This is a genomic window from Streptomyces sp. NPDC029674, from assembly GCF_044903205.1.
Classification (GTDB): domain Bacteria; phylum Actinomycetota; class Actinomycetes; order Streptomycetales; family Streptomycetaceae; genus Streptomyces.
Window position 1 is genome coordinate 228,667 of sequence record NZ_JBJDPY010000008.1, and the last position, 56,739, is coordinate 285,405.

Genomic DNA, 56,739 nt, shown 5'->3' on the forward strand with positions numbered 1-56,739 from the left:
CACGGACGACGACCACCAGGGCGCGGCCCCGCGCCGGGGTCAGCACCTCGCGGTCCAAGAGGTCGGCGCCATGGGTGAGTTCGGGCTCCGTGAGGCGTACGGACGTCGTGCCGGGGCGCAGGTCGCGCAGCGGGACGGCGACGCCCCACGGGGTGACGCCGTCGACGGCGAGGTTCATCGTGGGGGACAGCTCGACGACGTGCGGTACCCCGGCGACGGGGAGCGCGGCGTTCGCCGTACCGGCGCGGTGCCGCACCCGCACCGCGCGGCGCGCCGCGACCAGGCCGATGTCGGAGGGTTCCGCGGCGCGCCCCACGGCCCGGGACCGCTCGCCGGACCAGGCGGCGAACTCCCTTACCCGCGTGCTCGCTTCGGCGAGACGGGCCTCGGGCAGCGTGCCGTCGAGCACCGCCTTCACCAGAGCCGTGGAGAGCAGGTCGAACGTGGACTCGTCGGCGCTCTCGCCGCCCACGCACACCGCGTCCACGCCGCCGGCCACCGCCTTCACGGTCGCGCCGTCGATGCCGTAGCGGTCCGTGACCGCGCCCATCTCGATGCCGTCGGTGACCACGAGACCGTCGAAGCGCAGCTCCCCGCGCAGCAGTTCCACCAGGATGCGGTGGCTGAGGGTGGCGGGCAGGTCCGGGTCGTAGGCGGGGGCGAGCAGGTGCGCGGTCATCACGGCGCGGACGCCCGCCTCCATCGCCGCGATGAACGGCGGCAGCGCGGTGAGCGCGATCTCCTCGGCGGACCCCTTCACCTGGGGCAGGCCGTAGTGCGAGTCGACGACCGTGTCGCCGTGGCCGGGGAAGTGCTTGGCGCAGGCGGCGACGCCGGCCTCCTGGAGGCCGCGGATCCAGGCGGCCGTGTGGCGGGAGACGACGTCGGTGCGGGAGCCGAAGGAGCGCACGCCGATCACCGGGTTGAGCGGGTTGGAGTTCACGTCGGCGCTGGGCGCGAAGTTGAGGGAGACGCCGGCGGCGTGCAGATCGCGGCCGATGTCATGGGCCACCCGCTCGGTCAGGTCGATGTCGTCGACGGCGCCGAGGGCCAGGTTCCCGGGCCGGGACGAGCCGGTCCACGCCTCCAGGCGCGTCACGTCGCCCGCCTCCTCGTCGATGGCGACGATCAGGTCCGGGTTCTCCGCGCGCAGTGCCGAGGTGAGCCGCGCGACCTGCTCGGGCGTCTCGATGTTCCGCGAGAACAGCACGACGGAGCCCAGGCCCTCGGAGATCCTGCGGCGCACCCAGTCGGGGGCCGTGGTGCCCTCGAAGCCGGGCTGCAGCACGGAGTGGGCGAGGTGCTCCAGAGTCGGGTCACTGCTCGATGCCATGGCGCGACCTCCGAAGTTGCGGCTGAGTACGGGAGACGTACGGTGCACGGGGTGTGCGGGGTGCACGAGGTGCATGGGGGGAGCGGGTGAGCGGCGGGGCTTCTGCTGATTGGTCCAGGCCAATCGGATAGTGGATATTGGCTCGTACCAAACAGGGCTGTCAAGGAGTCGGAACAGGTCGAGGCGGTCGAAACCGCCGTGTCGGGGCGATAGTTGGGGAATCCTTGGGACTTCCGCAGATCGCATCCGCTGAGAGGAGAGGGCCATGCGCAGGTACGAACTCGTCGGCAGGCGCGACATCAGGCTGGTCACCGATGTCGCGGTGCCGGAACCGGGACCGTCGGAGGTCGTCGTCCGCGTGCGGGCCTGCACGGTCTGCAACCGCAGCGACCTCGCCTACTTCCACTACCACGGTCTGCGCGAGCACTGCTCCCAGGGCTGTTTCGGCCACGAGATCGCCGGCGTCGTCGAGGCGACCGGCGCGGGCGTACGGCGTGTCGTACCCGGGCAGCGCGTCTTCGTGCGGACCCCGCTGACCACCGGATACGCCGACTACGCGCTGGCCCGTGAGATCTCCGTGGGGGTGCTGCCCGACGACGTCCCCTTCGAACAGGGCGCGATCCTGCAGCTCCTTCCGCTGGCCGTGCACGCCACCCGCGGCATCCGGCTCGGCGACCGCGTCACGATCGTCGGGCAGGGGCCGGTGGGGCAGATGGCGCTGCGGGCCGCGCTGGCGCGCGGCGCCGCCGAGACCGTCGCCGTCGACCTCGACGACTGGCGCCTCGAGCGCTCCTCCGCCGCGGGCGCCGACGCCGTACGCCGCGTCGACGGCAGCCCGGAACAACTCGCCTCGGTCGGCGCCGACTTCGACGTGGCCGTCGACGCCGTCGGCACCCCCACGACCCTCAACGCGTGCGTGAACCTCGTACGGCAGAACGGCCTCGTCGTCCTCCTCGGCACGCACCACGTCGACACACACGTCACCGTCGACCTCGTCACCTGGGAGCGCAAGGGGCTGCGGGTGCACAGCTCGGCGGAGCCCCTGGACACCGCGCGCGCCGACGCGCTCGCCGTCGCTGAACGCATCGCCCACCGCCGCACCGACTCCCTGCGCCTGCCCGACCTCCACACGCACACCTACCCCCTCGACGAACTCCCCAAGGCCATGGAACAGCTCTCCGCCAGCCGCTCCCTCTATCCAGACGCCGAACAGGCCCCCTACGCAGGGCCGCCGCCCGAGACCCTGAAGGTGGCGATCGTCCCCTGAACGCGCGGAGGACCGTCGGATGAGGTGGGCCATCGCCGGTTACGGCGACATCGTGACGCGCCGCGTGCTGCCCGCCCTCCACGCGCTCGGCGAGGAACCGGTGGCCCTCTGGGGCCGCGACCCGGACCGTGCCGCGCGCACCGCCGAGCGGTACGGGGTCGCGAGGTCCGGCGCCGACCCCGACGTGCTTCTGCCGGGCATCGACGCCGTGTATGTCGCCACGCCCGTCGTGCACCACGTGCCGGTCGCCCGGTTCGTGCTGGCGGCGGGGGTGCCCGTGCTGATCGAGAAGCCGCTCGCGGGCGGCCTCGGCACCGGGGGCGCGCTCGACGGGGCGGGGTGGCGCGCGGGCGTCGCCTACTACCGCAGGCTCGCGCCCGCCGTGCGACGGCTGCGCGAGGAGCTCGGCGGATGGACACCGGAGCGGGTCGAGGTGCGGTTCCGCTGCGCCTTCGAGCCGGGGCCCGCCGATCCGATGCGCTGGCGCACCGATCCCGCCGTGTCCGGCGGCGGAGTGCTCGCCGACGCCGGGAGCCACCGCATCGATCTGCTGCTCCATCTGTTCGGACGGCCGTACGCGCTGACGGCCCGGTACGGCCGGCGCTTCCCGCGCGGGGCCGAGCGACAGGCCGAACTCGTCCTGCGCTGGCGGTCCGGGCTCCGGGCGCACTGCCTCATCGAGTGGAGTGACGGGCCGCCCGTGGACCGGTTCCGGCTCACCGGCGGCGGCCGGACCGTGACGCTCGACCCGCTCGACTCGGGCCGCCTCCAAGAAACCATGGGGCCTCCTGTCCTGTTGCCTCCGGCGGCCAACCCCCACCAACCGCTGCTCGCGGACTTCGCGGCCGCCGTGGCGACCGGTACCGCCCCGGTCTGCCCGGTGTCCGAGGGCCGCCTCGTCGATGACGTGCTCGTCGCGGCGGAACGCTCCGACGCGGCGGGAGGAAGAGCCGTCAGGCTATGAAAGGGCAGGGCTCACGCCCCGTCGTCCGCCGACCAAGGGCGGAGCCAGCGAGGGTCCGGAGTGTCGGCCGAGCGTACGAAACGAATGTCGACGGAGAGCCGCATGGCGTCCGTCGTCGTGTCCAGGGACGCGTGGATGATGCGCGGCAGGTGCACCATGACGTCGCCCGCCGCGAAATCGGCGTACAGCCAGCGGCGGCCGAGCGTGCGGGCGGTCAGCTCCAGGTCGTGGCAGATCTGCCGGCGGTCGCCGGGCCGGTCGGTGATGTCGCGCAGCGGGGCGTACTCCTCCGGCGGCAGCCGGTGCGAACCCTCCAGGTAGACGAGGGCACCGGTCCGCGGCGGGCAGTCGCCGGCCGGGATCCAGAAGGTGACGACGCGCGGCGAGCCCTCGTCCATGTAGTCGAAGTCGACATGGGCGCGGGAGGCGCGCCGTGCGCCCCGGTGGAAGTGGCGCAGGATGCGGCGCGGCAGCATCCGGGCCTTCGCGCCGAGGAGTTGAGCGGCGAGGGTGGAGAGGACCGGGTCGGCGACGAAGCGGTCGAAGGCCGGCGAACGGACGAACGCGTACGCAGGGTGCCCGGCCACCCCGTACTCCGGAACGTCCTCGGGCACCCGGCCGGAGAACACGCCGTCCTCGGCGCTGCTGCCCGGCGCCAGCAGGCCCGGCGGGAAGAGCGAGAAGTACGCGCCGCGCAGCCGGAGCACCTCCGCGCGGTCGAGCAGGCCCGGCAGATACAGATAGCCGTCCGCGTGCAGCCGTTCCCGCAGCGCGCCGAAGTCCCGCGGCGCGCCGCTGTCCTGTGGTGGCCTCAGCAGGTCCGTGCTGGGCCGCAGCGGGCCGAACAGCTCCGGCGTGAAGGGTATGGGTACGCCGTTCGACGACAGGTTCACGATGCGTGTCCCTCGCTCCAGCGGTCAGTGGGCCGGCCGGCGGACCGGCCGGGGACCGGTCAGTAGACGCCTTCCACCGCCTCTTCGGCGGCGCCGGCCTCCAGGAAGGGCCGCACGGCGGCGACCCCCTCCCAGGGGAACCACGGGTGCGGGCCGGTCCTGACCGCGCTGTCCCGCTCCAGGAGGTTGGGCAGGAAGAGGTCCTCCAGAAGAGTCGTGGCACGCACGCGGCCCCGCTGCCCGACCTCGACCTCGCGCCACGGGTCGGCAGGGTCGACGACCTGCAACACGGCGAAGGGCGGCGGCAGATGGTAGGAGTGCCCGGTGCCGGCGGGCGCACCCGGCACCGGGTCGGCCTGCAGGGCGTGGCCGACCAGCGTGTTGCCGTAGGTGTCGATCCACTGCACCCCCGGCAGATGCTCCTCGCGCAGGAACTCGGCCTCGGCGGCGGTGCACGAGGTGCCCCCGGTGCATACGGCGCGCATGCCGTACGTGTGCAGGGGGCGCGGCAGCCGCATCGCGAGCTCCACGAGCAGCCGCGACGTCGTGAAGAGCAGCGAGGGGCGTTCGGCCGTGAGCAGGGTGAGGGTCTGGTCGACCAGGTGCGCGGTGTAGGCGCCGGCGTCGCCGCCCGAGCGCAGCGCGGCCTTCACCCAGCGCGGGTCGAAGTCGATGGCGTGCACGGCGCCGTGCCAGCTGTCGGCGAGGCCCTCCACGAAGTGCCCGTACGCGTGCGGCCCGCTCGGCGTCATCGCGAGCACGTCGCCGCCGGCCACACCGCGTGCCTCCAGCACCGTGCGGTAGATCTCCACGTCGTACGCGAGGCGCGTGACGTTGACGATCCGGCAGGGAGCGCCCGTGCTGCCACCGGTCTCGAAGACCCGGAAGGGGCGGTCGCGGTAGCCGCGGGGCCGCAGGTCGCGGGCGTGCGCGGCGCGCAGCTCGGCCTTGTCGAAGAGGCCGAAGCGGGTCAGGTCGGCGAAGCCGCCGATGTCCCGGACCGGATCGAAGCCGAGCTTCTCGCGCCGCGCGACCCAGAAGGGGCTGCCGGTCTCCGGGTCGAAGTGCCAGCGCATCATGCGGCGCGTCCACGTGTCGAGGTCGACACCGAGCTCCGGAACGCGCTCGCGCAGCAGGCCGGGCAGGGCGTCGAAGGCGGTGGTCATGCGGGGCCTCGCTTCGCTGGGCGGTACACGAACAGGGACGCGGCGGTGACGGCCCGCGCGGCCTCGGGTGAGGCGCTCAGGACGGCGGCCGACGGGAACGGGACCTCGTGACCGATCAGGGGGTGGGAAGGGTCGTCGCCCGTGAAGTGCCCTGCGAGCAGCGTGAGATGGGGCAGCACGTACACGTCGCCCGCCGCGCCCACCTGTATCGGTGGCCGGCGGGTCAGGACGCGGTCGTCGGGGTGGAGGCGGTCACGGATGGTGCGGGTCGCGTGGTCCGCCGCGGCCGGGTCGCGGAAGGCCGTCAATGGCCAGGGCCCGTCCGGGGGCAGCGCGTCGAGGGCGGCGGCCAGCGCGAGGGCCAGCTGCTCCGCCGCGCCCGGCTTCTCGCACACGACGGTGCGTACGTTGCTGCAGAACCGCCCCGAGTCCGCCGCCACCAGCGGCAGCAGCCACGCCACCGCCTCGTCGACCGGCATCTCCGGCGGCACGAGCGCGCAGCCCCGGCCGGGGCCGTGCAGGGTGAGTGAGGGGGCCCCGCCAGGGGTGCCGACCGTCGCGGCGAGTCCCGCGCCGCCGTAGACGACCTGTCGGTCCGTGAGCCGCAACAGGCCCGGCAGCGCGTGCTGTTCGGACGGGTACAGGCCGAGGCGGGCCGGTGGCCAGCCCGCCGCGAGCAGTGCGGCGACGAGCCGGGCCGCAGAGAGCGGTTCGCGTCGGCTGGGCCGCAGCCACACGCCCGCCGAGCGCTCGGCCTGGTCGCAGACCGACTCCAGGCAGGTGAAGGTGTTGCCCGGCAGCGCGACGAGGGCCAGCCGTCCGTCGGGCTCCGGGGCCTCGTCCTTCGTCGCGACGCGGTCACGCAGCATCGCGCACCACCGGTCGACCAGCGGGCCCGGCAGTCCCGCGCTCTCCCACAGCGCCGTGCGGAAGTCCGCGGCGCTCTGCTCGCCGATGCCGCCCACGGTGACGGTGCCGTGGGCGAACAACTCCAGTGCGGTGAGTAGGAGTTCGCGCCGTCCGGTGAGGTGGGGCAGGGAGGGCAGCGTGCTGTCCCACCACCGGCGGTCCGCGTCGGCGACGATCTCCGGTACCAGCGCGAGCTCCCTGCCCGGGGGGCCGGGCAGCGGCGCGCGGTCCAGGGACGTCCGCCACTCGCCCCGGCGGAACGCGGAGAGCACGACGGGCACGGTGGTCATGGCGGTCACGGCATTCGCGGCGGTCACGGGAGCTCGGCGCGCAGCGCGGCGACCACTCGTATCTGCTCGGCCTCCGTGAGGGACGGGTACAGCGGCAGGGCGATGTGGTGCCGCGCGAACCAGCGGGCCCGCTGGAACGGCCCCTCCGCCGCGCCCTGTTGGCGCTGCGGGGCGAAGTGGGGGTGGTCGCACAGCAGATGGTCGTAGACCTCGCCGGCCAGGGACACGCCGTGCCGTTCGCGGAGCCGCTTCTTCAGGAGCGGGCGGTCCAGCGGCCCGTCGGGGTCCAGGTAGGCGAGGTACTTGTAGTAGTTGCTGCCCACCGCCGCGGGCACGGCGTGCGGCCGGACTCCGGGCACGTCGGCGAGCAGCGCGTCGTACCGGGCGGCGAGCGCGCGGCGCGCGGCGAGGGTGTGAGGAAAGCGTTCCAGGTCGACCGTGCCGACGGCGGCGTGCAGTTCGCTCAGCCGCCAGTTGCCGCCGGGCCGGTCGTGCAGCGTGGAGCCCTGGGCGCTCTTGCCGTGGTCGCGCCAGCGCCGCACCTGCTCCAGGTCGGCCGCCGACGCGGCGGACAGCAGCCCGCCCTCACCGCTGATCGCGACCTTCGTGGGGAAGAAGGAGAAGGCGCCGAACCGGCCGAAGCTGCCGGCCGGGCGCCGGTCGAGCGTGGCCCCGAAGGCGTGCGCGGCGTCCTCCACGACGGGGATGCCGCGCTCCTCGCACTGCGCGAGGAGCGCGTCGAGCGAGGGGGCGACGATGCCGCCGATGTGCACGGGCAGGACGGCGGCGGTGTCGGGGTGCCGGTCGAGGGCGGCGCGCAGGGCGTACGGGTCCATGCCGAGGCCGTCGAGCTCGATGTCGACGAAGCGTACGGCCGCCCCGGCGCGCACGGCGGCCGCAGCCGTCGCGAAGAACGTGTTGACCGGCACGAGCACCGTGCGGCCCGCCACGCCGATGACGCGCAGCGCGATCTCCAGGGCCGCCGAGCCGGACGCGACCGCCGCGGTACCGGTGCCGGTCCAGGGGCGGGCGAGCTCCTCGAAGCGGGCCACCTGCGGGCCCTGCGTGAGGATGCCGGAGGCGAGCGCGGTGTCGACGCGGTCGAGCACGGCGCGCCGTTCGGACACCTCGAAGTGGATGCGTTGAGCCGGTACGTCGGGAACCGGGCCTCGGGGTGCCGGCCCGGCCAGCGCGCGTGTGAAGAAGTCCGTCGCGTGGCCGACGTGCGTGCCGTGTCCCATGGGGAGTGCGTGGACCTCCGCGTCGGCTCCGGCGGCCGCGTACGCCTCTTGGACCACGTCCGCCGCCGCCCGCGCGTCGGCCGGTTCCAGGTAGGAGTCGGCCGTGCCGTACTGGAGCTGGAGCGGGGCAGGAGCGAGGGCGCCGTACAGGTCGGGCAGGTCGGCGTACTCCAGGATGCCGGGGAGCACCGCCCCCTCGTGGCCGGTCAACAGCCTTTCGTACAGGGCCTGGTAGCTGCCGACGTGGCTGGCGGCGCAGAGCGGGATGCCGTCACGCCCGGTGAGCGGGCCGGCGAGCAGCGCGGTGTGCAGGGCGACCGCCGCGCCGAGGCTGTGGCCGAACAGGCCGACGCGGTCCGGGTCGACGAGCGGATGGGCGGCGAGGACGTCGAGCGCGCCCAGGGAGTCACCGGTGAGGGCGCCGAGCAGGGAGCGGCCGGTCAGCGCGAACGCGTGGGCGAGGAGCGTCCCTTCGTCCCGTCCGGCCCGGCGCTCGGCGTCCATGCCGCCGCCGATGCCGTGGTCGAAGGAGAGCGTGACGAAACCGGCGTGCGCCAGCTGCTCGGCGACGTTGCGGTCGGGGTGGTCCGGCGGCACGTCTCCGGTGAGCTGGTCCAGGCGGGCGTTCTTGCCGCCGAGGACGAGGACGCCGGGAAGGGCGGTGGCGGCCCGCGCGGTGCCGGCCGGCGCGAGGAGGGTGCCGTGGAAGGCGCCGCGTACGGGCGACTGGAGCAGGAGCCGCTCGCGGTGGAGGCCGTCGCGCACGGAGACGGTCGTTTCGGCCGTGGTGAGCGGGACGCGTTCGACGCGGGCCAGCCGTTCGACGACGGTACGCACCCGGCGGGCACGGGCCGCGTGGTCCTCGGTGCTCTTGGTGTGCCGCAGGGCGGGCTCGGCGGCGAGGAGCCCGCGCAGGTGACGTAGCTGCATGCGCGGCTCAGACGAAGTCGCCGTGCAGGGTGCTCGGCACTTCCAGCGCGTAGGCGTCCAGGGCCTCGTCGAGTTTGATCTGGCCGCGTTTGAGGAGTTCCAGGAGTTCGTTCTGCGGGCGGTAGAAGCAGGACTTGCACAGGTCGGTCCTGCGCGGGTTGGACGCCTCCCACTCGGCGCGCGGCCCGCCCTCCAGGACTTCCGCGTATCCCTGTTCGACGACATTGCCGATCAGATAGCGGCTGTTGAGATGGACCTGCGGGCACGGGTAGAGATTTCCGTCGGCGCCGACGGCCGTGACGAAACGGCTGTAGTGGCAGCGCTCGAAGTCGCCCTCGACCTCTTCCACCTGGTCCATCGGACCGCGGTCCAGTTTGGGCACCGACACCTCGAAGGCGTCCGTGGAGAGCGCGGCGGCCTGGCGGAGGGATTCGGAGATCTCCGGCATCACGGATTCGATGGTCTCGTGGCCGAGCGCGCTGTAGAACTCGGGCTCGAAACGTACGTAGTGCGCGCCGGACTCACGGGCGATACGGGCCGCCTCGATGATCTCCCGGTAGTTCTGCAGGGTGATGACGTAGTTGAAGCCGATGCGGAAGTCCGGGGCGGCGGCGTTCTCCCTGAGCCTGCCGACCGAGCCGATGAACTTCGAGAACGTCTGCTCGCGGTCCCGCGTGATGTCGTCGAAGGTGGCTTCCGTGCCGGCGTTCAGGCCGATGCGGACCCAGGTGTGGGTCTCGGCGACACAGTCGGCGACCTTCGGGCGGCCCAGGCGCGAGCCGTTGGTGATCAGCCCGATGCGCAGCCCGGCCGCGTGTCCGGCCCGGCAGATCTCCGCGTACCCGGGGTGGATGGTGCACTCGCCGCTGCCGCAGAACGTCACGGCACGGCCGTCGTTCGCGGCGAACTCGCGGAGCAGCGTGACCGCCTTGTCGGTGGCGATCGAGTCCTTGAACGAGAACAGGTCGTAGAACTGCTCTTCGTTGGGAGAGTGGAAGTTGCAGAAATTGCACCGCATATTGCAGGCGCCCATGATGCCGATCCGCATGTGGACCGGCTTGATCTCGTCGCCCGCCACGAAACGGCGCAGCAATTCACCGTGGGCCAGGACCTTCTGCGGTGAGTGCGCCTGATCGAGGCTGACGACGGGCAGGCCTTCTCTGTTCTGGGGGGCCGCCATTCCGATGTCGCCGGCACCAGCTGTGCTGTCCACGAGCCCCCCACGCATGATCGATGTGCGATGTGGTTCTTCGAGCGATGCCTGGGACATTAGGGAGCCGCGCAAAGGCTGTCAATGGGTCTAGACAACCCGGTGGTTGATGACGGAATCAAGGGCGCCGGTCTGTCGGAAGAGCCGTCCCACGTGGTAATCGAGGACGCCTCGCACCTCCGCCAGGGAGCGCCGGCCGTGCACGACGTCCATGCCGAGGCCCGTCGCGCCCGACACCAGCAGATCCGCCTCGTGGCGCGGATCGAGGCCGACGGCGGTGGTGCCCGCCGCCGCACCAGCCGCGATGAGCTCCGCGACGAGCTTCTCCAGCGGCTGCTCGTCGTGCAGGAAGACCGCCGCGAGCTCCGGGTCGGTGAGGCTGCGGGCGTAATAGGCGGCGAACACCCGCAGCGCGTCGGTCCGTTGGGCGTCAAGAGGCAGAAACTCGTCGAGTACGGCGCGCAGCAGGGCGCGGGGGTCCGAGATGCCCGCGGGGATGCGGGAGCGTGCGCCGCGCTCGTTGTCCTCGTGCAGCAGACGCAGGGCGGAGACGAGGAGCTGGTGCTTGCTGTCGAAGTGGTACTGCACGACGCGCAGCGAGACTCCCGCCTCGGCCGCGATCCCACGCATGCTCGCCGCGTCCAGGCCCCGCTCGGCGGCGATGCGCCAGACGGCCTCGGCGATCAGGCGGCGCCTGCGCGCCCGGGTGTCCGACGGCCGGGCCCGTGCCTCGGCGGGGACGGGCACGGGAGGGTTCTTGCGCCGCCGGTACGCCCGGGCCTGGCAGCTCCGCGAGCAGTAGAGGGCGGGCCGGCCGCGCCGCCCGGCGGGCAGCGCGGCGCCGCACATCCGGCACCCGGGCACACTCTTTTCGTCACGCACGCTCTCCATTCTAGAACTTGGAAAGTGTGACGTAATAGCAGGTCAGCGTGACTATCATGAGATTTCGGCGCGCCACGGCTGATACGTTCGTAACGTGAAATACGACATCCTGCAGATTCTCGGTGCCGTACTGACGGTCGTCTTCGGCCAAGGCGCGATCCGGCTCCTGATCGACCACGACCACTCCGGCCTTCTCGGGTGGCTGCCCGGCGGCTTCCCCGTGCTGATCGTCGCGTACGTCGCGCTGACCGCCGTCGGCGTCCTGCTCGCCGGCTGGTCTCACACGCGGGCGAAGGAGCTCGGCCGCCGCGGCTAGCGGGGCGCGAGCGTCTCGGTGACCGCGGTCGTCACGGCCGTCTTCTCGATGCCGAGGCCGGAGAGCGGGCCCGTGCCGTCCTCCTGCTCCAGGAGCGCCAGCAACAGGTGCTCCGTGCCGACGTGGTTGTGCCCGAGGCGCAGGGCCTCGCGGAACGTCAGCTCCAGCACCTTGCGCGATTCCGCGTCGTACGGGACGAGGGCGGGCACTTCGGCGGCCGGTGCGGGCAGCGCCTCTACGGCCGCCACGCGTACGTCGTCCAGGGAGACGCCCAGCGCCACGATCGACCGGGCGGCCACCGACTCCGGCTCGCTCAGCAGGCCCAGGAGCAGATGCTCGGTGCGGATCTCGGCGTGCCGCGCGGTCTTGGCCTCCTCGTGCGCGGCCATCAGCGTCTTCTTGGCGCGCTCGGTGAAGCGGCTGAAGCCCTGGCTGGGGTCGAGGTCCGACGGCTCGCCCGGCTTCTTGGGGACGAACCGCTTCTGTGCCGCCTGCCGGGTGACACCCATGCTGCGGCCGATGTCGGTCCACGACGCGCCCGAGCGCCGCGCCTGGTCCACGAAGTGGCCGATGAGGTGGTCGGCGATGTCGCCGAGCTGATCGGCGGCGATCACCGCGTCGGACAGCTGGTCGAGGGCGTCCGTGTGGACCTTCTTGATCGCCTCGATGAGGTCGTCGAGGCGGACCGGGGGAGGGGGTGTGGTGCCGTCAGATCGCGTCATGTGACAACCGTAGGTTGACAGTTGGGAGGGTGTCAACCCTCGGTTGACGGGCGCGCGGCTCCGGTCGCCGCGTCCGGCCGGGCACGGCGCCCGCCCACACCGCGACCGCTCCCACTGTGGTGTCCGCGACCATGGGAGAGGCCGCCCCCGGCTCTCTAGCGTGCCGGGCATGACGAGCGAACACTTCACCGGGCGTACCGCCCTCGTGACCGGTGGCGGGAGCGGTATCGGGCGGGCCTGCGCCGAGGCGTTCGCCGCCGCCGGCGCCGTGGTCCACGTCGTCGACGTCGACGCGGAGTCGGCCAAGGCGGTGGCCGACTCCGTCGGCGGCGTACCGCACGCCGTGGACCTCACCGACGCGGACGCGGTCCCCGGGCTGCCCGCCGCCGTCGACATCCTGGTCAACAGCGCGGGAACCCAGCACGTAGCCCCCATCGAGGAGTTCGACCCCGCCCGTTTCGCGCTGATCCAGCGCCTGATGGTCACCGCGCCCTTCCTGCTCCTGAGGCACTGCCTGCCGCACATGTACCGGCGGCGCTGGGGCCGGGTGGTGAACATCTCCAGCGTGCACGGGCTGCGGGCCAGCCCCTTCAAGTCCGCGTACGTCGCCGCGAAGCACGGCCTGGAGGGGCTCAGCAAGGTCGCCGCCCTCGAAGGCGCCCCGCACGGGGTCACCAGCAACTGCGTCAACCCCGGCTACGTCCGGACGCCGCTGGTCGAGGGGCAGATCGCCGACCAGGCCGCCGTGCACGGCATCGCTCCGAAGGACGTCGTCACGGACGTCCTGCTCGGCCGTTCCGCGATCAAGCGGCTGATAGAACCGTCGGAGGTCGCCGCCGTCGCGCTCTGGCTCTGCGGCCCGCACACGGGTTACGTCACCGGTGCCTCGCTCCCCGTGGACGGCGGCTGGGGGGCGAGTTGAGTACCCCGAACTGCCCGTGGAAAACCCTGGGTTCGCCCGCCGGCCGAAGTGGTTGAACCGCGGAACCACCGATTCACGTGGCCCGCGTCCGAGGTCGTACGTCCCACCCGCCCCGCCCGGCACGCGGAGCCCGGCCGCCCACCCCGGCCCCCGGCCCCGGACTCCAGGGTTTTCACGGTCGCCCCCACCCCTGCGGGGGTCCAAGGTATAGCCACGGTCGCGGAGCCGCGGCGGACCTGAAAACACCGACAACGGGGGGAAGAGACCGGTGACCGGACGTACTACGGGGGTGTACGCACGGGTGGTCCGCTCAGGAACGGGGGAGCGACCGTCGCGAGGGCGGGGGACGGGGGTGCCCGACGGCACCCCCGCTCGGGTGCGGGACCTCTTCAAGGTCGGGCACATCCGACTGCTGCCGGTGCGGCTGTGGGTCGCCGGCCGGCGGCGTGCGGTTGTCCCGGGACTCGTACTGTTCAGCCCCGACGGCTCGGTCGAGGACCGGACCGCCTTCGCCCTTGTCGGGGGCTCGGAGGCGGGCACCGGGCGTACCGGGTGCCCGGCGGAGGAGGGGCGGTGAAGCGGGGTGACGGGGGTGCGGGGGCGCCCGACGCGATGGGTGCGGTCGAAGCGGCCGGAGCGGCCGCAGCGGCCGGACCGGTCGAAGCCGCCGGAGCCGTCGGAGCGACCGGGGCGGCCGGAGTCGCCAAAGCCGCCGGAGCGGCTGGAGCCGCTGAAGTGACCGGAGCCATCGGAGCGGCCGAAGCCGCTGAAGCCGTCGAGGCCGCTGAAGTGGCCGGAGCCGCCGAAGCCGCCGAAGTGGCCGGAGCCATCGAAGCTGTCGGTGCGACCGGTGCGACCGGTGCCGCCGGAGCCGCCGGGGCAACCGAAGCGGCCCGAGCGGCCAAGGCGGCCGAAGCCGCCGAAGCCGCAAAGGCGGCCCGCATCCCGACGGCTCAAGCCGCCGAGGCCGTCGAAGCCGCCGAAGTGGCCGGAGCCATCGAAGCTGTCGGTGCGACCGGTGCGACCGGTGCGACCGGTGCGGTCGAAGCCGCCGGAGCCGCCGGAGCCGCCGGAGCGGCCGGGGTAGCCGGAGCGGCCGGGGTAGCCGGAGCGGCCGGGGTAGCCGGAGCGGCCGGGGCAGCCGAGGCGGCCGGTCCGGCCGAAGCCGCCGGAGCCGTCAAGGCGGGCCGCCTCCCGAAGGCGGCCGGCGTCGTCCTCGTGGTCGGCAGTGGCGGCCAGGAGTACCGCGAGTACCTGCTGAGGTCGGCCGCGCTCCGGGTCGACCTCTGGCTGCTCGACGCGGTGGCTCCCAGCTGGCAGACCCCGCACCTCACCGGCTTCACCGAGGTCGACCCCGGTGACGTCAGCTCCCTGATCCGGGCGGCCCGCGCGGTCGCCGAGGTCAGGAAGGTGCGCGGTGTCCTCTGTCACGAGGAGGCGCTGATCCTGCCCGCGGCCCGGCTCGCCGAGGCCCTCGACGTGCCGGGGCCGTCCCTGACCGCCGTGCGCAACTGCCGCGACAAGCACCGCACCCGCGCCCTGCTGCGCGACGCCGCGCTCCCGCAGCCCCGGCACGCCCTGGTCGCCGACCTCGGGGAGGCGGCCGCCGCGGCCGAGTGGATCGGCTATCCCGTGGTGGTCAAGCCGCGCGGTCTCGGCGCCGGCAGGGGCGTCGCGCTGGTCCGGTCGGCGGACGACCTCCGGGACCTGTTCGCCGAGGCGCGGGCGGCGCACTGGCCGGGAGTCCCGACGTACCGCGTGGGGATCCTCGTCGAGGAGTACCTGGACGGGCCCGAGATCAGCGTCGACGGCGTGGTCCACCGGGGCCACTACACGCCCCTCTTCGTCGCCCGCAAGCTCACCCGCAAGGAGAGCGGCCTCTCGCCGTACTTCGAGGAGACCGGTCACCTGGTGAGCGCGGACGACCCGCTCCTGCACGACCCGGCGCTGCGCTGGGTGCTCGCCAAGACGCACCGGGTGCTCGGCATCAGCGACACCATGACGCACACCCAACTCCGCCTGACGGCGCGGGGGTTCGTGGTCGTGGAGGTGAACGGACGGCTCGGCGGCGACCTCATCCCCCGCCTCGGCGCGCTGGCGACCGGCATCGACCCGGGCCTGGTGGCCGTCGACGCCGCCCTGTGCGCCCCGCCCCGCCTCACGCCCGACCGGACCCGCACCGCCGGCATCCGGTTCCTCCACCCGCAGGAGCACTGCCGGGTGGACCACGTGACCGTACCCGAGGCCGACGCGGCGAAGGGGCTGCTGCGGTCCGTGGCCCTCGCCGCGCCCGGGGACGAGCGCGGCCTGCCGCCGCTCGACCATCTCCAGCGGTACGCGTACGTCCTGTGCGAGGCTGGCACGCCCGCCGAATGCGCCGCGCGCCTGGACGCGGCGGCGGACCAAGTACGCCTCGTGGCGCGGCCGTTGACCGTGCCGCCCGACGAACGAGCCGCTTCGTGAGAGAAGGGTCGGGATCAGAGAAGAGATGACGAGCAGCGAGCCCGACCCAGCCCCCGACCCAGCCCCCGACCCAGCCCCAGCCCCAGACCCGGCCCCAGACCCGGCCTCAGACCCGGCCTCAGACCCGGCCTCAGACCCAGCCGCCGCCACCGACGCCGACTGGTACGAGAGGTCCGGTGTACGCAGCGGCCCCCACCGCACCGTGACCGGCCCCCTCGACCCGGCGACCCGCTTCTTCCCGCCCCACCTGGTGCCGTACTGGAGCCACCCGCTGGTCCGCGAACTCCCCGACCGGCGCCGCCACGAGCTGCTGGCCCGGCACCTCTACCACTACCTGACCTTCACCGCCCACTTCGAGACCCGTGTGGTCAACCGGGCCACCGAGCGCATCGCCGACGGCCGCACCGGGCTCGCGCTGCCCGCCGCGGTGCGCCTGGACGCGTACCGCATCTACTGCGACGAGGGCTACCACGCCCTCTTCAGCCTCGACCTCGTCGAGCAGATCGCCGCGGCGACCGGCATCCCGCCGCTGCCGTACGCCTTCGACCCGTTCCTGCGCCAGCTCGACGGCATCGGATCCGAACTCCTGCCGGGCGAGCCGCTCTTGGCGCAGTTGTTGCAGGTCGTCGTCGTCGAGACCCTCGTCGCGCCGGTCCTGGCCGAAGTGCCCGCGGACCCTGCCGTGCTGCCCGTGGTGCGTGACGTCGTCCGTGACCACGCACGGGACGAGGGCCACCACCACGTCTACTTCTCCCGCTTCTTCGAGCGGCTGTGGAGTGACTTGCCGACGCCGCTCAAGCGGCGCGCAGCCCGGTCGCTGCCCGAGCTGATCGTCGCCGGTCTCGCGCCCGACCTGCGCCCGGTGGGCGCCGCGCTGACCGTGGCGGGGTTAGGCGCCGACGCCGTGCGGCAGGTCATCGCGGACAGCTACCGCACCCGGAGGAGCGCGGCCGCGAGCCGGTCCACGGCGACCCACACGGTCCGGCTCTTCCAGGACGCCGGGGTCCTCGAACTGCCGGGCGCCACCGAGGCGTTCGCCGAGGCGGGCCTCCTCCCCGGCACACCGGACCGCCCGGCGCCACCCTCGGAGCCGTGATCACCGGCACGCTTCGGGCGCTCAGACCTGCGAGACCTCCGAGGCCCGGGCGAGCAGCCGGACCAGTTGCGCCCTGCGGTGCACCCCGTCGAGCTTGCGGTAGATGTTGCTCAGGTGGAACTCGACGGTCTTGACGCTCAGGAAGAGCCGCTCCGCGACCTCGTGGTTGGTCAGGCCCCGGCCGACCACCAGCGCGACCTGCAACTCCTGCGGTGTCAGCCGCTCCAACGGTGCCCGCTCCGGGCGCACTTCGGTGCCGCCCGCGGCGTGCAGCTCGGCCGCGACCCGCGCCGCCCAGCCCGCCGCGCCGAGCCGCTCGAACGTGGCGAGCGCCCGCTCCAGGAGCCGCCGCGCCTCACTGCGCCTGCCCTGCCTGCGCAGCTGCTCGCCCCACGCGAACTCGGTCCGCCCCCGCTCGAAGGGCACCGGACGCTCGGACAGCAGCGCGAGGGAGCGCCTCATGTGCCGGGACGCCGCCTCCGGGTCGCCGGGTTCGAGCAGTCCGCGGCAGCGGGCCGCCGCCCCCGCGGTGACGGGCCGGTGGCCGCGCCCCGCCTCGTACTCCAGGACGTCGAGGACCTCGCGCGCCTCGTCGGTCCTGTGCAGGTGGACGTACGCGTCCGCGAGGTCGGCCGCCCACGTCAGATACAGGCCGTCGCCGCGCCCGTGCCGCTGCGAGAAGGCCCGCACCTCCTCCAGGTGGTGCACCGCCTCCTCGAAACGGCCGAGGCCCAGCTCCAGGAGGCCGAGCCCGCCGAGCGCCCGCGCCGCGTCCATCTGCAGCTCGGTGGAGGCGGCCCACTCCATGGCCTGCGCCGCGTGCCGTCGGCAGTCCTCCTCGCGGTTCAGCACGGCCTCGGTCTTGACCAGGGCGGGGAGCCCGCGCGACACCTCGATCAGCTGGCCGCTGGCCTCGGCGAGCCGCACCGCCTCGTCGGCGTGGGCGAGCGACGTCGTCCAGCGGCCCCGCCAGAACTCGACGACGGACAGCGTGCACAGCAGGTGTGAGAGCAGTCCCACCGCGCTGGAGGCGCGCGCCGTGTACGCGGCCCGGTCCAGCATGCTGTGCGCCTCGTCGAGCTCCTCGGCGGCGAGGTGGCAGAGGCCGCCCACGCCGGCGAGCGGGTAGGGGAAGGCGGGGTCGGGCGAGGCGAGGGGCTCCGCCAGCTCGCGCAGGAGCGCGCGGCCCGCCTGCGCGTCGCCGCCGAGCAGCAGGACCAGGGTGCGCAGGAGACGTACGGGCAGCAGCGTCTCGTGTGCGGAGTCGGCGAGGTCCATCGCCGCGGCCGAGGTGCCGCGGGCCGCGGTGAGGTCGCCGACCGCCAGCTCGGTGAGCGCGATGCCGCCGAGCATGATCGCGGCGAGCGCCGGGTCGACCTTCTCCGCCTCGTCGACGGCCGACCTGAGCAGCTCGCGGGAGCGGGTGGGGCGGCCGCGCTGCACGTCGAGGTAGCAGCGGAGCTGGCGGATGTCGAGCTGCGTGCCGAGCTGTTCGGCGTGCTCCAGGGCGCGGTCCAGGATGGCGGCCGCCTCGTTCAGCGAACCCGCCGCCTGGGAGGCGCGGGCCGCGCACAGCAGCCGCTCCGCCTTGTGCTGCCCCGCGGGGGTGAAGCGCGCGGCCCGTTCGTACAGCCGGGAGGCCAGCGGGTAGGCGAGGGTCTCGGGCGCTCCGGAGGCGGCGTTCTCCAGGAGGGACGCCACGTGTTCGTCCGGCTCGGCGCCCGAGGCGGCCAGGTGCCAGGCGTACTGCTCCAGGGCGGGGGCGGTCGCCCCTTGCAGGGAGCGGGCGATGGCGTGGTGGGCGCGGCGCCTGCGCACGGGTGTCGCGCCGTGGTAGACCGCCGAGCGCACCAGTGGGTGCCGGAAGGCGTAGCCGTCGCGTTCCTCGACGACCAGACCGGCCTCCTCGGCGGCCTCCAGGGACTCGTAACTGAGCCCGTGCGCCCGCAGCGCCGCCTCGGTGCCCGCGAGCGGCCGGGTGCCGAGGACGGCGAGGAGCAGCATCGCGTCCTGTGCCTCCGAGGGCAGCCGGGCCACGGCGCTGCCGAAGGTGTGGGCCAGCATCTCGCCGATGGGCAGGGGCGCTCCGGAGCCTTCGCCTTCGTCGTCGCCGGCGCCGCTGCCGGCCAGCAGGGCGGGGAGTTCGATGAGGGCGAGGGGGTTGCCGCGCGCCTCGGCGAGGAGCCGGGCGGCCTCCTGCTCGGTGAGTTCGGCGGTGCCCTCCTCGGCGATCAGGCGGTGCGCGGACTCGGGGTCGAGGCCGGTGAGGGTGAACGTCTCGACGGAGGCGAGCCGGGCCACGGCCTCCTCCGACTCGTCGCGTGCGGTGAACAGGACGACGACGCCCTCGCGGCCCAGCCTGCGGGTGGCGAAGGCGAGCGCGTCCAGGGAGTACGGGTCGAGCCAGTGCGCGTCGTCGACGGTGACCAGGACCGGGCCCTCCTCGGCGAGCGCCCCGAGCAGGCTGAGGGTGCCCGCGGCCACCGCGAACCGGTCCTGGGCGACGGCGGGTCCGAGCGCGAGCGCGCCGGTGAGCGCGGCGGCCTGCCGCTCCGGTATGCGGTCCAGGAAGTGCAGGACGGGCCGGAGCAGATCGGCGAGGCCCACGTAGGGCAGGTCCGACTCGACCTCGACGCCGCGGGTGCCGAGCCGCAGCAGGTCGTCGGCCCGCTCGGCGACGTAACCGACGAGGCTGGTCTTGCCGATGCCCGCTTCCCCGCGGATGAGCAGGGCGCTGCTCTCGCCCCCGCGTGCCTTGTCGATGAGAGCGAGAAGACGAGCGCATTCCGCGGAACGCCCCAGGAGCATGCGTAAAGCGTACCGGCGGTGCATGACTTCGGAGAGGCGTGGAAGGGGACGTTTCTTTTCTTCTCGCGGCGCGCCTCTGTCAACCGTGGACGTGCCTCGCTACCCTCCGCGCATGATTCCCACGGTGGTCTGGGGCACCGGCAACGTCGGCCGTGCGGCCGTCCGTGCCGTCGAGGCCCATCCCGGCCTTACGCTCACGGCCGTGCTCGTGCACGACCCCGCCAAGGTCGGCCGCGACGCGGGCGAACTGGCGGGCTTGCACCACGCGTTGGGCGTGCTCGCCACGGATGACGTCGAGGCGGTCCTCGCCGCCGAGCCGCGCGCCGTGGTGTACGCGGCCTCCGGCGACCTGCGGCCCGACGAGGCGCTCGCCGACGTCGTCAGGGCGGTGGGGGCAGGCGCCGTGGTCGTCACACCCGCGCTGTACGCCCTCTACGACGTTCGCTCCGCGCCCCCGGAGTTCAGGGACCCGGTGCTCGCGGCCGTCGCGGAGGGCGGCGGCTCGCTCTTCGTCTCCGGCGTGGACCCCGGCTGGGCCAACGACGTGCTGCCGCTGCTGGTCAGCGGCCTCGGTTCCACCGTCGACGCGCTCCGCTGCCAGGAGGTCTTCGACTACTCGACGTACGACCAGGAGGACTCGGTCCGCCATCTCATCGGCATGGGGCACCCGATGGAGTACGAGCCGCCGATGCTCGCGCCGTCCGTCCCGACGATGGTGTGGGGCGGCCAGATCAGGCTGCTGGCCAGGGCCCTCGACGTACAACTCGACGAGATACGCGAGACGTTGGAGCGGCGGGCACTCGACGCCACCGTGCGCACGCGAACCATGGGGAAATTCGCCGCGGGCACCCAGGGCGCCGTGCGCTTCGAGGTGCGGGGCATCGTCGGGGGCGAGCCCCGCATCGTCATCGAGCACGTCACCCGCATCCATCCGTCCTGCGCACCGGACTGGCCCCTCCCGCCGGACGGGGGCGACGGCGCCCACCGGGTGATCGTCGAGGGCCGGCCGCGCATCGAGGTCACGGTCGAGGCCACCGACGAGGACGAGAACCGTTCCGCGGGCGGCAACGCCACGGCGGTGGGCCGCCTGGTGAACGCCGTCGACTGGCTCGTCGACGCGGAACCGGGCCTCTACGACGCGCTCGACGTCCCGCTGCGCCCGGCAGCCGGCCGACTGGGAAGGAAGTGACCCGTGAGCGGACCCCTGCGCATCGACATCCCCGAGGGCCAGGACGCGATCCCCTACGTGTGGGGCGACATGGTGCCCGGGATCGGGACGGCCGCGTCGAACTTCTCGCTGGCGGTGTACGCCCACACGACCCTGGGGCTGCGCGAGTTCGAGGCGGCGCGGCTGCGCGTCGCCCAGATCAACGGCTGCGTGTTCTGCCTGGACTGGCGCACCGAGCGCGACGGCGAGAAGGTCGAGGACGGCTTCGCCGACGCGGTGACCCAGTGGCGCACCACCGACTCCTTCGACGACCGCACGAGGCTGGCCGCGGAGTACGCCGAACGGTACGCCCTGGACCACCACAACCTCGACGACGCGTTCTGGACGCGGATGACCGCGCACTACAGCCAGGCCGAGATCGTGGAGCTGAGCATGAGCATCGGGTCGTGGCTGGCCTTCGGCCGGCTCAATCACGTGCTCGGCCTCGACACGGTGTGCGTGCTGCCCAAACCCTGACCGCTGCTCACAGGTCAGCGGTGATGATCTTCTCGATGTTCCGTTCGGCGAGCGCCGTGATGGTGACGAACGGGTTGACGGTGGTGTTGCCGGGGATCAGGGCGCCGTCGATGACGTAGAGCCCCGGATGACCGTGCAGCCGCCCGTAGTTGTCGGTGGCCTTGCCGAGCACCGCGCCGCCGAGCGGGTGGTACGTGAGGTGGTCGCCCCAGATCTTGTACGTGCCGAAGAGGTCGGTGCGGTAGATCGTCCCCTCCTTCGCGTTGATCTTGTCGAAGATGGTCTTGGCGGCGGTGATCGACGGCTGCTTCCAGGCGGTCTGCCAGTTCAGTTCGGCCCGGTTCGCGGCGGCGTTCCAGGTGAAGTCGGCGCGGTGCGGGTTCTTGGTGATCGACAGGTAGAACGACGCGTACGTCTCGATGCCGGTGGGCAGCGGCGCGACCTCGGCGAAGGCGCCGCCCGCGGCCCAGTTGTCGATGCCGGCGGTGGGGATGGACGACTGGAGCTTGCCGGTGGCGTCCCACATGTGGTTGGCGCGGCCGCACATGACGTTGCCGTTGTCACCCCAGCCCTTGCCGATCTCGCCGTTGAGGCGGGGCAGGGCTCCGGTGGCCTTCAGCTTGACCAGGAGCTTGCTGGTGCCGACGCTGCCCGCGGCGAAGAAGACGCGGTCGGCGGTGACGGAGATGGTGGCGGTGGTGTCGCCGCCGGTGTTGATCCGGTCGATGGTGACGGTGTAGCCGCCGCCGGCGGCCGGGGTCACCGAAGTGACCTTGTGGAGCGGGGAGACGGTGACCCTTCCGGTCGCCTCGGCGCGGGCGAGGTAGGTCTGCTGGAGGGACTTCTTGCCGTGGTTGTTGCCGTAGAGGATCTCGCCCGCGAGCGCGGACTTGGGGACGGTGCCAGCGGCCTCCTTCTTCATGTACTCCCAGTCGTAGACGTCGGGCACGAAGACGAACCCGAAGCCGGAGCGCTGCGCGTGCTTGCGGCCGACTCGCGCGTACTGGTAGCACTCGGCGGTCTCGAACCAGGCGGGGTCGATGGTGTTCACACCGAGGGCGGCGTTGGCGCGCGGGTAGTACGTGCCGTACATCTCGCCCGCGTCGACCGTGGGCAGGACGGCGGCGAAGTTCTCGCGCCGGGGCGTGACCGCCATGCCGCCGTTGACCAGTGAGCCGCCGCCGACGCCGCGGCCCTGGTAGACGGTGATGCCGCCGAACTCCTCGGCGTCCAGGATGCCGGTGTGGCGCGGGACGTCCTTGTCGAGCGGGAAGCCGAGGAAGTTGCTGATCGGCTGCTTGGTTCTGGTGCGCAGCCAGTAGGAACGGACGTCGGGGCTCGTGGTGTTGGCGAAGATCTTGCCGTCGGAGCCCGGGGTGTCCCAGGCCATGCCCATCTCGACCATGTGCACGTCGACGCCCGCCTCGGCGAGCCGTAAGGCGGCCACGGAGCCGCCGTATCCGGTGCCGATCACGAGGGCGGGGATGCGGGCGGCGTCGAGCGCGCGGGCCGGAACGGCGTGGCCCGCGAGCGCGACAGCACCGAGAATAGAACTCGTTCCTGTGATGAATCGGCGACGGGATACTCCGTCAACTCCTGGCCTGTACTTGGGTGTAGAGCTCATGTGACCTTCCTCACTCGTGGCTGAATCGCAACGAGTTCTACTGCCGGGTGCGCGGGAAGTCACGCCATACCTAAAAGTAACTTCTGTCCGATCTTGCCCCCCTCGTGTCGGCCGGTCACACCACCGGCCGCACAACCATGGTGCTCCGCCATATACGCCACTGATCTGCGGTTTCCTACCTTGTGCCGGTACGGAAGCGTCCCCGCGGAATGACTGGAAGTGGTCCACATGGCCTCGCAAGGAACCGCCCCGCCCGCCCGGGCCGGCATCGTCCGCGTCGTGGCGGCGAGCCTCGTCGGCACCACCATCGAGTGGTACGACTTCTTCCTCTACGGCTCGGCGGCCGCGCTGGTCTTCAACAGCCTCTTCTTCCCGTCGAGCGACCCCCTGGTCGGCACCCTCCTCTCCTTCCTCACCTACGCGGTGGGCTTCGCGGCCCGCCCCCTCGGCGGCGTCGTCTTCGGCCACTTCGGCGACCGGATGGGCCGCAAGAAGCTCCTCGTCATCAGCCTCCTGATGATGGGCGGCGCCACCTTCGCGATGGGCCTCCTCCCCACCCACGCGACCATCGGCGTCGGCGCGCCGGTCCTGCTCACCGTGCTCCGCCTCGTGCAGGGCTTTGCCCTCGGCGGCGAGTGGGGCGGCGCCGTCCTCCTCGTCTCCGAGCACGGCGGCGACAAGAACCGCGGCTTCTGGGCCTCCTGGCCGCAGGCCGGGGCGCCCGGCGGCAACCTGCTGGCCACCGGAGTCCTCGCACTCCTCGCCGCCGTCCAGTCCGAGGAGGCCTTCCTCGCCTGGGGCTGGCGCGTGCCCTTCCTGCTCTCCGGGGTGCTCGTGATGGTCGGCCTGTGGATCCGCATCTCCGTCACCGAGTCACCGGTCTTCCTGGAGGCGCAGCGGAAGGCGGAGGCCGCTGCCGCCGCGGGGGTCCAGGAGAAGCCGCCCGTGGTCGAGGTGTTCCGCAAGAGCCGCCGCGAGGTACTCACCGCCATCGGCACCCGCTTCGGCGAGAACATCTCCTACTACATCCTCACGGCCTTCGTCCTCGTCTACGTCACCGTCCACCTCGACCTGCCCAAGAGCGACGCGCTCAACGCGGTGCTCATCGGCTCCGCGTTCCACTTCGTCACCATCCCCCTGTGGGGCGCGCTCTCCGACCGCATAGGGCGCCGCCCGGTCACTCTCATCGGCGCGCTCGGCATGGCCGGCTGGGCCTTCGCCTTCTTCGCGCTCGTCGACTCCCGCTCCTTCCCGGTCATCGCGCTCGCGGTCACCGTCGGGCTGCTCTTCCACGGCGCGATGTACGGGCCGCAGGCCGCGTTCATCTCGGAGATGTTCGACACGAAGGTCCGCTACTCGGGCGCCTCGATGGGCTCCCAGCTCGCCTCCATCATCGGCGGAGCGCTCGCCCCGATCATCGCCGTGGAGCTGCTGAGGGAGTACGACTCGGCGCTGCCCGTCGCCCTCTACATGTCCGCGGCCGCCCTCGTCACCGCCGTCACCGTGCACTTCGCCAGGGAGACCAGGGGACGGGACCTCGCCGCGGACGAGACCGGCGGCCCGGTCCCGCACCCGCTGCCCGAGCGCGAGGGCTCCGTACCGCTCGGCGGCTGACCCCGCGCCGCTACGGCCTGCCCCTTCCCCCTGGCGTATCCGGGGCAGGCCATCGACCGCACCCACCCCGCCGGGAGACCATCGCCCCATGCTCCCCACCACCGAGGGCGCGGACCACGCCGAACCCCAGGCGGGCCTGCGCACCCTGCTCGACCTCCTCGACCGGGGCGCGCCCGCCGAGGAGTTCGCGCGCCCCGCCGCACGCGCCCGCGAGGCCGGCGCCGCCCCCGGTCACCTCGCCGCGCTCGACGAGGCCACCGACGTCGCGCTCCGCGTCCACCGCACCCTGGGCGCGCACCGCCGCCGCGAGGCCGAGCTCACCGCACTCTTCGACACCGCGAGCGACCTCGCCGCGCTCCGCGACCCCGACGCCGTGCTGCGCGCCATCGTGCGCCGCGCCAAACTGCTCCTCGGCACGGACGTCACGTACCTCTCGCTCAACGACGAGACGGCGGGCGACACCTATATGCGGGTCACCGACGGCAGCGTCGCCGCCGCCTTCCAGCAGCTGCGGCTCGGCATGGGCGAGGGGCTCGGCGGTCTCGTCGCCCAGACCGCCCGCCCCTACGTCACCGGCGACTACCAGCAGGACCCCCGCTTCCACCACACCGACGCCATCGACAGCGCGGTCCTGCAAGAGGGCCTCCGGGCGATCCTCGGCGTGCCGCTGCGCCTCGGCTCACGCGTCATCGGAGTGCTGTACGCCGCCGACCGCGCCGCCCGCGAGTTCGCCACCGAGGAGATCGTGCTGCTCTCCTCCCTCGCCGACCACGCCGCCATCGCCATCGACGGCGCCCGCCTCCTGGAGGAGACCCGGGCCGCGCTCGTCGACCTCAACGCCGCCACCGAGACCATCCGAGCCCACAGCAGGGCCATGCGCCGCGCCGAACAGGCCCACGACCAGCTCACCGACCTCGTGCTGCGCGGCGGCGGCGCCGAGGAGGTCGCCGACGGCATCGCCGCCCTCCTCGACGGCGGCGTCCTCATCCACGACGCGGACGGCGTCGAACTGGCCCGCACCGGCACCGGGCCCCTGCCGCCACCCGCCCCCGCCGTGGCCGCATCGCGCGCCAGCGGCCGCGCCGTCCCGCAGGACGGCACCTGGGTGTGCGCGAGCCTCGCGGGACCCGAACTCCTCGGCAGCATCGCCCTCACCGGACGGTCCGAACTCGCCGACACCGACCGCCGGTTGTTCGAGCGGGCGAGCGTCGTCACCGCGCTGCTCCTGCTGCTGCGCCGGTCGGTCGGCGAGACCGAGGACCGGGTGCGCGGCGAACTCCTGGGCGACCTGCTCGCCACCACCGGCGACCCGGTCGGCCTGGCGAGCCGCGCCCGCCGCCTCGGAGTCCGGCTCGACCGCCCGCACGCCGTGTTCGTCGCCCACAGCGAGAGCGCTCCCCGGCCGCGGCTGCTCGCCGCCGCGCACCGCACCGCCCGCACCCACAGCGGCCTGGCCGGACTCCACCACGACAACGTGGTCATCGTGACCCCCGCCGAAGCCCCCGGCACGGGCGCCGCGACGCTCGCGGGCACCCTCGGCAAGGCCGTGGGCGCCCCCGTCACCGTGGGCGCCGCAGGCCCGGCCACCGGCCCCGCCGGACTGCCCGCCGCCCACGCCGAGGCCCTGCGCTGCCTCTCCGCGCTGCGGGCCCTCGGCCACACCGGGCACGGCGCGACCCTCGCGGACCTCGGCTTCGTCGGACTGCTCATCGGCGAACAGGCCGACCTCGGCGGCTACGTCAGAGCCACGCTCGGCCCCCTCCTCGACTACGACGCCGAACGCGGCACCGAGCTGGTGCGCACCCTGGAGGCGTACTTCGGCCAGGACCGCAGCCTCACCAGGGCCAAGACGGCCCTGCACGTCCACGTGAACACCGTCGTGCAGCGGCTGGAGCGCGTGGCACGGCTCCTCGGCGACGACTGGAACACCCCGGCCCGCACCCTGGAGATCCAACTCGCCCTGCGACTGCACCGGTTGACGCCGCCCGGCTGACTTTGTCCCACCCCCGCCTGTTGGATCCGTCACCCGGGCGATCTACCCTGGGAACCGCCTGAAAGGGAGTCGCATGAGCGGACGCATCGAGCGCACCCGAACCAATGCACGACCTGTACAGCCCGGCAAAGGGGAGCGGATCGCCGACTGGGCGGACGGCCGCCTCGGCATCCACACCCTTGCCAAGAGCCAGATGCGCAAGATCTTTCCCGACCACTGGTCGTTCATGTTCGGGGAGATATGCCTCTACAGCTTCATCATCCTGATCCTCACCGGGACCTATCTCACGCTGTTCTTCGACCCCAGCATGTCCGAGGTCGCCTACGACGGGCCGTACGTCCCGCTCAAGGGCCTCATGGTGTCCCGGGCGTACGAATCGACCGTGGACATCAGCATGGAGGTGCGCGGCGGCCTGCTGATCCGGCAGATCCACCACTGGGCCGCGCTCGTCTTCGTCGCCGGGATGCTCGTGCACATGATGCGGGTCTTCTTCACCGGGGCGTTCCGCAAGCCGCGCGAGCTCAACTGGCTGTTCGGCTGGACCCTGTTGTTCCTCGGCATCATCACCGGCCTGACCGGCTACTCGCTCCCCGACGACATGCTGTCCGGCACCGGCATCCGCTTCGCGCAGGGCGCCATCCTCGCCATCCCCGTCGTGGGGACGTACATCTCCTTCTTCCTGTTCGGCGGGGAGTTCCCGGGAGAGGACATCATCCCGCGGTTCTACCCGATCCACGTGCTGCTGCTGCCGGGCATCATGCTGGGGCTCGTCGTCGCCCACCTGATCCTCGTCTTCTACCACAAGCACACCCAGTTCGGCGGGCCCGGCAAGACCGAGAAGAACGTCGTCGGCGCGCCGTTCCTGCCCGTCTACATCGCCAAGGCCGGCGGCTTCTTCTTCCTCGTCTTCGGCGTCCTCGCGCTCATGGGCGCGGTCGCCTCCATCAACCCGGTCTGGGCGATCGGCCCCTACCGCCCCGACCTGGTCTCCACGGGCGCTCAACCCGACTGGTACCTCGGCTTCTCCGAGGGGCTGATCCGGGTGATGCCCGCCTGGGAGATCAACGCCTGGGGCCACACGCTCAACCTGGGTGTCTTCATCCCCTTCTCGCTCTTCCCGCTGATCCTGATGGCGATCGGCGCCTACCCCTTCATCGAGTCGTGGATCAAGGGCGACAAGAGGGAGCACCACATCGCCGACCGGCCGCGCAACGCACCCGTGCGCACCGGCCTCGGCGTCGCCTGGCTCGCACTGTTCGGCGTGCTGATGATCGGCGGCGGCAACGACATCTGGGCCACCCACTTCCACCTCTCCATCAACGCGCTCACCTGGTTCGTGCGGATCGGTTTCTTCGTCGTGCCCGTCCTCGCCTTCGTCGTCACCCACCGGATCTGCCTCGGGCTCCAGCACAGGGACCAGGAGAAGGTGCTGCACGGCAGGGAGACCGGCACCATCAAACGCCTCCCGCACGGCGAGTACGTCGAGGTCCACGAACCGCTCACGCAGGCCGAGCTGTACCGCCTGACCGCCCACGAACAGCCCAGGCCCTACGAGATCGGCCCCGAGGTCGACGCCAACGGAGTCACCCGCAAGGTCCGCCCGTCCGACCGCCTCCGCGCCCGCCTGGCCCGCGCCATGTACGGCCCCAGGGCACAGGTGCCCAAAGCGACACCCGAGGAGTACCTGGCGATCCAGCGGGGGGAGAGCGACCACCACTGAGAGATCCGCGGGACCGGCCGGCGACCGCACCGGCTCGGTTAGCCTCACACAGTGATGGCATCCGAGAAGACCCCGAAGCTGCTCGCGATCAGCGACCTGCACGTGGCGTACGACGAGAACAGGAAGTACGTCGAGACCATCCGGCCGGACACCGACGACGACTGGCTGATCGTCGCCGGTGACGTCGCCGAGCGCATGGCCGACATCGAGTGGGCGCTGCGCACGCTCGCCGGCCGCTTCGCCAAGGTGGTGTGGTCGCCGGGCAACCACGAACTGTGGACGCCCAAGGACGACCCGGTCCAGCTCCGCGGCGAGGAGCGCTACCAGCATCTCGTCGCGCTCTGCCGCGAGTCGGGGATCGTCACCCCCGAGGACCCCTACCCCGTGTGGCGCGGCGCGGGCGGCCCGGTCGTCGTCGCCCCGCTCTTCCTCCTCTACGACTACACCTTCCGCCCCGAGGGCACGCACACCAAGGAGCAGGCGCTGGAGGTCGCCCACGAGGCGGGCGTCGTCTGCACCGACGAGTACTTCCTGCACCCCGACCCGTACGCCACCCGCGACGACTGGTCCCGCGCCCGGGTCAAGCACACCGAGGAGCGGCTCGCCGAGCGGCCCGCGGGCATGCCCACCGTCCTGATCAACCACTGGCCGCTGCTCCGCGAACCCCTGCGGATCCTGCGCTACCCCGAGTTCGCCCTGTGGTGCGGCACCGAGCGCACCGCCGACTGGCACGTGAAGTACGAGGCGGCGGCCGTCGTCTACGGCCATCTGCACATCCCGCGCACCACCGTCCACGACGGGGTGCCGCACATCGAGGTCTCCGTCGGTTACCCGCGCGAGTGGCGCAGGGACTTCCACCCCGACCCGCGAGTGCGGCAGATCCTGCCGGTGCCGCCCGACGGGAACTGACGGGCGGGCGGCCCGGAGCGGTCAGGGTCGGGCGGGCAGCGGCCTACGGGCGAGGAGTTCGGCCAGGCCCTGCCGGGTCGCGGCCAGCACGACACGGTCCTCGGGGCGCAGTTCGTACTCCGGGTCGAGCTCCCACTCCAGGCCCGACGAGAGACCGGGCCGCTGGCCGGACGCCCGCTCCAGGGCGACGACGCGCCACGCCCCCGGCCGGAACACGTCGGCGATCGTGCGGCCCGTCAGCTGCGGCTGGAGCGACACGTCCAGCGCCGCGAAGAGCAGCACCGAACGCTCGACGGGCAGCGCGCCCAGGATCTGCCGGCCCATCATCGCCCCGGCGAACGCGGGCGCGGCCAGCGCGGACACGCTGCGGCTCCGGGTGAGGGCGCCGGGGTGCGCGGCGCGCAGGGTGCGGTAGACGGCGGTCGCGAACTCGTCGTCGTACAGCCGCAGCGCCACCCGCAGATCGGGCTTCACCGACCGTGCGTACAGGGCCGCTTCGAGGTTTATGGTGTCCGCGCTGGTCAGCGCGAGCAGGGCGTGCGCGCGGTGCACCTTGGCCGCCTCCAGGACGCCCTCCTCCGTCACGTCGCCGATCACGGTCGGCACGCGCAGGCGCCGGGCCAGGGAGATGCCGCGCGCCTCGGGATCGGCCTCCACGCACACCACCGGGATGTCCAGCTCGCGCAGCCGGGCAAGGACCCGCGTGCCGATCTTTCCGAGGCCAAGGAGGACGACATGGCCGGAGAGGCCGCGCGGCGGGCGGCGCAGCGACGACGCGGTGCGGAACGTGCCGAGCGCCTCCAGGACGGCGGCGAAGAGGATCGGCAGGAGCAGCAGCCCGACCAGACCGGCGAGCAGCTGGAGGATCTGCCGGCTCATCGGCCCGTCGGTCGCCGGGTCGTTGATCGAGAAGAGGTCGAGGAGCGTCAGATACGTGGCGTGCAGCGGGGTGGTGTCCTCGGTGGTGACGATCGACGCGATGGCCATGCCGACGACGGCCGCCGCGAACCCCGCCACCGACCAGCGCAGCCGCCGCGAGAACAGCTCCCGCAGCGGCACGCCGCGCCCCGCGAGGAAACCGGGCGGCGGCGCGGAACCCGAGTACGAGACCGTCTCCAGGACCAGCGCGCCCCGCCCCGGCGCGGAGGCGACGGCGGCGTCGTCCGGCAGCAGCCGGGGCCCCGCGCCGGCGCCCGCGTCGTCCGAACCCTCCGCGCCCGCCGGGTCGTTGGCGGTGGCCGACAGGAGGGCGAGGGTGGCGAGTCCGCGCGGCGCCACATCGCCGGGCGCCGGCGGGGTCCGCTCCACCGCGCGCAGCAGCAGCCCGTCGGCGTGCACGACCTTGCTCGTACCGGCGACGGCGGTGGCCGCGAGGGCCGGTGCCGCGGTGTCCGCGTCGGACAGGACGGTGACGCTGGCGTCGGTGGTGGCGAGACCCGCCACGGCGGCCGCCTGGTCGAGCAGCTCCTCCACGTGCTGCCCGAGCTTGCGGTTGTACAGCCGGATCACCAGGCGCAGCCGGGGGTTGAGCCTGCGCGCCGCCAGAGCGGTGCGGATGTTGGTCTCGTCGTCGTCGTGCATGAGCGCGAGCGCGGCGGCCTGCGGGACGCCCGCGTCGACCAGGACGTCGTCGGTGAGGTCGGTGGTCTCCAGGGTCCGCGGCAGGCCGGCGGGGTCGCCGTTCGCGGCATGGCCCTCCCCGCTCCCGTTGCCATTGCCATTGCCGGTGCCGGTGCCGGTGCCGGTGCCGGTGCCGGTGGTGCGTGAGACGGCGGCCGTGATACGTCCGATCAGCGCCGTCGTCCGGGCCCGCCCCGTCAGCCGGTTCGGCTCACCTCGGCCCCCGGGCGGCACGACGAGGACGACCTGTTCGCCGTAGACACCGCGGAGTTCGGCGGCGAGCCGGTGGGCCAGGACGTTGTCACCGCCGCACACGACCATGTGGCCGGGTGCGGGCAGCGGCGGGCGCTGTGGGGGAAACGAAGATGCGTGCGACACAGAAGGAAGAGTGCCTCACATCGGCGGCCGGTTCCCGGTGTCGAGCCGCCCGGCGAGTTCGACGAGGTCCGCGAGGCGCAGCACCCGGCCGGGCACGGCAGCTCCCGGCAGCGGTACGTGGAGGGGCGCGGTCCAGCCGGCGGGTATCGCACCGAGCCCGTAACGGGCGCCCGCCAGGCCGCCGGTGACGGCTGCGACGGTGTCCGTGTCGCCGCCCAGGTCGACGGCGGCGCGCAGGGCGCCCTCGAACGACGCCGTCGTACGCAGCGCCCACAGTGCCGAGCCGAGGCACGGCCAGACCGCGCCGTTGAACTCGGTGGCGTCGTCCGGGTGCCAGGCGGGGGAGAGGACCACGGCATAGCGGTCGCGGTGGTCCGGGTGGACGAGGTCGAGGGCGTCGGGGACCGCCGCGAGCGGATCGTCCCCGGCGAGGGTCACGCGCAGCAGCTCGTGGAAAAGGGCGGTGCCCTCCCAGGCGGCCCGGTCGCCGTGCGTGAGGGCGGCGATGCGGCGGGCCGCGTCCAGGGTGGCGGCCTGCCCGGCGGGGGCGAAGTACAGGGCGGAGGTGGTGGCCCGCATCAGCGAACCGTTGCCCGCAGCGCGGAGGTTGACCTGGAAGTGGACCTGCGCGGCGAGGTCCCACGGCATGCCGTTGGTGAGGACGTCCTCGGTCTGCAGCCCGATGTCCTTGGGCTCGTCGGCGGCCCACCGCTGGAAGCGGGCGAAGATATCCGGCAGATCGAGCCCGCCCCGCTCGAGCAGTGAGTCGGCGACGTGCACGGCCATCTGCGTGTCGTCCGTGGCCTCCCCGGGCTCCCAGCCGCCGCCCCCGCACATCTCGCGGGCGCGGTCACCGTCGCCCACCGGAAAGCGCGCGGAGAACGCGCCCTCCGCCCCGAACTCGAAGGGCGCGCCCAACGCGTCTCCCACGGCCGACCCGACGAGGGCGCCCGCGGCGCGCTGACGACGTTCCATCGGAGCAGCGTACCGAGGCTCCGTGGAGTGCCCGGAAGTACTGGTGACCGACGAGTGACTGATGCGTCAGTCAGGATCGCAATTTCTGCTCAGGATCTCCCCAGGTACCGGTTGCTGCCGGGTGAGGCGAGGTGACGGCTCGGCGCATGCGTTGCGGTCACCGCAACACCCGGGTATGGTCGCCCACCATGCAGTACGACCCCGAGGTCGCGGACCGCGTCCGCAAGGTGATCGCCGACGCCGGAGTGACCCAGCGCGAATTCGCCCGCCGCATCGTCATGGACCCCTCCAAGCTCTCCCGCTCCCTGGGCGGCACCCGGCGCTTCACGGCCGCGGAGCTCGCCCGCATCGCGGACACCGGCGGGGTCGACGCGGGCTGGCTGCTCGGCGCCGCACGGCCTCCGGAGCCCGCCGTCCGGCGCGAGCGCGCCGTGGCCCCGGAGGGCGGCCGGCCCCTGCAGATCGTCCGCGAGACCGTCCGCCTCATCGCGGAGCGCGGCTTCCACGCCGTGCGCGTCCAGGACATCGCCGCGGCCTGCGACACCAGCACCGCCGCCATCCACTACCACTTCCCCGGCCGCGACGACCTCCTCGAAGCCGCCGTGCGCTGGTGCATGGACGAGGACACCGCACGCCGGGCGGCCCGGATCGCGGACGCCGCGGACACCGCCGACGAACTGCGCCAGCTCATCGAGCTCCAGATCCCCCGCACCCCGCAGCAGCGGTGGCAGTGGAGCGTCTGGCTCGACCTGTGGGCCGAGGCCGCCCGCTCCACCGCCGTGGGCCGCCTGCACGCCGACTACTACCGGCAGTGGCGCGCGACCGTCGCCGACGTCATCCGCCGCGGCACCGCCGAAGGCGTCTTCCGCCGCGCCGACCCCGACGCCGCGGCGCTGCGCCTGACCGCACTGATCGACGGCCTCGCCACCCAGGTGCTCGCCTCGGCCCCCGACGGCACCGGCACCGGCCCCGACGACATGCACGAAGCCCTCACCGCCTACGTCGACGCGACGCTGACCGCCCGCTGACGCCTCGTACGCCCCCACCAAGGACACAAGCCCCCACCCGCGAGGGAGAGTTCCGCATGCCCGTGAACGACAACGTCATCATCACCTGCGCCCTGACCGGCGCCGGCGACACCGTGCGCAAGAGCCCGCACGTGCCCGTCACCCCCGAGCAGATAGCCGCCTCGGCGGTCGAGGCCGCCGAGGCGGGCGCCGCCGTCGTGCACATCCACGTCCGCGACCCCGAGAGCGGCGCGCCCTCCCGTGACCCGCGCCTCTACCGCGAGGTCGTCGAGCGCATCAAGGAGACCGGCACCGACGTCGTCATCAATCTGACGGCGGGCATGGGCGGCGACCTCGTCATCGACGCGGCCGAGCCGCTGAAGGAGCTCGGCGAGCTGCCCGGCACCGACCTCGTCGGCGGCCTGGACCGCCTCCCGCACGTCGAGGACCTGCTCCCCGACATCTGCACCCTCGACTGCGGCTCCCTCAACTTCGGCGACAACCTCTACATCTCCACCCCCGACATGCTCCGGCAGGGCGCCAAGCGCATCCAGGAGCTCGGCGTCCGCCCCGAGCTGGAGATCTTCGACACCGGGCAGCTCTGGTTCGCCAAGCAGCTCCTCGCCGAAGGGCTGCTCGACAACCCCACCGTCTTCCAGCTCTGCATGGGCATCCCGTGGGGCGCCCCCGCCGACCCGGGCGTGCTCCAGTCGATGGTCAACATGCTGCCCGAAGGCGCCCAGTGGGCGAGCTTCGCACTGGGGCGGATGCAGATGCCGTGGGTCGCCCAGTCCATCCTGCTCGGCGGGCAGGTCCGTGTCGGCCTGGAGGACAACCTCTACCTCGGCAAGGGCAACAAGGCGACGAATGGGCAGCTCGTGGAGCGTGCGGTGCGGATCACCGAGAGCCTTGGCTCTCGGGTTGCCTCCCCTGACGAGGCCCGGCAGAAGCTGGGTCTCAAGCCCCGGGCGTAGCTCTTCTGCTGCGGGCCGGCCGTGGCTGGTCGCGCAGTTCCCCGCGCCCCTGATGGACCGCGCCCAGCTTTTTTGCTGCGGGTCCGCTGTGGCTGGTCGCGCCCGCGCGGCGGAGCCGCATATGAACACAGTCCCGCGCCCCTGAAGGCGCGCCCCCGCCCACGCAGCAACGGAAGGTTCCCCCCACCCCATGACCATCACCACCCCAGAAGAAGTCCGCCGCGTCGCCTGTGTCGGTGCCGGTGTGATCGGCGGCGGCTGGGTCGCCCACTTCCTGGCCCGCGGGTACGACGTGACCGCCTGGGACCCCGCGCCCGACGCCGAACCGCGGCTGCGTCGTCTCGTCGAGGCCGCATGGCCCGCGCTGACCCGGCTCGGTCTCGCCGAGGGCGCCTCGCAGGACCGGCTCACCGTCACCGCGACCCTCGAAGAGGCCGTCGCCGACGCCCAGTTCGTGCAGGAGAGCGCCCCCGAGAAGCTGGAGCTCAAGCGCGAGCTCCTCGCGAAGCTGGACGCCGCCGCTCCCGCCGGCGTCGTCATCGCCTCCTCCACCTCCGGCTACCCGATGACCGACATGCAGACCGAGGCCGCGACCCCGGGCCGCCTCGTCGTCGGGCACCCCTTCAACCCGCCGTACCTGATACCCCTCGTCGAGGTCGTCGGCGGCGAGCGGACCGACGCCTCCGCCGTGGCCTGGGCGTCCCGGTTCTACGAGGTCGCGGGCAAATCCGTCATCACGATGAAGAGCGAGGTGCCCGGCTTCATCGCCAACCGCCTCCAGGAAGCCCTGTGGCGCGAGGCGCTGCACATGGTCGCCAACGGCGAGGCCACCGTCCAGGAGATCGACGACTCCATCACCGAAGGCCCCGGCCTGCGCTGGGCGTTCATGGGCCCCATGCTCACCTTCGCGCTCGCGGGCGGCGAGGGCGGCATGGCCCACATGCTCGACCACTTCGGCCCGTCCCTGAAGTCGCCGTGGACGCGCCTCGAAGCGCCCGAGCTCGACAAGAAGCTGTACGACGCCGTGGTCGCCGGCTGCGACGAGGCGGCGAACGGCCGCACCATCGCGGACCTCGTCGCCGAGCGCGACCAGGGCGTCATCGACGTCCTGCGCGCCACGGGCCGACTCCCCGGAGGCACCAAGTGACCGAGCCCCTGCCCCTGTTCCACCGGACGGTGCGCCCCGAGTGGATCGACTACAACGGCCACATGAGCGAGGCCTTCTACGTCCTCGTCTTCGGGTACGCCACCGACGCCATGATGATCGAGACGGGCCTGCACGCCGGCTACCGCGAGTCCACCGGCTGCTCCCTCTACACGGTCGAGGCCCATGTGCGGTACCTCGACGACATCTGCGAGGGCTCCCATCTCGCCGCCCGCACGCGGATATTGGGCGCGGACGCCAAGAAGGCGCGGTTCACGCACGAGATGTACGTGGTCGGGGACGAGGGCGCGGAGCCCGCCCCCGACGCCACTCCCGCGGCCACCACGGAGCTGCTCGCGCTCCACGTCGACCAGAACGCGGGCCGCTCGGCCCCCTTCCCGGACGAGATCCGCGACCACCTCACGGCTCTGACGGAACCGGCCCCGGAGTGGGCGGGCCGTTCAATTGCCGAGGTGCCCCGGGTGGCTTAGGGGCGCGGGGAACTGCGCGATCAGCCACAGCGAACCGGCAGATACAGAACTCACCGTTCGAGAGGCTTGTGAGCAGTTTCCGGAAGCCTCAGATAGACGGCCGACGAAGCGACACACAGCACGGCCACGTACACGGGAAACAACCCAGGAGACCCGATCTCCTTGAACAACGTGCCCATGTACGGGGCCGTGCCGCCGAACACCGCGACGGTCAGCGAGTACGGGAAGCCGATCCCGGCGGCCCGCACCCGCGCGGGGAACACCTCCGCGTTCACGGCCGCCGAGATCGACGTGAAGCCGGTGAGCAGCACCATCCCCGCGCACTGCACGAGCAGCAGTGAACCGAACGACCCCGAGAGGGACTTGAGCAGCGGCACGCTCAGGACGGCGAAGCCGACGCCGAAGAAGAGCAGCAGTGGCCTGCGCCCGACCCGGTCGGAGAGCAGCCCGCCCACCGGCTGGAGCACGGCGAAGAAGGCGAGGGACACCGTGCCCGCGAGGAGCGCCTGACCCTTGCTGATGTCCGTGTTCAGCTCGGCGTACGTCGGCAGGTACGACGTCCACGTGTAGTACGCGAGGGTGCCGCCCGCCGTGATGCCGCAGATCAGCAGGGACTGGCGAGGATGGTGCCGCAGCGCGTCGAAGAGCCTCGGCCGGTCGCCCTCCTCGGTGGGCGTCCGGTGCGTCTCGTGCGCCCCCTGCCTGATCCAGAAGCCGACCAGGCTCAGCGCCGCCCCCAGGAAGAAGGGCAGCCGCCAGCCCCAGCCGTCCATCTGCCCGTCGGAGAGCGTGGCGACGAGGAGGGCGGCGACGCCGGACGCCGCGAGCTGGCCGACGCTCGTGGAGACGTACTGGAAACTGGAGAAGAGGCCGCGCCGCCCCGGACCCGCCGACTCGACCAGGAACGTCGTCGACGCGGCGAACTCGCCGCCCACGGAGAGCCCTTGCAGCAGCCGGGCGAGCACCAGCACGACCGGGGACAGCACGCCCACGGCCGCGTACGTCGGGGTCAGCCCGACCAGCAGACTGCTGCCGCCCATCAGCAGGATCGTGACGGTCAGCGCCGCCCGCCTGCCCCGCCGGTCGGCGACCGCGCCCATCAGCAGCCCGCCGACGGGCCGCATGAAGAAGCCCACCGCGAAGACGGCGAACGTGGAGAGCAGCGGGACGAGGGAGTTGCCGGATCCCTTGGGGAAGACCTGGCCGGCGATGTACGTGGCGAGGAAGGTGTAGGCGTACCAGTCGTACCACTCCACGGCGTTGCCGACCGACGCGGCGAGCAACTGCCGTATCGGGCGCCGCTCGGGTGCGGGGGAGGGAACGGGACCGGTGGCGGCCACCTGCTGGTCGTGCTGTGTCATGATCACGACCTTCCCCTGCCCGGCGGCGCCTCACACGTGCCCTCAGCCGGTCGTCGGCTTGTACGCGTGCACCGCCGTCGTCACCAGGCACGGCGCGGGCGGGACCACCTCGACGCGCAGGGTGTGGCGCGCGGCGTCGTAGTCGACGCCCTCCGTCTCGAACGTGCCGGAGCACATGCTGCGCTGCGGCGCCGCGAAGAGGCTCGTGACGCGGCCGGTCACCGGCTTCCCGTCGAGGGGGCGCTCCAAGTCGACCTGGAGGACCGGGCGATCCTCGGGGAACAGATCCTTGGACGCGTCGTTGGAGGCGCACACCAGGCGCGTGGCGGAGGCGAAGTCGCAGCCCTGGATGTCACGGACCGGCTTGTCGAGCGTGATCTGCCCCGCCTGGGCGATGGCGCCGCCGGTGGGCGGGGTCGAGGGGTTGAGGAGCGGGGCGGGGAACACCTGGAGGCGGTGCTGGTCGCCCCACTCGCCGGAGACCAGCCACTGGTTGTCGGGCGAGACGGCCGCGAAGGAGTTGTTGAGCTTCTCGCCCGCGTCGAGCCGGTGCTCGTACAGGTGACGCTTCCCGGCCGGCGTGGTGACCGCGAACATCTTGGAGCGTGCGGTGTCGCCGCCCTGGTAGGCGTCGAAGGTGTGGCCGTCCGCGATGTCGGGGTCGCCTATGTGCCCCCAGCCCTTGATGCGCAGGTCGAGGGGTATCGAGCCCAGGCCGCGGTAGAGGAGTCCGCCGTCGGCGCGGCTCGCCAGGCCCTGGCTGCCGGTGAGGGAGTTGACGTACGACGTGCCGGACTCCTGCCAGCCGCCGGGCGAGGCGGGCGCGGCCGAGGCGGCGCCGCCCGTCATCACCGCCAGGGTGACGGTGCCGAGCAGGGCGGTTGATGCCTTCCAAAGGGTCATCGGGGCGCTACCTCCGTGGGGGGTCGGAACGCTGCCGCGTCATCGTACGTAACGTGAGCACCGGTGATAACGGTCCGGCAGAAGGCGGTTCGGACGTGCAGGCGGTTCAGAAGTGAAGGCGGTTCAGAAGTGAAGCTGGCAATTCTCGGCGGCGGCGGGTTCCGCGTGCCGCTCGTCTACGGGGCCCTGCTCGGCGACCGCGCCGAGGGCCGCGTCACCGACGTCGTCCTGCACGACCTGGACGCGGCCCGGCTCGACGCCATCGCCCGCGTCCTCGCCGACCAGGCCGCCGGTGTTCCGGACGCGCCCTCCGTGACCGCCACCACCGACCTCGACGAGGCGCTGCGCGGCGCCGACTTCGTGTTCTCCGCGATCCGCGTCGGCGGCCTGGAGGGGCGCGCCGCCGACGAGCGCGTCGCCCTCGCCGAGGGTGTGCTCGGGCAGGAGACGGTCGGCGCGGGCGGCATCGCGTACGGGCTGCGGACCGTGCCCGTCGCCGTCGACATCGCGCGGCGCGTCGCCCGGCTCGCCCCCGACGCCTGGGTCATCAACTTCACCAATCCCGCGGGACTGGTCACCGAAGCCATGTCCCGGCACCTCGGGGACCGCGTCATCGGCATCTGCGACTCGCCCGTGGGCCTCGGCCGCAGGATCGCGCAGGTCCTCGGCGGCAACCCCGACGAGGCCTTCATCGACTACGTGGGCCTCAACCACCTGGGCTGGCTGCGCGGCCTGCACATCGGGGGCCACGACGAACTGCCGCGCCTGCTCGCCGACCCGGCACTCCTCGTCGCCTTCGAGCAGGGCAGGCTGTTCGGCCCCGACTGGCTCCAGTCGCTCGGCATGATCCCCAACGAATACCTGCACTACTACTACTTCAACCGCGACACCGTGCGCGCCTACCAGCAGGCGGAGCGGACCCGGGGCGCCTTCCTCCACCACCAGCAGGCCCGCTTCTACGACGACATGCGACGCCCCGACACGCACGCCCTCAAGGCCTGGAACGACACCCTCGCCGAGCGTGAGGCGGCGTACATGGCGGAGAACAGGGAAGCGGCGGGCGTGGGGGAGCGGGCCGAGGAGGACCTGGAGTCCGGCGGGTACGAGAAGGTCGCCCTCGCGCTGATGCGGGCCATTGCGCGCGACGAGCGGTCGACGCTGATCCTCAACGTACGCAACGGCACGACGCTGTCCGCGCTGGACGCGGACGCCGTGATCGAGGTGCCCTGCTCCGTCGACGCCAACGGCGCCCACCCCATGTCGGTGGCCCCGCTGCCCGGCCACGCCACCGGCCTGGTGTGCGCGGTCAAGGCCGTCGAGCGGGAGGTGCTCGAGGCGGCGGACAGCGGCTCGGCCGCCACCGCCGTCAAGGCGTTCGCGCTGCACCCGCTCGTCGACTCCGTGACGGTGGCGCGGCGCCTGGTGGACGGCTACCGGGGCGTGCACCCCGGCCTCGCGTACCTGAGGTGATCACACCCGAGGCGACCCCCCTGAGGTGATTCCCCCTGAGGTGAGCCCACCTGAGATGATCACGACATGAGTCCCGTCGTCTCCATCGGTGCCGCCGCCCGCCGCCCCTGCACGCTCGTCGTGTGCCGGGGCTGCTGCTGCGGTGACGCGCGCAAGAACCCCGGCATCGACCACGCCTGGCAGCTGGAGCGGCTGCGCTCCGCGGCGGCCGCGTCGCGCGGCCGGTTCACGGTGCGCACGAGCGACTGCCTCGGGCCGTGCGGCCAGGCCAACATCGTCGTGGTCCAGCCCTCGTACGAGGGGCGCAGGCGGGGCGGCCGGGCGGCCTGGGTCGGCTTCGTCACGGACGACGAGTCGCTCGACGGGATACTCACCTGGGCGGAGGCGGGCGGCCCGGGCCTTGCCGAGCCGTCGGCCACCCTCGCGCTCCAGATGGTGGACCCCCGCGCGGTATGACGGCGGGCCCCGGGTCGGTCTAGGGCCTGTCCGGCGGATCAGGTCGCGGTCGGGTGGCGGTCACGTTTCGGTGCAGGTGAGCGGGCTCTGGTGCGTCGAGATGCAAGGCGGAGGAGGGCGGCAACGCGGAGCGTTGACAACCGACGACAACGCCGCAGATCGGCGTGCCAGAGCCCGCGCCCCGCGGCATGATCCGCCGGACAGGCCCTAGCCGGCGAGGACCTGGTCCACGAAGCCGTGCAGGTTCCGCACGGTCCGGGCGTTCTGCTCCTCCGGCGTCAGGCTTTCCTCCAGACGGGGGCGGGCCTGCGCCGTGGTCTTCTTCCCGCGCACGTAGAGCGAGCAGGCCAGGTCGGCGCAGATGTACAGACCCACCGAATTGCCCTGGCGGCCCGCCGCCCCCGCCTTGGGGGCCACCAGCAGCGTGATGCCGGAGCCGGACTGCGGGGTCACGCAGACCGAGCAGATGCTGGACTTGAGGAGACTCTTGCGGGCCCCGGTGGAGGCGCGCAGGGCGATGCCCACGGGCTCGCCGTCCCGCCACGTCACCACATAGCCGCGCTCCGGCGCCTTGGGGTCCCGCCAGCCGAGAAAGTCCAGGTCGTCCCAGGGGGTGTCGGCGAAGCCCGCCGGGAGGGTGAGTCTGCGGGCCTCGCCCTTCGAACAGTTCACAAAGGACGCGCGGATCTCGTTCTCACTTACGGACTTCATGATCCGGACGCTACCAACGGGCGGCCGGAGCCGTCCTGCCAATTTTCTCCGCCCGCGGCCTCCCGGGGCGCCCGCGCGGGTGCTGAGTCGCGTCTGCCGGGGCAGGCTGTCGACTGAGCGTCGAGGAGCTGCTGAGGAGAGGTGGACACGTGGTGCCGGCCGGTGGGAACGAGGAAGATCTGCTCAAGGGCCTTTCGGTGGACGAGGCCCGTCCGGAACGCCCGGTGCTCCTCGACGAGCAGGGGCGGCCGCTGCAGACGTGGCGGGAGAACTATCCGTACGCGACGAAGCTCGGCCGCAGGGAGTACGAGCGGCGCAAGCGGATCCTCCAGATCGAGCTCCTGAAGCTGCAGAAGTCCGTGCGGGAACGGGGCATGCGCATCGTGGTGGTGTGCGAGGGGCGTGACGCGGCCGGCAAGGGCGGCACGATCAAACGCTTCACCGAGCGTCTGAACCCGCGCGGCGCCCGCACCGTGGCGCTGGACAAGCCGACCGAGCACGAGGCGGGGCAGTGGTACTTCCAGCGGTACGTCGCGCAGCTGCCCTCGGCGGGCGAGATCGTCTTCTTCGACCGGTCCTGGTACAACCGCGCCGGCGTCGAGCCGGTGATGGGCTTCTGCACGCCCCGCCAGCACCAGCACTTCCTGGAGCAGGCTCCGCAGTTCGAGAAGATGATCACTGAGGACGGCATCATCCTCATCAAGTTCTGGTTCTCCGTCTCCCGGGCCGAGCAGCGGACACGGTTCGCGATCCGGCAGGTCGACCCCGTGCGCCAGTGGAAACTGTCCTCCACCGACCTCGCCTCGCTGGACCTGTGGGACGCCTACACGTACGCGAAGGTCGAGATGTTCCGGGCCACGGACACCCCGCACGCCCCGTGGACCGTCGTGAAGACCAACGACAAGCGGCGCGGCCGCCTCGAGGCCATGCGCCATCTCCTGCTCCGGGTCGACTACGAGGCGAAGGACGCGGAGGCCGTGGGGGAGGCCGACCCGCTGATCATCGGCCCGGCCAACACGCTGCTCGAACCCGGCGAGGACGCCACGGACCTGTCGCCCAGCAAGCTCGCCGACAACCCACGGGGGCCCGGCCGGCACCCCCGCGCGTGAGACCCCGGCCGACGCACCCCCGCCGTCGCCGGGTCACAGCCCCACGGCCCCGAGTCCGGTCAGCCCTTCGTACAACGCGCCGACCAGATGGATGCTGCGCAGGTCCTCGCCGGAAGTCCCCGCGCCCATGCGGTTCATGGTGTACGCGTACGAGACGCCGTTCTCCGGGTCGGCGAAGGCGTACGAGCCGCCCATGCCGCCGTGCCCGAACGCCCGCGGGTTGGGGCCCGCCTGCCCGAACTGGTTGAGCATGTAGCCGAGGCCCCACGGCCACGTCTCGGCGAGCGGGGTGGCCGCCCGCAGCACGAGGTCCGGCTCGTCTCCCTCGCTCTGCCGCGTGCGCAGCCGCTCCAGGGCGCCGGCGGAGAGGAGCTTGCCGTTCGCCAACTCCCCGTAGACGGTGGCGAGGCCGCGCGCGGTGGCGTGGCCGTTGGTCGCCGGGATCTCCGCGGTGCGGTAGGCCGCGGAGTTCACGTCGCCGATCGGCACATAGTGCAGGGCCAGCGTGATGGGCGCCATGGGGTGGCCCGTCAGCCCGCTCACCGGGGGCTGCGGCGCCTCGCCGAAGGCGGTGGACGACGGCTTGTCGGCGGCGCGGACGGCCGGCGCCATGTCCGCGCACCGCCCGTGCTCGCTCTCCGGCGTCCCCACGTGGACGTCGGCGCCCAGCGGCCCGGTCACCTCGGCGCGCAGGAACGTGCCGAGCGAGACACCCGTGACGCGCCGCACCACCTCGCCGACGAGGAAACCGAACGTCACCGCGTGATAGCCCTGGGCGGTGCCCGGCCGCCACCACGGCCGCGTCGCCGCCAGCGCGTCCGTCACCTTCTCCCAGTCGTAGGCCGCGCCCGGCGCCAGCGGCTCGGCCGGCGCGATGAGGCCGGCGCGGTGGCTCAGGAGCCAGCGCACCGGGATGTCGCCCTTGCCCGCCTGCGCGAACTCCGGCCAGTACCGCGCGACCGGCGCCTCCAGGTCCAACTCGCCCCGGTCCGCGAGGAGATGGGCGCAGAGAGCCGTCATCCCCTTGGTCGTGGAGTAGACGTTGACGAGCGTGTCCCGCTCCCAGGGGCGGGTGCCCGTCCGGTCCGCGTCGCCGCCCCACAGGTCGACGACGAGCTCGCCGCCGACCGTGGCCGCGACGGAGGCGCCGAGGTCGTCGCGCTCGGTGAAGTTCCGCTCGAACTCCTCCCGCACGCGTTCGAAGCCGGGGGCGCAGGTGCCGTGCACGCTGAGAACCATGACCTCATGGTTGCCTACGGCACCTACCTCCGCAAGGAGCCGGGCGGTGTGGACGAGGAGTGAAGAAATGTCTGCGCCGAATGGGGGGCTTTCACCCGGGATGACCGGCGCTTGTGTCCTGCCCCCCAGAGGTTGGACTTCTCTTCACACGCCCGTCACAGGCCCTTCCGTATCGCCTGCTCCCCTTGGCACACTTCACCCCGCTCACGTCCCCCACAAAACACGAGGTCGGAATATTCATGCCTGAACTCAATCGGCGCCGCTTCATGCAGCTGGCCGGCGGCACCGCGACGTTCGCCATGCTCAATCAGAGCATCGCCCGCGCCGCGTCGCTGCCGGCCGCCCGCGCCACCGGCACCATCAAGGACGTCGAGCACGTCGTCGTACTGATGCAGGAGAACCGTTCCTTCGACCACTACTTCGGGACGATGAAGGGCGTACGCGGCTTCGGCGACCCGCGCCCGGTGACCCTGCCCAGCGGTAAGCCCGTCTGGCACCAGCGCGGCGGCGGCAAGGAAGTACTGCCCTTCCACCCGGACGCCGAGAACCTCGGCATGCAGTTCATCGCCGGCCTCGACCACGACTGGGCGGGCGGCCACAAGGCGTTCAACAACGGCGCGTACGACCAGTGGATTCCCGCGAAGTCCGAGCGGTCGATGGCCTACCTGGAGCGGAACGACATCCCGTTCCACTACGCGCTCGCCGACGCCTTCACGGTCTGTGACGACTACCACTGCTCTTTCATAGGGGCCACGGACCCCAACCGCTACTACATGCTCACGGGCCACGTCGGCAACGACGGCAAGGGCGGCGGGCCGGTCCTCGGCAACCAGGAACTGGGCTACGACTGGACGACGTACGCCGAGCGCCTGGAGCAGGCGGGCGTGAGCTGGAAGGTCTACCAGGACATCGGCGACGGCCTGGACGCGGCGGGCCACTGGGGCTGGATCGACGACGCCTACCGCGGCAACTACGGCGACAACTCGCTCCTCTACTTCAACAAGTTCCGCAACGCCAAGCCCGGCGACCCGCTCTACGACAAGGCCCGCACCGGCACCAACGCCAAGGCGGGCGACGGTTTCTTCGACATCCTCACGGCCGACGTGAAGGCCGACAAGCTGCCGCAGGTCTCCTACATCGCCTGCCCGGAGGCCTTCACCGAGCACCCCAACTGGCCGGTGAACTTCGGCGCCTGGTACATCGCGCAGGTCCTGGACGCGCTCACCTCCAACCCCGAGGTGTGGGCGAAGACGGCCCTGTTCATCACCTACGACGAGAACGACGGCTACTTCGACCACATCGTCCCGCCGTACGTGCCCAAGGACGCCAACCAGGGCAAGTCCACCGTCGACACGACGCTCGACTACTTCCCCGGCAACGCCTCCTACGCGGCCGGGCACTACGGCCTCGGCCAGCGCGTCCCGATGATCGTCGTCTCGCCGTGGAGCACCGGCGGCTTCGTGAACTCCGAGGTCTTCGACCACACGTCGATCATCCGGTTCATGGAGAAGCGGTTCGGCGTCAAGGAGCCCAACATCTCGCCGTGGCGCCGCGCGATCTGCGGCGACCTGACCTCCGCCTTCGACTTCAGCGGCAAGGACACCGACCCGGCGGAGCTCCCCGACACCGCCGCCTACGAGCCGCCGGACAACAAGCGCCACCCCGACTACGTGCCCAAGGCGCCCACGAACCCGGCCCTGCCCAAGCAGGAGCGCGGCTCCCGGCCCGCCCGCGCACTGCCGTACGTCCCGCTGGTGGATGGCGCCGCGGACCCGGTGGCCGGGAAGTTCACGCTCACGTTCAGCGGCGGCGCCAAGGCCGGCGTCTGCTTCCACGTCCGCTCCGCGAACCGCACCGACGGCCCCTGGACGTACACGACGGAGGCCGGCAAGTCCGTCTCCGACACCTGGAACTCCAAGTACTCCAAGGACGTCTACGACCTCTCCGTCTTCGGCCCCAACGGCTTCCTGCGCACCTTCAAGGGCCCCGGCAAGAAGGCAGGCCCCGAGGTCGTCGCCCGCCACGACAGCACCACGGGCAACATCAAGCTGACCCTGAAGAACGCGGGCAGCGCCGACGTGAACCTCACGGTGACCAACGCCTACGGCGGCGCGGGCCAGACCTTCAAGGTCAAGGCAGGCAGCTCCGTGCAGCACACCGTCGACCTGCGGGCGAGCAAGCGCTGGTACGACCTGACGGTGAAGTCCGACACCGACGCCGGATTCCTGCGGCGCCTCGCCGGGCACGTGGAGACCGGCGCGGCGGGCGTCAGCGACCCGGCGATCATCACCGCCTGACGCCCGGCACGAGCCGAAAAAAGGGGACGCCTGCACCAGGCGCGTCTGGATAGCATCCAGCGGCATGGCAATCACCCATCGCCGTGCAGGCGTCCCCGAGAAGCCCGTCCTCGACGGGCTCGAAGAGAAGTGGTCTCGGCGATGGGACGAGTCGGGCGTATTCGCCTTCGACCGCTCGAAGACGCGCGACGAGATCTTCTCCATCGACACCCCGCCGCCCACGGTCAGCGGCTCGCTCCACGTCGGCCACGTCTTCTCGTACACCCACACCGACGCCGTCGCCCGCTACCAGCGCATGCGCGGCAAGGAAGTCTTCTATCCCATGGGATGGGACGACAACGGCCTGCCGACCGAGCGGCGCGTCCAGAACCACTTCGGCGTCCGCTGCGACCCCGCCCTGCCGTACGACCCGGAATTCGCCCCGCCCGAGAAGCCCGGCAAGCACCAACTCCCCATATCCCGCCGCAACTTCATCGAGCTGTGCGAGCTGCTCACCGCCGAGGACGAGCAGGCCTTCGAGAACCTGTGGCGGCGCCTCGGCCTCTCCGTCGACTGGTCCCGCACCTACCGCACCATCGGCGCCGACGCCCGCGCCGCCTCGCAGCTCGCGTTCCTCAACAACCTCGCGCGCGGCGAGGCGTACGTCGCGGAGGCGCCCACGCTCTGGGATGTCACGTTCCGAACAGCGGTCGCGCAGGCGGAACTTGAGGACCGTGAACGCCCCGCCGCCTACCACAGGATCGCCTTCCACGGCACCGACGGCCGCCCCGTCGAGATCGAGACGACCCGCCCCGAACTCCTCCCCGCCTGTGTCGCCCTCGTCGCGCACCCCGACGACGACCGCTACCGCGACCTGTTCGGCACGACCGTCCGCACCCCGCTCTTCGACGTCGAGGTCCCCGTCGTCGCCCACCGTCTCGCCGCCCCCGAGAAAGGCACGGGCGCCGCGATGGTCTGCACGTTCGGCGACACCACGGACGTCACCTGGTGGCGCGAACTGCGGCTCGCCACCCGCCCGGTGATCGGCTGGGACGGCCGCTTCCGGACCGAGGCGCCGAGCGGTGTCGAGGCACCGGCGGCCGTCGCGGCGTACGCGAGGCTGGCCGGCGCCACCGCGCACACGGCACGCGAGCGCGTCGTCGGGATGCTGCGCGAGAGCGGCGACCTCCGGGGCGAGCCGCGCCCCGTCACCCACCCGGTGAAGTTCTTCGAGAAGGGCGACAAGCCCCTGGAGATCGTCACGACCCGCCAGTGGTACGTCCGCAACGGCGGCCGGGACACCGCGCTCCGCGACCGGCTCCTTGCCCGCGGCACCGAACTGGCCTGGCACCCGCCGCACATGCGGATCCGCTACGAGAACTGGGTCGGCGGACTCAACGGCGACTGGCTCATCAGCCGCCAGCGGTTCTTCGGCGTCCCGATCCCCGTCTGGTACCCGCTGGACGGCTCCGGCCGGCCCGACCACGACCACCCGATCGTCCCCGACCCCTCCGCCCTGCCCGTCGACCCGGGTGCGGAGACCCCGCCCGGCTACGAGCCGGCGCAGCGCGGCGCGCCGCACGGCTTCACCGGCGACCCGGACGTCATGGACACCTGGGCGACGTCGTCCCTCACCCCGCAGATCGCGGGCGGGTGGCTGACGGACCCGGACCTGTTCGCGCGGGTCTTCCCGATGGACCTGCGCCCGCAGGCCCACGAGATCATCCGCACCTGGCTGTTCGCCACGGTCGTGCGCTCCCACACCGAACACGACGCGCTGCCCTGGCGCCACGCGGCGATCTCCGGCTGGATCCTCGACCCCGACCGCAAGAAGATGGCGAAGTCCAAGGGCAACGCGGTCACCCCGGACCACCTGCTCGTCCTGCACGGGGCGGACGCGGTCCGCTACTGGGCGGCGAGCGGCCGCCCCGGCACGGACACGGCGTTCGACGTCGGCCAGATGAAGATCGGCCGCCGCCTCGCGACGAAGCTCCTGAACGTCGGCAAGTTCGTCCTGACCCTCGACGACGTCCCCGCGGAGGCCGCCGTCACCGAGCCGCTCGACCGGGCGCTGCTCGCCGAACTCGCCGCGACCGTCGACGACGCCACCGCGGCCTTCGACGCCTTCGACTACGCCCGCGCCCTGGAACGCACGGAACAGCTCTTCTGGCGCTTCTGCGACGACTACGTGGAGCTGGTCAAGGCCCGCGCGTACGGCGACCACGGCGACGCGGCCGCGTCGGACTCCGCGCGTGCGGCGCTGCGGACGGCGCTCGACGTCCTGCTGCGGCTCTTCGCGCCGGTCCTGCCCTTCGTCACGGAGGAGGTCTGGTCCTGGTGGCGGACGGGCTCGGTCCATCGTGCGCACTGGCCGAGCGCGTCGGAGCTGCGCGAGCACGCGGGCGAGGCGGCGGTCCTCGGCACGGCGTCGGAGGCCATCGCGGCGATCCGCGGGGCCAAGTCGCGGGCGAAGCTGTCGATGCGGGCGGACGTCGCGCAGGTCACGGTCACGGCACCGCGCGCGATCCTCGACCGCTTCGCGGCGGCGGAGGGCGACGTGCGGGCGGCGGGGCGTGTCTCGGCGGTCGAGCTGCGGGAGGGCGGGGACACGCTGCGGGTCGAGGTCGCGTTCTGACAGCGCCCATGCCCTGCCAGGTGGGGAGCCGGGTGAGTCGGACGTCACACCCCCGCAAGGGACTGGCGGACGGCCCATACCCGGGGGGTAGGGTCACCCGGGTGACAACGCATTCGAACACTCCTGCAGGCTGGTACCCGGACCCTCACGGCGCGCCCCAGCTGCTCCGCTGGTGGGACGGCTCCCAGTGGACGGACCACACCAGCCCGGCCCAGCAGGCCCAGGCCGCCGAGGCGCAGGCCCAGCAGGTCCCGCAGCAAGCGCAGCCGCAGCCGGTGCAGGCCCAGCCCGCGCAGGGGCAGTTCGGCCAGCCCCAGGCGCAGGCGCAGGCGCCGCAGGGCCAGTTCGGCCAGCCGCAGGCGCACCCGCAGGCTCCGCCGATGGCCGACCCGGCCAAGGTGCAGCGCCAGGTGCAGCAGCAGGCCGGCGTCGCGCCGTCCGCGCAGGGCGGCGGCACGCTGTTCACGGAGCCGGTCCTGGTCGTGAACCAGAAGGCCAAGCTCATCGAGCTGACGAACGAGTACAGCGTCATGGACCAGTCGGGCAACACGCTCGGCTCGGTCGTCCAGGTCGGCCAGAGCGCGCTGAAGAAGGTCGCGCGCTTCGTGGCGAGCGTCGACCAGTTCATGACGCACAAGCTCGAGATCCGTGACGCGTACGGTCAGCCGCAGATGATGCTGACCCGCCCCCGCAAGTTCATGAAGTCGCGGGTGATCGTCGAGCGCGCGGATGGCCAGCAGGTCGGCGAGATCGTCCAGCAGAACATGATCGGCAAGATCAACTTCGCGATGATGGTGAACGGCCAGCAGGTCGGCGCGATCAAGGCGGAGAACTGGCGCGCCTGGAACTTCTCGATCGTCGACCACGCCGACAACGAGGTCGCCCGGATCACGAAGACCTGGGAAGGCCTCGCCAAGACGATGTTCACGACCGCGGACAACTACGTCCTCCAGATCCACTACCAACTCCCCGAGCCGCTCCTGAGCCTCGTCGTGGCAACGGCCCTCACCGTCGACACGGCCCTCAAGCAGGACGCCCGCGGCTTCGGATAACCGAGCCCTGTCAGGGCGCGTGGCGTCCGACCGAGCGACGGCTTCCCAGGGGCGCGGGGAACTGCGCGACCAGCCACACCCAGCCCGCAGCCAAACGACGGCGTCGGCAGCACCCCCCGGAGGGACAGGGTGCCGCCGACGCCGTAGCCGTACGAGTAGGGCGCGAGGTCAGGACCGCGACAACCGCAGCCCCGCACGCTCCACCGGCTGAGCCGGAATCGAGGGCAGCGGCTCCGGCACGGGCCCGCCCGTCGCGACACGCGGCGAGCGGGTGAGCACCAGCACCCCGTACGCCGCCACCCCCGCCCCCGCCACCGCGAGAAGGATCCCGCCGGCCCCGCCCTGAAGGCGCTCGCCGAGCAGCGCGACGCCGATGACCGACGCGGCGACGGGGTTGGCGAGCGTCACCACGGCGAGCGGCGCGCCGAGGCCACCGCGGTAGGCGGTCTGGGAGAGCAGCAGCCCGCCGGCGGCGAACGCCGCGACCAGCACCGCCACGACGACCACCTGCGGGCTGAGCAACGGACCCGACCGGTCCGTGACCGCGACCGTCACGGTCTGCGTGAGCGCCGAGGCGACCCCGGAGGCGAAGCCGGACGCGGTCGCGTGCCGCAGGCCGGGCCGGGTGCCGGGCCGGGACAGGAGCCCGATGACCGCCATCGTCGCGGCGGACACGACCAGCGCCTCCGGCACGGTGAGCGTGTCGTCCGGCGCCGGTCCCGACGCGGTCAGGAGCAGCGTGCCCAGACCGATGAGCGTGAGCCCGGTGCCGCGCCACTCGAGGCGAGTGACCCGGCGGCCCGCGAGCCGCGCGCCCAGCGGCACCGCGGCGACCAGGGTGAGGGCGCCGAGCGGCTGGACGAGGGTGAGCGGGCCGTACTTGAGGGCCGCCACGTGCAGCAGCGCGGCGGACGCGTTGAGCCCGACGGAGGACCACCAGGTGCCGTTGCCGAGCATCCGCAGGACCCCGCTCTCGCCCTCGCGGACCCGCGAGGCGAGCCGCTCCTGGGCGACCGCCGCGGCGGCGTACGCGGCGGCGGAGACGAGGGAGAGCGCGACGGCGAGCAGCGTGGCGTTCATCGGCCGGCCCCTGTGGTGATCAGTTCCCGTACGGGCGCCGAGCGGCGCACGACCAGCGAGCGTCCCGGCTGCGGCAGCCGGATCACCGCGAGCGCGATGCCGAGCAGCGCGGTGGCCGCGAGCGCGTCGAGCCAGTAGTGGTTGGCGGTGCCGACCACCACGAGCAGCGTCACCAGCGGGTGCAGCAGCCAGAGCCAGCGCCACCGCGAGGAGGTGGCGGCGATCAGGCCGACGGCGAGCATCAGCGCCCAGCCGAAGTGGAGCGAGGGCATGGCGGCGAACTGGTTCGCCATGGTGTCGGTCGCGGGCTTGGCGGCGTACACCGAAGGACCGTAGACCTGCGCCGTGTCGACGAGGTGCGCGGCGTCCAGCATGCGCGGCGGCGCGAGCGGGAAACCGAGGTGCAGCACGAGCGCGGCCGCGGTCAGCGCGGCGAGCACCCGCCGCGTCCACACGTAGTGCCGGGGGCGGCGCCAGTACAGCCAGACCAGGAACAGCAGCGTCGCCGGGAAGTGCACGGTCGCGTAGTACGTGTTCGCGATGTGGATCAGCGACTCGCTGCTGAGCAGGGCGTCCTGCACGGTGCCCTCGCCGGGCAGGTGCAGCGAGCGCTCGGCGTCCCAGACGCGGTGCGCGTTGAGGAAGGCCTCGCCGGTGTGACCGTTGGCGAGCTGCCTGCCGAATTTGTAGACGAGGAAAAGTCCTACGACGAGGAGGAGCTCGCGGACGAGGGGCGGTCGGGCAGATGTGTCCGGCTTCCGGACGGCGGTCGCGCCCGGCTCCCGGACGGTTATGTCCGGCTCCCGTTCGGCAGGCTCGGTTCGGGATTCCATCCCCCGGCCCCTTTGCGTGATGACTGGGTAGTGCGGTCTGAGCGGAGGATCGCCCCACTCATCGATACGCCAGTGTACCGATACGGAGGCGTACCGGTACACTCGCGTTTCGAAAGGTGCCGATCGAGCCGGTCGGCCGCCGTACCGAGGGGAAGAGCCATGACGTCGACGTCGAGCCGCTCGAAGATCACGCCCGAGCGTGAGCAGGAGTTCTACGACGCCGTCCTCGACCAGCTCCGCGAGTGCGGCTACGAGGCGCTGACCATGGAGGGCGTGGCCGCCCGCACCCGGTGCAGCAAGTCGACGCTCTACCGTCAGTGGAAGACCAAGCCCCAGTTCGTGGCCGCCGCGCTGCGCGCCAATCGCTGTGTGCGGTTCGCCGGCATCGACACCGGCAGCCTCGCCGGGGACCTGCGGGAGGCGGCCAAGGCCGCCGGTGAGCAGTCGGGGCGCGACACGATGCTGGTCCAGGCGCTCAGCCACGCGGTCCTTCAGGACGAGGACCTGCAGCGGGTGCTGCGCGAGACGCTGGTCGAGCCGGAGCTCAGGGCGATGGCCGCGATCATCGAGCGCGGTGTCGAGCGCGGCGAGATCGCCGCGGGACACCCGGCGGTGGAGTTCCTCTCCGTGCAGCTGTTCGGCGTGCTGCGGGCCAGGCCGATCCTGGAGGGCGCGTACGCCGACGAGGAGTATGTGACCCGCTTCGTGGAGGCCTGCGTGCTCCCCGCGCTCGGCCTCACCTGATCGTGGGCCCGGGTCTGTCGGATGACGGGACCCGGGCCTGCCCGCGCCGCACCGTGGGGACGGGGGCGGCGCGCACCCCCGGGCCGGACGGGTTTCCTCCTGAGCGGCGAGGAACCCCGTCCGGCCCCGTTGTGCGTCCTGGTACCGCTACACGTCCTGGCCGGACCCGCCGGCGCTGTCGCCGACCGGGCCCGCCTTGATCCCCTTGGCGATCTTGTCCATGTGGGAGGGCGAGGGGGCCTTGTCGTTGACGTCGATGCCCATGCGGACGACGACGAGCTTCGACTTGTCGGCGGGGGACGGGAAGGCGAGCGACTCGACGTAGCCGTCGTCGCTCTTCTGCGTCACGGCCTTCCAGCGGACGTAGTAGCCCTTCTGGCCCGCCACGGTGATCGGCTCGGAGGCCAGCACCTTGTGCGAGGTGATCTTGCCGTAGGTCTTGCCGCCGTACCCTTCCTTCGCGTTCTTCGCGATGTCCTCCTTGGCGGCCGCCTCGGGCGTCTTGGCGTCGAGCTTCAGCTGCTCGGCGGAGAGCGAGTAGGCGCTGCCCCGGGTGCACGGCTCCTCCGGGTTCCCGGGACAGGGGATCGGGTCCGTCTGCACCCCGGCGCCGTACTGCGTGGCGCTTCCCTTCCAGCCGTCCGGCACGGGGATCTTGATGCCGTTCACCACGTCGCTGGCGAAGCCGGCCTCCTGTCCCGGGGGCTGCTCCTCGGGCGTGCCCGGCGAGCGGGGCGCCCGGGGCGACTCGGGCGCCCCCGGCTCCTGCGGGGCGTCGGCCGAGGGCTCCTTGCCCACGGTGTCGGCGCCGTCCCCGTCGTCGTCCGAGGTCAGGGCGTACACGCCGCCGCCTATCCCGGCGAGCACGACGAGCACCACGCCCGCGGCTATCGCCATGCGCAGTGTGCGGCGCGGGGCGGGCGCCTCGCCGGGGTAGGCGGGGAAGGCCGCCTGAGTCGGGTACGCCGCGGTACCGGCGGCGGCCCGCACCTGGTCCGTCCACACGTTCCCGTCCCACCAGCGCTCGGTGGGAGGACCGCCGGCGGTCTGGCCGGGGTCGGGGTACCAGCCTGGGGGAGTCATCTGGGTCATGACCGTCAGCGTATGAGCCCCGCGTGAAAGGCGGATGAGAGGGGCCTCCAAGAATCGGCCCTTTCTACCGGCCCCCGCTCCCATGGCCGTTGACCAGGAGACGCTCGGGCCCCGCGGTCCCCTCCACCGTCCGGGGCCACGGCACCCCCCGGCGTCCCGGCGTGACCGAACCCAGCACGCTCGCGTGCCGCGCCCCGGTGCTCTCGGGGACGGTGCCGGGCAGCCCGTGCAGGGTCAGGAAGCCGAGCACCGCGAAGGCGTACGCCTCCTTCGCCGCGGAGGGCAGCCCGAGCTCGTCGGAGGTGCGCACGGGAACCGCCTCGCCCAACTCCGCCCGCAGCGCGGCCATCAGCGCCGGATTGCGCGTGCCGCCCCCCGAGACGATCGCCTCGGAGGCGCGCACCGAGCGGACGGCGTCGGCGACCGTGCGGGCGGTGAGGCGGGTGAGCGTGGCGACGACGTCCTCGGCGGACAGCTTCTCGTACCCCTCCAACGCCGTACGCAGATAGGGCAGATGGAAGAGTTCCTTGCCCGTCGTCTTCGGCGCCGGGCGCGCGTAGTACGGCTCGGCGAGGAGGCGGGTGAGGAGGCCCTCGTCGACCGTGCCGCGGGCGGCCAGCTCGCCGTCCAGGTCGTAGGCGAGCGCGCCGCCCGTCGCCTCGCGCACCGCGGCGTCGATCAGGGCGTTGGCCGGACCGGTGTCGAAGGCGGTGCCGTCGGCCGCGGTGATGTTGGCGATGCCGCCCAGGTTCAGCGCGGCCGGACTGCCCGGCCTGCCGCGCAGCCACATCCGGTCCACCAGGCTGACCAGCGGCGCGCCCTGGCCGCCCGCCGCGATGTCCCGGGGGCGGAAGTCGGCGACCACCGGCAGGCCGGTCGCCTCGGCGATCCAGGCGGGCTGCCCGATCTGCAGCGTGCCGTGCACCTGCCCGTCCGCCACCCAGTGGTAGACGGTCTGCCCGTGCGAGGCGACCAGCTCGGCCCGGCCGTCGCACAGCTCGCGGTCCGCCTCGACCGCGGCGGCCGCGAAGGCCCGCCCGATGCCGGTGTCCAGGCGGCAGACCTCGGCGAGCGTGGTGGCGGCGGGCGGCAGCGCGGCCGCGAGCCGGGCGCGAAGGCCCGCGTCGTAGCCGCGGCTGATCAGCCCGAGGGGGGTGAGCGTCAGACGGTCGCCGTCGAGGGTCAGATCGGCGGCCGCCGCGTCGATCGCGTCGTAAGAGGTCCCTGACATCAGCCCGATCACGCGCACGTGGGGCCTCCTTCTCGGTCGGCTCACCAATGCCCTTGATCATCGCATCCCGCGGGCCTCGGACGGCCCCTGTTCCGGGAATGCGGCACGCGGTGCAGCCGTCTTCCGGCGCCGTGCGGCCATGTCACCCGCGGGCGTCCAGGACCCGTCCCCGCCATACCTCCGGACCACCCCAGGCCCCGCGCAGCGCCCGCGCCTTGGTGAGCCACAGGGACAGGTCGAACTCCGCCGTGTACCCGATCGCCCCGTGCAGCTGGAGCGCGGCACGGGCCGCGCCGTACGCGGCCTCGCCCGCCGTCACCTTGGCGGCGGCGACATCCGCCGGCGCCATGGTCGTCGCGGCGCCGAACACCAGCGGCCGCGCGAACTCCAGGCGCAGCAGCACGTCCGCGAGCCGGTGCTTGACGGCCTGGAACGTCCCGATCGGCGCCCCGAACTGGGCGCGCTGCTTCACGTACGCCACGGTCCTGTCGAGCAGCGCGAGACCGACGCCGAGGGACTGCGCCGCCGTGGCGAGCGCCGCCCAGTCGGACGCCCGCCGCGCCGCCGCCGTCACGGCGTGGCCCGCGGCGAGCAGCTCGCCGCCGGGCAGCGGTGCGGCGAGGCGCCGCGCGGGGTCCAGGGAGCGGCGCACGCGCGCGTGCCCGGGCGCCAGCCGCAGCTCGCCGTCCGTCACGGTGAGGATCAGGTCCGCCGCGTCGGCGTCCAGGGCGAGCGGTCCGCCGTCCGGCAGCGTCAGCGTCGCGCTCGCCGCTCCGGAGGCCAGGGAGGGCAGGAACCGTTTGGCCGGTTCCCGCTCACCCTCCTCGGCGAGATGGGCCAGGAGTACGGCCGCCGCCACCGTTTCGACGGCCGGTCCCGGCACGGCGTGCCGCCCCAGCTCCACGAAGGCGACGGCCGTTTCGACCCGCAGCGGCCCCACGCCTTCGTACTCAGCGGGAACCGGCAGCGCGAAGACCCCCGCGTCCGCGAGCCGCGCCCACACCGCCCGCCCGCGCGTGGGGTCACCGAGGCCCCACGCGCGCGTGGCCGCCACCGTGCCGGCCGCCGACAGCATCGCGTCCAGGGAGCGGGCGAACTCCCGCTGCTCGTCGTCGAGGAGGAACCTCATCAGCGGCGTCCCTTCGGCAGACCGAGCAGACGCTCGGCGATGATGTCGCGCTGGATCTCGTTCGTCCCGGCGTAGATGGGTCCCGCGAGCGAGAAGACGTAGCCCTCGGCCCAGCCGGAGCCGCCCGGCGGGCCGCCGTCGGACAGTTCGCCGTCGGACAGTTCGCCGTCCGGGCCGAGCAGGTCGAGCGCCGTCTCGTGCAGCGCGATGTCGTACTCCGACCAGAAGACCTTGTTGAGACTGGACTCGGCGCCGATCGTCCCCCCGGCCGCGCACCGCGAGGCGCCGGCCCAGGTGAACAACTCGTAGGCACGCGCCCCGATGACGGCGTCGGCGACCCGGTCGCGCAGCGCCGTGTCGGCCGGGTCCGCGCACTCCCGCCACTGCCGCGCCAGCCGGTCCGCGGCGGCGAGGAAGCGGCCGGGGGAGCGCAGCGTCAGGCCGCGTTCGTCGCCCGTGGCCGACATGGCGATCCGCCAGCCCTGGCCGGGCTCGCCGATGACGTCCTCGTCGGGCACGAACACGTCGTCCAGGAAGAGCTCGGCGAAGGCGGGCTTGCCGTCCAGACGGCCGATGGGACGGACCGTCACCCCGGCCGCGTCGAGCGGGAACATCAGATACGTCAGGCCCCGGTGCGGCCTCTCCTTGTGGTCCTCGTACGGCTCACTGCGGAACAGGCCGAAGGCGCGGTCGGCGAACGCCGCCCGCGACGACCACGTCTTCTGCCCGCTGATCAGCCAGCCGCCGTCGGTGCGGCGGGCGGTGGAGCGCAGCGACGCCAGGTCGGAGCCCGACTCCGGCTCGGACCAGGCCTGCGCCCAGATCACCTCGCCGGCCGCCATGGGAGGCAGCACCCGCGCGCGCTGCTCCTCGGTGCCGAAGTCGAAGAGGGTGGGCGCGAGGAGACTGATGCCGTTCTGCGAGACGCGGCCCGGTGCCCCCGCCGCGTAGTACTCCTCCTCGAACACCAGCCACTTGACGATGTCGACGCCCTGTCCGCCGTACTCCTCGGGCCAGGACACCGCCGACCAGCGGCCGGCGGCGAGCGTGCGCTCCCACTCCCGGTGGGCCGCGAAACCCTCCTCGGTCTCCAGCGAGGGCAGGGGCGCGGCCGGTACGTGCGCGGTGAGCCAGTCGCGCGCCCGCCGCCTGAACTCCTCTTCCCCGGCGGTGAAGTCGAGGTCCATCAGTGGCCCACCCCTCCGGTGTTCCCCGGCAACAGTATTCCCTAACAAGTGTTTGGTAGATTACCGTGAGGAGAGTCGAGGAGTCGAGAGCCGGGACCCAGGCCTGATCCGGAATCGGGGAGCCCATGAACGTGCCCGCCCCACCCGCCTATGAGCCCGCGCACGCCCTGCTCGCGGGACGCACCGCCGTGATCACGGCGGCCGCCGGAGCCGGCATCGGCGGCGCCACCGCACGCCGCTTCCTGGAGGAGGGCGCGCGCATCGTCATAGGAGACGCCCACCGGCGCCGCACCAAGGAGTCGGTGGCGGCGCTCACCGAGGAGTTCGGCGACGGCCGGGTCGACGGCATCCCGTGCGACGTCACCGACGAGGCGCAGGTCCAAGCGCTGTTCGACCTGGCGGAGCGCCGCCACGGCCACCTCGACATCGTCGTGAACAACGCCGGGCTCGGCGGCACCGCCGAGCTCACCGAGATGACCGACGAGCAGTGGGACAAGGTCATCGACGTCACGCTGAACGGCACCTTCCGCTCCACCCGCGCCGCCCTGCGCCGCCTGCGGGCCGCCGGCCGGGGCGGCGTCATCGTGAACAACGCCTCCGTGCTCGGCTGGCGCGCCCAGACCGGCCAGGCACACTACGCCGCGGCGAAGGCCGGCGTCATGGCCCTCACCCGGTGCGCCGCCCTC

47 protein-coding genes (2 of these 47 cut by a window edge) are annotated in these 56,739 nt (G+C 72.6%); 25 read left to right on the forward strand and 22 right to left on the reverse strand.

The window, feature by feature from the left end; genetic code table 11:
- Positions 1-1,333: the 5' portion of a glycoside hydrolase family 3 protein gene (locus tag ACI2L3_RS21095; RefSeq protein ID WP_404753886.1), read on the reverse strand. Its footprint begins 188 nt before the window's first position; 1,333 of the gene's 1,521 nt are visible here — the first part of the coding sequence; the start codon lies at positions 1,331-1,333; its stop codon lies beyond the left edge, outside the window.
- Positions 1,334-1,598: 265 nt separating this feature from the next.
- On the opposite strand from ACI2L3_RS21095, the gene ACI2L3_RS21100 reads away from it, so the two are divergent.
- Both ACI2L3_RS21100 and ACI2L3_RS21105 read left to right on the forward strand, forming a co-directional pair.
- Positions 1,599-2,600 (forward strand): zinc-binding dehydrogenase, encoded by a 1,002-nt coding sequence (locus ACI2L3_RS21100; protein WP_404753887.1) that lies wholly within the window; start codon positions 1,599-1,601, stop codon positions 2,598-2,600.
- A gap of 19 nt (positions 2,601-2,619) precedes the next feature.
- Complete coding sequence (locus tag ACI2L3_RS21105) at positions 2,620-3,564, forward strand: Gfo/Idh/MocA family protein (RefSeq protein WP_404753888.1); 945 nt, start codon at positions 2,620-2,622, stop codon at positions 3,562-3,564.
- Positions 3,565-3,575: 11 nt separating this feature from the next.
- Here ACI2L3_RS21105 and ACI2L3_RS21110 read toward each other — a convergent pair whose 3' ends face one another.
- The 6 genes from ACI2L3_RS21110 to ACI2L3_RS21135 form a co-directional block, all read right to left on the reverse strand.
- Positions 3,576-4,457: a phytanoyl-CoA dioxygenase family protein gene (locus ACI2L3_RS21110; RefSeq protein ID WP_404753889.1), complete on the reverse strand. Its 882-nt coding sequence runs from the start codon at positions 4,455-4,457 to the stop codon at positions 3,576-3,578.
- Between the two features lie 59 nt (positions 4,458-4,516).
- On the reverse strand, positions 4,517-5,623 hold the full coding sequence (locus ACI2L3_RS21115) for a hypothetical protein (RefSeq protein ID WP_404753890.1): 1,107 nt from the start codon (positions 5,621-5,623) through the stop codon (positions 4,517-4,519).
- Positions 5,620-6,822 carry a hypothetical protein gene (locus ACI2L3_RS21120; RefSeq protein ID WP_404753891.1) on the reverse strand — a complete coding sequence of 401 codons (1,203 nt, stop codon included), beginning with the start codon at positions 6,820-6,822 and terminating at the stop codon, positions 5,620-5,622. The genes ACI2L3_RS21115 and ACI2L3_RS21120 overlap by 4 nt, the downstream gene beginning before the upstream one ends.
- Before the next feature lie 23 nt (positions 6,823-6,845).
- Positions 6,846-8,993, reverse strand: coding sequence for a DegT/DnrJ/EryC1/StrS family aminotransferase (locus ACI2L3_RS21125; protein ID WP_404753892.1), 2,148 nt, complete (start codon positions 8,991-8,993; stop codon positions 6,846-6,848).
- 7 nt (positions 8,994-9,000) lie between these two features.
- Complete coding sequence (locus tag ACI2L3_RS21130) at positions 9,001-10,206, reverse strand: radical SAM protein (RefSeq protein ID WP_404753893.1); 1,206 nt, start codon at positions 10,204-10,206, stop codon at positions 9,001-9,003.
- 87 nt (positions 10,207-10,293) lie between these two features.
- Positions 10,294-11,085: a TetR/AcrR family transcriptional regulator gene (locus ACI2L3_RS21135; protein ID WP_404753894.1), complete on the reverse strand. Its 792-nt coding sequence runs from the start codon at positions 11,083-11,085 to the stop codon at positions 10,294-10,296.
- A 94-nt stretch (positions 11,086-11,179) separates the two neighbouring features.
- Between ACI2L3_RS21135 and ACI2L3_RS21140 the strand changes: the two genes are divergently transcribed.
- A complete protein-coding gene (locus ACI2L3_RS21140) occupies positions 11,180-11,401 on the forward strand; it encodes a hypothetical protein (protein WP_404753895.1) in 222 nt (73 codons plus the stop codon).
- On the opposite strand, the gene ACI2L3_RS21145 is transcribed toward ACI2L3_RS21140, so the two are convergent.
- Complete coding sequence (locus ACI2L3_RS21145; protein ID WP_404753896.1) at positions 11,398-12,123, reverse strand: Clp protease N-terminal domain-containing protein; 726 nt, start codon at positions 12,121-12,123, stop codon at positions 11,398-11,400. The two genes, ACI2L3_RS21140 and ACI2L3_RS21145, sit on opposite strands and share 4 nt — an antisense overlap.
- A gap of 169 nt (positions 12,124-12,292) precedes the next feature.
- On the opposite strand from ACI2L3_RS21145, the gene ACI2L3_RS21150 reads away from it, so the two are divergent.
- From ACI2L3_RS21150 to ACI2L3_RS21165, 4 genes are all read left to right on the forward strand, one after another.
- Positions 12,293-13,045, forward strand: coding sequence for a 3-hydroxybutyrate dehydrogenase (locus ACI2L3_RS21150; RefSeq protein WP_404753897.1), 753 nt, complete (start codon positions 12,293-12,295; stop codon positions 13,043-13,045).
- A 352-nt stretch (positions 13,046-13,397) separates the two neighbouring features.
- Positions 13,398-13,622, forward strand: coding sequence for a hypothetical protein (locus ACI2L3_RS21155; protein ID WP_404753898.1), 225 nt, complete (start codon positions 13,398-13,400; stop codon positions 13,620-13,622).
- Positions 13,619-15,508, forward strand: a complete 1,890-nt coding sequence (locus tag ACI2L3_RS21160) for an ATP-grasp domain-containing protein (RefSeq protein WP_404753899.1) — start codon at positions 13,619-13,621, stop codon at positions 15,506-15,508. Before ACI2L3_RS21155 ends, ACI2L3_RS21160 begins: the two co-directional genes overlap by 4 nt.
- A gap of 202 nt (positions 15,509-15,710) precedes the next feature.
- Positions 15,711-16,604, forward strand: coding sequence for a diiron oxygenase (locus tag ACI2L3_RS21165; protein WP_404753900.1), 894 nt, complete (start codon positions 15,711-15,713; stop codon positions 16,602-16,604).
- 21 nt (positions 16,605-16,625) lie between these two features.
- Here ACI2L3_RS21165 and ACI2L3_RS21170 read toward each other — a convergent pair whose 3' ends face one another.
- Entirely contained in the window at positions 16,626-19,412 is a 2,787-nt protein-coding gene (locus ACI2L3_RS21170) for an AAA family ATPase (protein ID WP_404753901.1), read from the reverse strand.
- A 112-nt stretch (positions 19,413-19,524) separates the two neighbouring features.
- On the opposite strand from ACI2L3_RS21170, the gene ACI2L3_RS21175 reads away from it, so the two are divergent.
- Positions 19,525-20,601, forward strand: a complete 1,077-nt coding sequence (locus tag ACI2L3_RS21175; RefSeq protein ID WP_404753902.1) for a dihydrodipicolinate reductase — start codon at positions 19,525-19,527, stop codon at positions 20,599-20,601.
- 69 nt (positions 20,602-20,670) lie between these two features.
- Positions 20,671-21,096: a carboxymuconolactone decarboxylase family protein gene (locus tag ACI2L3_RS21180; RefSeq protein ID WP_404754041.1), complete on the forward strand. Its 426-nt coding sequence runs from the start codon at positions 20,671-20,673 to the stop codon at positions 21,094-21,096.
- Positions 21,097-21,103: 7 nt separating this feature from the next.
- On the opposite strand, the gene ACI2L3_RS21185 is transcribed toward ACI2L3_RS21180, so the two are convergent.
- A complete protein-coding gene (locus tag ACI2L3_RS21185; RefSeq protein ID WP_404753903.1) occupies positions 21,104-22,720 on the reverse strand; it encodes a GMC oxidoreductase in 1,617 nt (538 codons plus the stop codon).
- A gap of 228 nt (positions 22,721-22,948) precedes the next feature.
- On the opposite strand from ACI2L3_RS21185, the gene ACI2L3_RS21190 reads away from it, so the two are divergent.
- The 4 genes from ACI2L3_RS21190 (at position 22,949) to ACI2L3_RS21205 (ending at position 28,956) form a co-directional block, all read left to right on the forward strand.
- Positions 22,949-24,334, forward strand: a complete 1,386-nt coding sequence (locus tag ACI2L3_RS21190) for an MFS transporter (RefSeq protein WP_404753904.1) — start codon at positions 22,949-22,951, stop codon at positions 24,332-24,334.
- A gap of 88 nt (positions 24,335-24,422) precedes the next feature.
- Entirely contained in the window at positions 24,423-26,327 is a 1,905-nt protein-coding gene (locus ACI2L3_RS21195) for a helix-turn-helix domain-containing protein (RefSeq protein ID WP_404753905.1), read from the forward strand.
- 73 nt (positions 26,328-26,400) lie between these two features.
- Entirely contained in the window at positions 26,401-28,047 is a 1,647-nt protein-coding gene (locus ACI2L3_RS21200) for a cytochrome bc complex cytochrome b subunit (RefSeq protein ID WP_404753906.1), read from the forward strand.
- A gap of 54 nt (positions 28,048-28,101) precedes the next feature.
- The gene (locus tag ACI2L3_RS21205) at positions 28,102-28,956 is read left to right on the forward strand and encodes a metallophosphoesterase family protein (RefSeq protein ID WP_404753907.1); all 855 of its coding nucleotides are present in this window, start codon (positions 28,102-28,104) and stop codon (positions 28,954-28,956) included.
- 21 nt (positions 28,957-28,977) lie between these two features.
- On the opposite strand, the gene ACI2L3_RS21210 is transcribed toward ACI2L3_RS21205, so the two are convergent.
- Both ACI2L3_RS21210 and ACI2L3_RS21215 read right to left on the reverse strand, forming a co-directional pair.
- On the reverse strand, positions 28,978-30,897 hold the full coding sequence (locus tag ACI2L3_RS21210) for an NAD-binding protein (protein WP_404754042.1): 1,920 nt from the start codon (positions 30,895-30,897) through the stop codon (positions 28,978-28,980).
- A 72-nt stretch (positions 30,898-30,969) separates the two neighbouring features.
- Positions 30,970-31,929, reverse strand: a complete 960-nt coding sequence (locus tag ACI2L3_RS21215; RefSeq protein WP_404753908.1) for an ADP-ribosylglycohydrolase family protein — start codon at positions 31,927-31,929, stop codon at positions 30,970-30,972.
- A gap of 188 nt (positions 31,930-32,117) precedes the next feature.
- Between ACI2L3_RS21215 and ACI2L3_RS21220 the strand changes: the two genes are divergently transcribed.
- The 4 genes from ACI2L3_RS21220 (at position 32,118) to ACI2L3_RS21235 (ending at position 35,545) form a co-directional block, all read left to right on the forward strand.
- Complete coding sequence (locus tag ACI2L3_RS21220) at positions 32,118-32,957, forward strand: TetR family transcriptional regulator C-terminal domain-containing protein (RefSeq protein WP_404753909.1); 840 nt, start codon at positions 32,118-32,120, stop codon at positions 32,955-32,957.
- A gap of 56 nt (positions 32,958-33,013) precedes the next feature.
- Positions 33,014-33,910: a 3-keto-5-aminohexanoate cleavage protein gene (locus ACI2L3_RS21225; RefSeq protein ID WP_404753910.1), complete on the forward strand. Its 897-nt coding sequence runs from the start codon at positions 33,014-33,016 to the stop codon at positions 33,908-33,910.
- A gap of 190 nt (positions 33,911-34,100) precedes the next feature.
- Positions 34,101-35,057: a 3-hydroxyacyl-CoA dehydrogenase NAD-binding domain-containing protein gene (locus ACI2L3_RS21230; protein WP_404753911.1), complete on the forward strand. Its 957-nt coding sequence runs from the start codon at positions 34,101-34,103 to the stop codon at positions 35,055-35,057.
- Positions 35,054-35,545, forward strand: a complete 492-nt coding sequence (locus ACI2L3_RS21235) for a thioesterase family protein (RefSeq protein ID WP_404753912.1) — start codon at positions 35,054-35,056, stop codon at positions 35,543-35,545. Before ACI2L3_RS21230 ends, ACI2L3_RS21235 begins: the two co-directional genes overlap by 4 nt.
- 50 nt (positions 35,546-35,595) lie before the next feature.
- Here the strand turns inward: ACI2L3_RS21235 and ACI2L3_RS21240 are convergent, their stop codons facing one another.
- Both ACI2L3_RS21240 and ACI2L3_RS21245 read right to left on the reverse strand, forming a co-directional pair.
- On the reverse strand, positions 35,596-36,906 hold the full coding sequence (locus tag ACI2L3_RS21240; protein ID WP_404753913.1) for an MFS transporter: 1,311 nt from the start codon (positions 36,904-36,906) through the stop codon (positions 35,596-35,598).
- A gap of 42 nt (positions 36,907-36,948) precedes the next feature.
- A complete protein-coding gene (locus tag ACI2L3_RS21245) occupies positions 36,949-37,809 on the reverse strand; it encodes a hypothetical protein (protein ID WP_404753914.1) in 861 nt (286 codons plus the stop codon).
- A 129-nt stretch (positions 37,810-37,938) separates the two neighbouring features.
- Between ACI2L3_RS21245 and ACI2L3_RS21250 the strand changes: the two genes are divergently transcribed.
- Together ACI2L3_RS21250 and ACI2L3_RS21255 are read left to right on the forward strand one after the other, a co-directional pair.
- A complete protein-coding gene (locus ACI2L3_RS21250) occupies positions 37,939-39,279 on the forward strand; it encodes a 6-phospho-beta-glucosidase (RefSeq protein WP_404753915.1) in 1,341 nt (446 codons plus the stop codon).
- Between the two features lie 66 nt (positions 39,280-39,345).
- Entirely contained in the window at positions 39,346-39,735 is a 390-nt protein-coding gene (locus ACI2L3_RS21255; RefSeq protein WP_404753916.1) for a (2Fe-2S) ferredoxin domain-containing protein, read from the forward strand.
- Between the two features lie 207 nt (positions 39,736-39,942).
- On the opposite strand, the gene ACI2L3_RS21260 is transcribed toward ACI2L3_RS21255, so the two are convergent.
- On the reverse strand, positions 39,943-40,446 hold the full coding sequence (locus tag ACI2L3_RS21260) for an FBP domain-containing protein (protein WP_404753917.1): 504 nt from the start codon (positions 40,444-40,446) through the stop codon (positions 39,943-39,945).
- 149 nt (positions 40,447-40,595) lie between these two features.
- Here ACI2L3_RS21260 and ppk2 point away from each other — a divergent pair, with 149 nt between their 5' ends.
- Complete coding sequence (gene ppk2 / locus ACI2L3_RS21265; RefSeq protein ID WP_404753918.1) at positions 40,596-41,555, forward strand: polyphosphate kinase 2; 960 nt, start codon at positions 40,596-40,598, stop codon at positions 41,553-41,555.
- A 33-nt stretch (positions 41,556-41,588) separates the two neighbouring features.
- Here ppk2 and ACI2L3_RS21270 read toward each other — a convergent pair whose 3' ends face one another.
- Positions 41,589-42,794 carry a serine hydrolase domain-containing protein gene (locus ACI2L3_RS21270; RefSeq protein ID WP_404753919.1) on the reverse strand — a complete coding sequence of 402 codons (1,206 nt, stop codon included), beginning with the start codon at positions 42,792-42,794 and terminating at the stop codon, positions 41,589-41,591.
- 239 nt (positions 42,795-43,033) lie between these two features.
- Here ACI2L3_RS21270 and ACI2L3_RS21275 point away from each other — a divergent pair, with 239 nt between their 5' ends.
- The 3 genes from ACI2L3_RS21275 to ACI2L3_RS21285 all read left to right on the forward strand — a co-directional run bounded on the left by ACI2L3_RS21275 (position 43,034) and on the right by ACI2L3_RS21285 (position 48,757).
- A complete protein-coding gene (locus ACI2L3_RS21275) occupies positions 43,034-45,091 on the forward strand; it encodes a phosphocholine-specific phospholipase C (RefSeq protein ID WP_404753920.1) in 2,058 nt (685 codons plus the stop codon).
- A 64-nt stretch (positions 45,092-45,155) separates the two neighbouring features.
- Positions 45,156-47,705: a valine--tRNA ligase gene (gene valS / locus ACI2L3_RS21280; RefSeq protein WP_404753921.1), complete on the forward strand. Its 2,550-nt coding sequence runs from the start codon at positions 45,156-45,158 to the stop codon at positions 47,703-47,705.
- 101 nt (positions 47,706-47,806) lie between these two features.
- Entirely contained in the window at positions 47,807-48,757 is a 951-nt protein-coding gene (locus ACI2L3_RS21285) for a phospholipid scramblase-related protein (RefSeq protein WP_404753922.1), read from the forward strand.
- A gap of 168 nt (positions 48,758-48,925) precedes the next feature.
- On the opposite strand, the gene ACI2L3_RS21290 is transcribed toward ACI2L3_RS21285, so the two are convergent.
- Entirely contained in the window at positions 48,926-49,837 is a 912-nt protein-coding gene (locus tag ACI2L3_RS21290) for a DMT family transporter (RefSeq protein WP_404753923.1), read from the reverse strand.
- Complete coding sequence (locus ACI2L3_RS21295) at positions 49,834-50,670, reverse strand: phosphatase PAP2 family protein (RefSeq protein WP_404753924.1); 837 nt, start codon at positions 50,668-50,670, stop codon at positions 49,834-49,836. Before ACI2L3_RS21295 ends, ACI2L3_RS21290 begins: the two co-directional genes overlap by 4 nt.
- Positions 50,671-50,829: 159 nt before the next feature.
- Between ACI2L3_RS21295 and ACI2L3_RS21300 the strand changes: the two genes are divergently transcribed.
- Complete coding sequence (locus ACI2L3_RS21300; RefSeq protein WP_404753925.1) at positions 50,830-51,414, forward strand: TetR/AcrR family transcriptional regulator C-terminal ligand-binding domain-containing protein; 585 nt, start codon at positions 50,830-50,832, stop codon at positions 51,412-51,414.
- A gap of 147 nt (positions 51,415-51,561) precedes the next feature.
- On the opposite strand, the gene ACI2L3_RS21305 is transcribed toward ACI2L3_RS21300, so the two are convergent.
- The 4 genes from ACI2L3_RS21305 to ACI2L3_RS21320 all read right to left on the reverse strand — a co-directional run bounded on the left by ACI2L3_RS21305 (position 51,562) and on the right by ACI2L3_RS21320 (position 56,053).
- The gene (locus ACI2L3_RS21305; RefSeq protein ID WP_404753926.1) at positions 51,562-52,506 is read right to left on the reverse strand and encodes a DUF2510 domain-containing protein; all 945 of its coding nucleotides are present in this window, start codon (positions 52,504-52,506) and stop codon (positions 51,562-51,564) included.
- Positions 52,507-52,570: 64 nt separating this feature from the next.
- Complete coding sequence (locus ACI2L3_RS21310) at positions 52,571-53,755, reverse strand: anhydro-N-acetylmuramic acid kinase (RefSeq protein ID WP_404753927.1); 1,185 nt, start codon at positions 53,753-53,755, stop codon at positions 52,571-52,573.
- Positions 53,756-53,879: 124 nt separating this feature from the next.
- The gene (locus ACI2L3_RS21315; protein ID WP_404753928.1) at positions 53,880-54,866 is read right to left on the reverse strand and encodes an acyl-CoA dehydrogenase family protein; all 987 of its coding nucleotides are present in this window, start codon (positions 54,864-54,866) and stop codon (positions 53,880-53,882) included.
- Positions 54,866-56,053 carry an acyl-CoA dehydrogenase family protein gene (locus ACI2L3_RS21320; RefSeq protein WP_404753929.1) on the reverse strand — a complete coding sequence of 396 codons (1,188 nt, stop codon included), beginning with the start codon at positions 56,051-56,053 and terminating at the stop codon, positions 54,866-54,868. The genes ACI2L3_RS21315 and ACI2L3_RS21320 overlap by 1 nt, the downstream gene beginning before the upstream one ends.
- Positions 56,054-56,178: 125 nt before the next feature.
- Here ACI2L3_RS21320 and ACI2L3_RS21325 point away from each other — a divergent pair, with 125 nt between their 5' ends.
- Positions 56,179-56,739, forward strand: partial view of an SDR family oxidoreductase gene (locus tag ACI2L3_RS21325; RefSeq protein ID WP_404753930.1) — the 5' portion only. Its footprint extends 231 nt past the window's final position; 561 of the gene's 792 nt are visible here — the first part of the coding sequence; the start codon lies at positions 56,179-56,181; its stop codon lies off the right edge, out of view.

What these genes read in the sequence shown, in the direction of transcription:
- ACI2L3_RS21275 (WP_404753920.1), top strand. Translation starts at nt 43,034, where the DNA reads ATGCCTGAACTCAATCGGCGCCGCTTCATGCAGCTGGCCGGCGGCACC.
- ACI2L3_RS21230 (WP_404753911.1), top strand. Translation starts at nt 34,101, where the DNA reads ATGACCATCACCACCCCAGAAGAAGTCCGCCGCGTCGCCTGTGTCGGT.
- ACI2L3_RS21320 (WP_404753929.1), bottom strand. Translation starts at nt 56,053, where the DNA reads ATGGACCTCGACTTCACCGCCGGGGAAGAGGAGTTCAGGCGGCGGGCG.
- ACI2L3_RS21225 (WP_404753910.1), top strand. Translation starts at nt 33,014, where the DNA reads ATGCCCGTGAACGACAACGTCATCATCACCTGCGCCCTGACCGGCGCC.
- valS (WP_404753921.1), top strand. Translation starts at nt 45,156, where the DNA reads ATGGCAATCACCCATCGCCGTGCAGGCGTCCCCGAGAAGCCCGTCCTC.
- ACI2L3_RS21220 (WP_404753909.1), top strand. Translation starts at nt 32,118, where the DNA reads ATGCAGTACGACCCCGAGGTCGCGGACCGCGTCCGCAAGGTGATCGCC.
- ACI2L3_RS21270 (WP_404753919.1), bottom strand. Translation starts at nt 42,794, where the DNA reads ATGGTTCTCAGCGTGCACGGCACCTGCGCCCCCGGCTTCGAACGCGTG.
- ACI2L3_RS21105 (WP_404753888.1), top strand. Translation starts at nt 2,620, where the DNA reads ATGAGGTGGGCCATCGCCGGTTACGGCGACATCGTGACGCGCCGCGTG.
- ACI2L3_RS21260 (WP_404753917.1), bottom strand. Translation starts at nt 40,446, where the DNA reads ATGAAGTCCGTAAGTGAGAACGAGATCCGCGCGTCCTTTGTGAACTGT.
- ACI2L3_RS21195 (WP_404753905.1), top strand. Translation starts at nt 24,423, where the DNA reads ATGCTCCCCACCACCGAGGGCGCGGACCACGCCGAACCCCAGGCGGGC.
- ACI2L3_RS21200 (WP_404753906.1), top strand. Translation starts at nt 26,401, where the DNA reads ATGAGCGGACGCATCGAGCGCACCCGAACCAATGCACGACCTGTACAG.
- ACI2L3_RS21170 (WP_404753901.1), bottom strand. Translation starts at nt 19,412, where the DNA reads ATGCTCCTGGGGCGTTCCGCGGAATGCGCTCGTCTTCTCGCTCTCATC.
- ACI2L3_RS21185 (WP_404753903.1), bottom strand. Translation starts at nt 22,720, where the DNA reads ATGAGCTCTACACCCAAGTACAGGCCAGGAGTTGACGGAGTATCCCGT.
- ACI2L3_RS21295 (WP_404753924.1), bottom strand. Translation starts at nt 50,670, where the DNA reads ATGGAATCCCGAACCGAGCCTGCCGAACGGGAGCCGGACATAACCGTC.
- ACI2L3_RS21205 (WP_404753907.1), top strand. Translation starts at nt 28,102, where the DNA reads ATGGCATCCGAGAAGACCCCGAAGCTGCTCGCGATCAGCGACCTGCAC.
- ACI2L3_RS21255 (WP_404753916.1), top strand. Translation starts at nt 39,346, where the DNA reads ATGAGTCCCGTCGTCTCCATCGGTGCCGCCGCCCGCCGCCCCTGCACG.
- ACI2L3_RS21240 (WP_404753913.1), bottom strand. Translation starts at nt 36,906, where the DNA reads ATGACACAGCACGACCAGCAGGTGGCCGCCACCGGTCCCGTTCCCTCC.
- ACI2L3_RS21190 (WP_404753904.1), top strand. Translation starts at nt 22,949, where the DNA reads ATGGCCTCGCAAGGAACCGCCCCGCCCGCCCGGGCCGGCATCGTCCGC.
- ACI2L3_RS21100 (WP_404753887.1), top strand. Translation starts at nt 1,599, where the DNA reads ATGCGCAGGTACGAACTCGTCGGCAGGCGCGACATCAGGCTGGTCACC.
- ACI2L3_RS21120 (WP_404753891.1), bottom strand. Translation starts at nt 6,822, where the DNA reads ATGACCACCGTGCCCGTCGTGCTCTCCGCGTTCCGCCGGGGCGAGTGG.
- ACI2L3_RS21300 (WP_404753925.1), top strand. Translation starts at nt 50,830, where the DNA reads ATGACGTCGACGTCGAGCCGCTCGAAGATCACGCCCGAGCGTGAGCAG.
- ACI2L3_RS21290 (WP_404753923.1), bottom strand. Translation starts at nt 49,837, where the DNA reads ATGAACGCCACGCTGCTCGCCGTCGCGCTCTCCCTCGTCTCCGCCGCC.
- ACI2L3_RS21150 (WP_404753897.1), top strand. Translation starts at nt 12,293, where the DNA reads ATGACGAGCGAACACTTCACCGGGCGTACCGCCCTCGTGACCGGTGGC.
- ACI2L3_RS21210 (WP_404754042.1), bottom strand. Translation starts at nt 30,897, where the DNA reads ATGGTCGTGTGCGGCGGTGACAACGTCCTGGCCCACCGGCTCGCCGCC.
- ACI2L3_RS21315 (WP_404753928.1), bottom strand. Translation starts at nt 54,866, where the DNA reads ATGAGGTTCCTCCTCGACGACGAGCAGCGGGAGTTCGCCCGCTCCCTG.
- ACI2L3_RS21115 (WP_404753890.1), bottom strand. Translation starts at nt 5,623, where the DNA reads ATGACCACCGCCTTCGACGCCCTGCCCGGCCTGCTGCGCGAGCGCGTT.
- ACI2L3_RS21215 (WP_404753908.1), bottom strand. Translation starts at nt 31,929, where the DNA reads ATGGAACGTCGTCAGCGCGCCGCGGGCGCCCTCGTCGGGTCGGCCGTG.
- ACI2L3_RS21175 (WP_404753902.1), top strand. Translation starts at nt 19,525, where the DNA reads ATGATTCCCACGGTGGTCTGGGGCACCGGCAACGTCGGCCGTGCGGCC.
- ACI2L3_RS21145 (WP_404753896.1), bottom strand. Translation starts at nt 12,123, where the DNA reads ATGACGCGATCTGACGGCACCACACCCCCTCCCCCGGTCCGCCTCGAC.
- ACI2L3_RS21125 (WP_404753892.1), bottom strand. Translation starts at nt 8,993, where the DNA reads ATGCAGCTACGTCACCTGCGCGGGCTCCTCGCCGCCGAGCCCGCCCTG.
- ACI2L3_RS21245 (WP_404753914.1), bottom strand. Translation starts at nt 37,809, where the DNA reads ATGACCCTTTGGAAGGCATCAACCGCCCTGCTCGGCACCGTCACCCTG.
- ACI2L3_RS21305 (WP_404753926.1), bottom strand. Translation starts at nt 52,506, where the DNA reads ATGACCCAGATGACTCCCCCAGGCTGGTACCCCGACCCCGGCCAGACC.
- ACI2L3_RS21180 (WP_404754041.1), top strand. Translation starts at nt 20,671, where the DNA reads ATGGTGCCCGGGATCGGGACGGCCGCGTCGAACTTCTCGCTGGCGGTG.